A 57,671-nucleotide genomic window follows, 5' to 3' on the forward strand; every position below is an offset into this window, starting at 1 on the left:
CACGGCCGTGGTCAGCTCGCTGACCGCGGTCCCGCTCGCAGGAACCTCCAGCCGGACCGTCATCGAGTACGAGACGCTAGGCGCCGTTGCCATGGCCGCTTTCCTCTGCTTTCGCTTGTTTCGCTGGAGCGTGCGTCACGAAGACGCGACATCCCGCACCAGGGTGCGAGACGTCCGATCGTCCCACCTACCGGCCGGTAGGGGGTAACCAGCCTCGATTTTTGGAAGAAACCTTCCGTAACAAGGAAGGAAAAAATGCCGACGGGCGTCCTTTCCTTGGAAAAAATCCGAGGAAAGAACGCCCGTCGTACCACGTCTGACGACACCGACCCGCCATGCTCGCCTCGCGGCAAGTGGTCGCTCGTAGCGACTAAGGTTGGGCCCGGGGGCTTGGATCGAGCCGGTGTCGCATCCAGGCTAACAAACCCGCCCGCGAAGTCATTCCGTCAGGCGGCCTTCCACCCGCAGAACCTCAGATCGGGTGCCGCGATCGGGCCGGATGGCGCAGGCGCGCACCCGGCCCCGCAGCCCCGCCCCGTCAGTCCCGCAGCAGGTCGGGCACCCCGTGCTCGTCCGGCTCGTCCCGCTCCCCCGACAGCACCGTCAGGCGCTGCGTGGCGCGGGTCAGGGCCACGTAGAGCACCCGCAGGCCGGCCGGGGACTCGTCGGCGATCTCGGCGGGCGAGACCACGACCGTCGCGTCGTACTCCAGGCCCTTGGCCTCCAGGCTGCCGAGCACCACGACCCGCTCGCCGAGGCCGGCCAGCCAGGTGCGGGCCTGCTCGCGCCGGCCCATGGGGACGACCACGCCGACCGTGCCCTCGACGTCGGCCAGCAGGCGCAGCACCTCCTCGCGGGTGCAGCCGGCGAGGTCGTCGCCAGCCACGGTGAAGCGGGGCTCGATGCCGGTGGAACGCACGGCGCGGGGTGCGCGCATGCCGGGCATGGCCAGGGCCAGCACCTTGGCGGCCAGCTCGGCGATCTCGGCGGGGTTGCGGTAGTTGACGGTGAGCTCGAAGCGGCGGCGGGGGCGGGTGCCCAGCGCCTCGTCGCGGGCGGCGGACGCCTCGTCGGGGTCGGACCAGGAGGACTGGGCCGCGTCGCCGACGATCGTCCAGGTGGCGTGCCGGCCGCGGCGGCCGACCATGCGCCACTGCATGGGCGTGAGGTCCTGGGCCTCGTCGACGATGACGTGGGCGTAGTCGCGGCGCTCCTGGGCCAGCCGCTCGGCGCGCTCGCGGCGGGTCTCGGAGCGCTGCGGCATCAGCTCCTCCAGGCCGGTCAGCGCGTCCAGCGGGTCCGCCTCGCGGGGCTGGCGGGGGCGGGGCGGCACGCCGAGCAGGGTCTCCAGCTCGTCGAGGAGGGCCACGTCGTGCACGGAGAGCGGGCCGGTGCCGGCGGCGTCCAGGCGGCGCAGCGAGCGGGCCACGAGCCGCACTTCGCGCGGGGCCAGCACCCGGCGGGAGAAGCGGCCCAGCTTCTTGTCGTCGGCGAGGCAGGCCAGCACCCGGCGCGGGGTGAGCTCGGGCCACCAGGCGTCGAGGAAGGCGGTGAAGGAGTCCTCGGTGGTGATGTCCTCGTCGAACGCCGAGCGGGCCTCGGCGGCGAGCTCGGGGTCGGTGTAGCGCCTGGGGCCGCCGGCGCGGGACCACAGCGCGTCGAGGATCAGCCGGCGGGCGCGCGGGCGCAGCAGGTTGACGGGGGCGGTGCCGCCGAGGGCGCTCTGGCGGATGCGCCCGAGGTCCTCGGCGTCGAGCTCGATGCGGGCGCCGAAGGCGACGACGCGCAGCCGCTCGGGCACCTCGGTGCCGGCGGGCGGGATCTCCAGGGCGCCGCGGACGGCCTTGCGCAGCACCTTGACCATGCGGGAGGAGCCCTTGACGCGGGCGACGGCCGGCTCGTCGTACACCTCGGCCTCGGCGCCGTCGACGAGGGAGCCGACGGCGCGGATGGCGACCTGGCCCTCCTCTCCGAGGGAGGGCAGGACGCCCTCGGTGTAGGCGACGAGCAGCGGGGTCGGGGAGACGACGAGGATGCCGCCGGCGTAGCGGCGGCGGTCCTGGTAGAGCAGGTACGCGGCGCGGTGCAGGGCGACGGCGGTCTTGCCGGTGCCGGGGCCGCCCTCGACCTCGGTGACCGAGGCGGCGGGGGCGCGGATGACGAGGTCCTGCTCGGCCTGGATGGAGGAGACGATGTCGCGCATCGTGTGGCTGCGGGCCTGGCCGAGGGCGGCCATGAGGGCGCCGTCGCCGACGACGGGCAGCTCGGTGCCGTCGAGGGTGGTGGTGAGCTCGGGGCGCAGCAGGTCGTCCTCGACGCCGAGGACGCGCCGGCCCTTGGAGCGGATGACGCGGCGGCGCACGACGCGGCCGGGGGCGACGGGGGTGGCGCGGTAGAAGGGCGCCGCGGCCGGGGCCCGCCAGTCGATGACGAGCGGGGAGTAGTCGGCGTCGAGGACGCCGAGGCGGCCGATGTGCAGGGTTTCGGCGATCTCGGCGCGCTCGCCCTGGACGGCGTCGTCGGCGGGTTCGACGGAGGTGTAGGCGCCGTCGGGGCCCTTCTTGCCGTCCTTGCCGCGCAGCAGGTCGATGCGGCCGAAGAGGAAGTCCTCGAACTCGCTGTTCAGCCGGTTGAGGTGGACGCCGGCGCGGAACACCTGGGCGTCGCGTTCGGCGAGCGCGCCCGGCGTGCCGACCTGGCCGCGCTTGGCGGCGTCGTCCATGAGGAACTCCGCCTCGTGGATCTTCTCCTCGAGACGCCGGTACACCCGGTCCAGATGGTGCTGTTCGGCACCGATCTCACGGTCGCGGACCCCGTCGGGTTCCATCGCCGGTCCTGTCGCCACTCGCGCGTCCGTGGCGTTCTGCGCGGCCACCCAGGCCCCCTTCTGCTGTGCGTAGGGCAGCCGTCAACCGTACGCGAACAGGGGTGCCGACGCACCTGTCAGGACATGAGGGGTTTGCCACGAGTGTCACCCGTTGACGGAACGCGCTGGATCACTCCAGGGGGACGGTCGCCAGGCGGTGGCCGTCGAGCGTACGGACCTCGAAGCGGGCGATGTCGGCGCGGGCGAAGGCGGCGCCGCCATGGGTGTAGAGGGGCTCCCGGTCCGCCTTGTCGCCGTTGTCCAGGCCGTAGCCGGGCGCGGGGACGGCCCAGGTGGTCACCGTCTGCTCCTGCCCGTCGCGGCCGACGGCGACGAGGTCGCAGGTCTGCGGGCCCCTGACGTTGCCCAGCCGGAGGGCGACGTGGGTGCCCCAGGGCTTGTCCTGCAGGGAGACGGTGGCGTCGACCTTGGTGGCGGGGTCGACGGCCCCCTTCTTGTCCCCCTCCTCGTACATCTGCCGCGCGGCGCCGATCCCGCTGTGGCCGGGCGTGTCGTGGCCGGTCAGGGCGGCTCCGGCCAGCGGGCCGGCGACGACCAGCGCGGCGGCCGCGGCGACGAGCCACAGCCGGCGGGTCCGGCGGGCGCGGCGCACGGCGCCGACCTCGTCGAGCAGCGCGTCCAGCATCCGCGGGGGCGGCTGCGGGATCGGGACGGCCGGGTCGGGGGCGGCTTCCTTGAAGTCGGCGAGCAGGGGGGTAAGGCCCATGAGCCCGTCGAGCTCGGCGCCGCAGCGCTCGCAGCCGGCGAGATGCTCCTCGAAGCGGGCGGCCTCGGCCTCGTCCAGGGTGCCGAGGGCGTAGGCGCCGACCGCGGTGTGCCCGGGGTCCGGTGCTGCCGGGCGGTTCATGCCGTCACTCCTCGTTCCTCGAGCGAGAGCCGCAGCGAGCGCAGGGCGTAGAAGACCCTGGACCTGACGGTACCGGCGGGTATGCCGAGGGCCTCGGCGGCTTCGCTCACGGTGCGTCCTTTGAAGTAGGTCTCGACGAGGGCCTCTCGGTGGGCGGCGGTCAGGTCCCCCAGGGCCTCGGAGAGGGTCATCAGGCGCAGGGCCCGGTCGATCTCGTCGGCGGCGGGCAGCAGTTCGAGGGGCGCGGCATCGGCCTCGGGCGGCCGGGCCTGCCGGCTGCGGTGGTGGTCGATGACGATGCGCCGGGCGACGGTGACGAGCCACGGCCGTACGGAGCCGGTGGCGCCGCGCAGCCGGTCGGCGTTGCGCCAGGCGCGCAGCAGGGTCTCCTGGACGACGTCCTCGGCCCGCTGCCGGTCGCCCGCCACGAGCCGCAGCACGAAGCCCAGCAGCGGGCCGGCGTGCTCGGCGTAGAGGGACCGCATGAGGTCCTCGTCGGGACTGGTCCTGTCGGCCACGGCGGCATCCTTGCGCACGTCTTCCCCCTGGGTCGATAGCGCGTCGGGAGGGAGTACGGGCGGCGGGCGGCGGCCGTTCAGCGGCGGGCGGCTTCGTCGTGCGGCACCACGACGCCCCGAAGGGGCGCGGGGAACTGCGCGAGAGGCCACGGCGCACCCGCGGACGCAGTGCCGTTGCTCCCGGGCGCTGGGGGTGGTGGCCGATCGCGCCGGCCGCAGATCGGCACTGCCCCGCGCCGGGGCTCCACCGGCGCCGTGCCGTGGGCGGCGGACTACCTGTTCGTCTCCTGAGCGGTGCCGGCCCGGCGCCGGTGCCGGGCCACCCGCTCGCGGTTGCCGCACACCTCGCTGGAGCACCAGCGCCTGCGGCGCCCGCGCGAGGTGTCGAGGTAGACCAGGGAGCAGCTGCGGCCCGCGCAGCGACGCAGCCGGCCGCGGGCGGCGGGGTCGGTGAGCAGTTCGACGGCGTCCCGGGCGATCTGCCCGAGGAGGGCGTCGCAGTCCACCGCCCCGGCGAGGCTGCGCACGAGCAGGCCGCCCGCGTCGCGGCCGGCCTGCGGCGCGGGCGGCGCCGCGGCGGCGAGCGCGTTGACCGTCTGCAGGTCGGGGTCAGTGGCCCGGCCGTCGACCTCGTCCTGCACGACGCGCAGCAGCACCGCGCGGGCGGCCCGGAAGCGGGCGAGCCAGGCGGTGTCCACCGCCTCCAGGGCGGTGCCGTGCGGGACGATGCCGGCGCCGAGGAGCCAGGCGCGCAACCGGCGGGGGCTGTCGAGCCGTTCCTCGGGCTGTGCCGTGGCCAGCAGGTCGAGGCAGAGTCTGCCGCAGTCGAACCGCAGGCCGTACGGGCCGCCGGGGGCCGCTGCCGGTGCCATGGGTGTCACCCTTTCCCCTCACGGATCCTGCCCCGCGCCTCCAGGGTGCCCCCGTGGCACGGCCCACGGGAAGAACGGCCCGTGCGGGAAAGGCGTGAAGCTCCGTCAGGGGCGCGGGGCGAAGACCCGCCCGACAGGCCCTAGGAGAAGAAGGACTTGGCCGCCAGGAGGGCGTCGTTGTCCGCCTCGACGTCGCCCGGTGCGTTGCCCTGGCCGAGGAGGGCGCCGCCCCACCGCATGCCCATGTACTCCGCGGAGGCGCTCAGCATGCCCGTGAGGGAGTCGGTGATGCCGGGCTTTGCGGCGCCGTTGGCGGCGGTGACGCCCCACAGGGTGCGGCCGTTCATCCGCTGCTTGAAGTCCGCGTCGGGCAGGACGAGCCAGTTCACCCAGTGGTCGAAGTAGAGCTTGGTGGAGGCGGAGACGCTGTACCAGTAGAGCGGGGAGGCTATGACGAGGTCGGTGGCGTCGAGGGTCGCGTCCAGCAGCAGGCGCTCGGAGGCGGTCAGCTCGGCGGGGACGCCCGTCGCGGTGTGGCGCGGGTCCTCGAACGGGGGCAGGGGGTGCTCGCTCAGGCGCAGCCAGCGCTGGGGGACGTCCTGCGGCAGCTGGGCGGCGGCGTGGCGGGCGAGCGCCTCGGTGTTGCCGCCTTCGCGACCGCTGCCCAGGAGGAAGAGAAATCTGCGGCCCTCGAAGCCGGAGCTCCGGTCATTTTCGATCATGCGTTGGTCAACACCGCTCAACGCAAGTCGATTCCCGGCCTCATGACGGAGCGTCCCCTGAGTCCTGCGCGACCCGCGGTCGCCGGCGGCGGCGCAGCACCAGTCCGACCGTTCCCGCGGCCAGCACGGCGGCCCCCGTACCGGCCGCCACCACGGTCACGACCAGGGTCGTGCGGTCCGGGCCGCCGTGCGCGGCCGGCGTCACGGTGGCGGCCGCGGGCGAGGTGACCAGCAGCTGCCCCGTACGCCGGACGCGCCCGTGGTGGCTGACGACCGTCACCGGGTAGCTCCCCGGCGCCAGGGCGCGGCGGACGCGGGCCGCGCCGTAGTAGCGGGGGTCGTCGCCGTCGCCGGCCTTGCTGTCGTCCCGCCGCAGGGCGACGGGGCGTTCGAAGGCGGGCGAGGTGGCCGTCAGGCTCTCCTCCTCCCCCGGATCGGGTGAGGCGTCGCGCCACAGGACGTTGACGGTGCCGCCGGCCGCGACCCGCTGGCCGGCGGCGCGGGCGTCCTCAGGGTGGGCGGAGGGGCGGAAGAAGGACGGTCCGCGCACCCTGCCGGTCCAGTCGCCGTCCCCCGGCCGGGCCGCGCGCACCGCGAGCGGCCGCTCGGCGATCCTGCGGCCCCCGGGCCCGGTCAGCGTCACCTTGTACGTGCCGTCCGCGGCCTCCGGCGCCACGACGGCCGGCGCCGTGAACATCCGCGGGTTGTGCCAGTCCACGCCGCGCGCATCGTGCCGCAGGCGCACCGGTGAGCGCAGGGCGGGCGAGGTGACGGTGAAGGCATCGCCCGTCTCGCCCGGGTAGAGATCATCGAAGAACAGCCCGAGCCGCTCCCCCGGCCGCACCTGCCCCCGGGCGGAGACCGTGAACAGTGGCCGGCGTGCCGCCTCGACGCGCACCCGGTCCTCGGCGACCACCCGCCCACCGGCGTGCACGCGCAGCGGGTACGTGCCCGGCGCGGCGCGCGTCGCCACCGCGGGGCGCGCGTGGAAACCGCGCCCGCCGGCGTCGCCGTACCGCGCCAGGCGCACGGGCCGGGCGAAGACGGGCGAGGTGACGGTGACCTGCTTGGCACCGGGCAGCAGCCCCCGCACGTCGACGTCGATCAGCTCGCCGGGCCGGCTGCCGAAGGCGCCGCCCAGCAGCAGGTGCACCCCGCCCGGGCTCTCGCCGGCGGCGACGGCCGGCCCGCCCTGCACGCCCAGCCACAGCACCCCCGCGCCCGCCAGCGCGAGAGCCGCTCGCATCCGCTCCGCCTTCACGGGCACCCCCTGTCGTTCCGCGCCCCGGCTAGCTTCTCCCCGGCGTACCGCCCGTCGAGACCTGTCCGGGCATGCGAAAAAGCCCCCGGCCTTCGGGCCGGGGGCTTTTCCACCATGGGATGAGTGGAGATGGCGGGAATCGAACCCGCGTCCAACGGTGCGGAACCAGGGCTTCTCCGAGCGCAGTCCGCTGCGATTTTCTCGGCCCCGGAGATCACACGGACAAGTCTCCGACGGGCTCAGCCACTGTGTGGTTTCCCACCAGGCCCCGTGGCCGGGCCTAGTGGTTTAGTTCCCTCAATGATGCCAGGATCCGGGTCGGGAACAGTCCCGGGCTGACACTTCGCAAGTCGCTACTTAGGCAGCGAGGGCGAAGGAATCGCGCTTGGTGTTGGCGATTATTGGTTGCGACATATGGTTTACGAGATCATTGCCGCTTCCTCGGCTCGCTTCCCCTGCTTCGACATCCGCTGTCGAAACCGATCATCCCCATGTTGTTTTTTCAAGGTGCGCACCCCGTACCTGCCGGTGTGCGATGCGCCCATCGTACGCGACCAACGCACGACGGTGCCAGCGTATTCCCCGCGGGGTCACCCCTTGGCGCGCTGGCGGCGGCGGGCCGCGGAGATGGCGCGGTCGGCCTCGCGGCGGTCCTGCTTCTCGCGCAGGGTCTGCCGCTTGTCGTACTCCTTCTTGCCCCTGGCCAGGGCGATCTCGACCTTGGCCCGGCCGTCCTTGAAGTACAGCGAGAGCGGCACGATCGTGTGCCCCGTCTCGTCCGCCTTCGAGGCGAGCTTGTCGATCTCCGCTCGGTGCAGCAGCAGCTTGCGCTTGCGCCGGGCGCTGTGGTTCGTCCACGTCCCCTGGCTGTACTCCGGGACGTGCACGTTGTGCAGCCACGCCTCGCCGCCGTCGATGTGGACGAAGCCGTCCACCAGGGAGGCCCGGCCCTGGCGCAGCGACTTGACCTCGGTGCCGGTGAGCACCAGGCCGCACTCGTACGTGGTCAGGAGGTGGTAGTCGTGCCGCGCCTTCTTGTTCTGCGCGATCAGCTTGCGACCTGTCTCTTTAGCCATAGCGTCGTCATTCTCGCACTACGACCCGCCCCCGAGGCCACTCAATACTGTGCGGGCCCGGTGCTCGGCGTCCCCGCGCACCACCAGGTCGGGCACGATGCCGCTGTCGTCGACGGCCCGCCCCGACGGCGTGCGGTAGTGGCCCACGGTGAGCTCGGCCACGGAGCCGTCGGCCAGCCGCGTGGGCATCTGCACCGAACCCTTGCCGAAGGTGGGCGCGCCCACGACGATCGCGCGGCCGCGGTCCTGCAGGGCCCCGGCCAGCAGCTCCGCGGCGCTCATGGTGCCGCCGTCGACCAGCACGACCAGGGGCCGGCGGGTGTCCCCGCCCGGCTCGGCCCGCAGCGCGTGCTGCCGGCCCCGGATGTCGTACGTGGCCACGGGGCCGCCGTCGAGGAAGGCGGAGGCGGCCGTGGTGGCCTCGGTGATCAGGCCGCCGGAGTTGCCGCGCAGGTCCAGCAGGACCCCCTCCCCCGGCGCGGCCGCGCGCACCGCGTCGCGCACCCGCTCGCCGGTGCCCCGGGTGAAGGCCGCCACCTTGATCACGGTGGCGGGCGCCGCCTCGTCCTCGCCGTCGACCCGCTCGACCTGCACGCTCGGGGTGACCAGCCGCTCCCGGTGCAGGGTGCGCTCCCAGCGCCGGTCGTCCCGCTCCAGGCCGAGGCGCACGCCGGAGCCGGCGCCGGCGGGGGTCAGGCCGCGCAGCAGGGAGACCACCTCGGTGACGGGCCGGCCGGTCACCTCGGCGCCGTCGACGGTGCGCAGGCGGTCGCCGGGGACGATGCCGGCCCGCTCGGCCGGCCCGCCCGGGCGGACCCCGTCGACCTCGATCACCCCGCCGCCCGCGCGCCGGACGGTCAGGCCGACACCGACGTAGGCGCCGTCGAGGGCGAGCGCGAACCCCTCGTACTCCCGGGCGCTGTAGACCGCGCTCCAGGTGTCGCCGCTGCGGCCGAGGACCTCGGCGGCGGCGTCCGTACCGGACTTGCCGTCCTCCCGGGCCCGCGCGGCGGCGTCGTCGAGCGGGTCGCGGTCGACCCCGCCGCGGGCCGCGGGCAGGGAACCCGCGGGCCGGGCGACCGTGCGGTCGCCGTCGCGGGCCAAGGTGGTGGGCCCCTGGTGCGGCCGGGAGACCACGCCCCAGGCGCCGGTGGCCGCGCCGGCCGCGACGACGCCCGCGAAGACCAGCGTCAGGGCGCCCGCGCGCCTGACGCGGCGCGGCGGGACGTACGCCGTGACACTCCTCGTGAGGCCGGGCATGCGCGTGAGTCTAGGACACCGAAGGGCGCCGTACGGTGAGTTGACCGTACGGCGCCCTCGGCGCGGATCCGCTGCGGGTGTCAGACCTTGAGGTACTTCCGCAGGGCGATGAAGGCGGCCAGCGCGGGCATCAGCAGGCCGATGGCCAGCACCAGCGGCAGCTTGGTGAGCACCGCGTCCCAGCCGATGAACTGCACGACGTCGATCTGGTGGGCGAGCCAGTTGTTCACCAGGAAGTACTGGCCGCACACCAGCAGCACCCCCGCGAAACCGGCGCCCAGCAGCCCGGCGAAGGCGGCCTCCATGATGAAGGGGATCTGGATGTAGAAGCTGGAGGCGCCGACCAGGCGCATGATGCCGGTCTCGCGCCGGCGGCTGAACGCCGAGACGCGCACGGTGTTGACGATCAGCATCAGGGCCACGACGAGCATCAGCGCCATGACGCCCAGCGCGGCGAGGTTCATGCCGTTGAGGAGGTTGAGCAGCGGTTCGAGGGTCTTGCGCTGGTCCTCGACCTCCTGGACGCCGGCCCGCTGGGAGAAGGCGCTGGAGATGACCTTGTACTTGGAGGGGTCCTTGAGCTTGACGCGGAAGGACTCCTGCATCTGGTCGGGGGTCAGGAAGCCGGCGATCGGCGACTTGCCGAACTGCTCCTTGTAGTGCTTGTACGCCTCGTCAGCGGTCTCGAACTGGACCTTCTGGACGACCGGCATCTTCTCCAGGTCGGCGCGGATCTGCTTCTTCTGCTCCTCCGTGACCGCGCCCTTGGCACAGGCCGGCTGGGACTCCGCGTCGTTCTTGTTGCAGAGGTAGATGGAGACGTTGACCTTGTCGTACCAATAGCCCTTCATCGTGCTCACCTGCTCGCGCATGAGCAGCGAGCCGCCGAAGAGGGCGAGGGAGAGCGCGACGGAGACGATGACCGCGAAGGTCATCGTGAGGTTGCGGCGGAGACCGACGCCGATCTCCGACAGGACGAACTGGGCGCGCATGGCGTCTTCCCGGTGCCTTTCCGTGCGGTGTCAGTGCTGGTAGCCGTAGACGCCGCGCGACTGGTCGCGCACGAGACGGCCCTGCTCGAGCTCGATGACGCGCTTGCGCATCTGGTCGACGATCTGCTGGTCGTGGGTGGCCATGACGACCGTGGTGCCGGTCCTGTTGATCCGGTCCAGCAGCTTCATGATGCCCACGGACGTCTGGGGGTCCAGGTTGCCGGTCGGCTCGTCGGCGATCAGCAGCAGGGGGCGGTTGACGAACGCCCGGGCGATCGCCACGCGCTGCTGCTCACCGCCGGAGAGCTCGCCGGGCATCCGCTGTTCCTTGCCGCCGAGCCCGACCAGTTCCAGGACCTGCGGCACGGCCTTGCGGATCTCGCCGCGCGGCTTTCCGATGACCTCCAGCGCGAAGGCCACGTTCTGCGCCACCGTCTTGTTGGGCAGCAGCCGGAAATCCTGGAAGACGGTGCCGAGCTGCCGGCGCATGTGCGGCACTTTCCAGTTGGACAGCCGCGCCAGGTCCTTGCCCAGCACGTGCACCTGTCCGTGGGTGGCCCGCTCCTCGCGCAGCAGAAGGCGCAGGAACGTGGATTTCCCGGAACCCGAGGATCCGACGAGAAAGACGAATTCGCCCTTCTCGACCTCGAGGGAGACGTCCCGGAGTGCCGGTCGGTTCTGCTTGGGGTAGGTCTTGGAGACGTTGTCGAATCGGATCACGAGTGCACCACGTGTCGGCCTGGGTAGCGGCACGGAAGTCCGCCTTCGCGGCTCCGTCGGTGAGCGTGACCCTACCGAACCGCCCGTGCACGCGCAGTCGGCCCGCGGCGGCGGGTCCGCCCGGCGGCGTCAGCGCCGCGTCGGCGACCGACACCATCGGGGACAAACCGAGCACATTTGCTCCCCTTTTCGCGCGTCACCGGACCGGACGCGCCGGACGGCGGGGAAGCTGGCACAGTGGTAAGGGGAACCGCATGGCTCTCCCGCGCGTTGGACCTACCGGAGGAAGGACTTCGCATGACATGCGACCGGCTGGTGTGCGCCAACTGCGCGGCTCCCGTCAGTGAGGGCAGGTGCCCGGTCTGCCGGGCGAGCCGCGAGCGGCTTCAGCACCAGGAAGGCATCTTCGGCGCCCTGACGCCGGCGGCGCTGATCGCGCTGCTGGTGGTGCTCGTCGCGCTGACGGTGCTCGCACGGGGATTCGCCGGCTAGGAGCGCGCGCCCACAGGGCTTGCATGGGCCGGGGCCCGGGACGCCATGGCGTCCCGGGCCCCGGTCGTCGTGCGCCGCGCACGGTGCGCGAGCGGACGAGTGCATACGGTCAGGCCGCGGCCGCACCCTTGTTGATCAGGCGCGGCAGCAGGCGGAAGCCGATGCCACCGGCGATCATCGTTGCGGCGCCGACCACGAGGAATGTGGTCTGACCGGCACCGGTCTCGGCCAGCTCGCCCGAGGCCTGGGCCTTCTCGCCGCTGCCGCTGCCCTGGCCGGCGTCGCCCACCTGGGTGAGCTGCTCCTTGGGCTTGCCCTGCTCGACCGGGCGGGAGCCCGCGCTGTCGGTGCTGGTGTTGTTGCAGTTGCCGTCGGTGTCGACGGGGCAGGTGTGGGCGTCACCGTCGGAGCCACCGGTGGAGCCGGTGCCGCCGGTGGCGGAGCCGTGGTCGTGGTCCCCGGAGCCCCCGGTCGTACCGGAGCCACCGGTGGAGCCCGTACCGCCGGTCGAACCGGTGCCGCCCGTGGAGCCCGTGCCACCGGTCGAGCCCGTGCCGCCGGTGGAGCCCGTGCCACCGGTCGAACCGGTGCCGCCCGTGGAGCCCGTGCCACCCGTGGAGCCCGTACCGCCGGTCGAACCGGTGCCGCCCGTGGAGCCGGTGCCGCCGGTGGAACCCGTACCGCCCGTGGAGCCCGTGCCACCGGTCGAGCCCGTGCCACCGGTCGAGGTGTCGGAGCCGCCGGTGGAGCCCGTGCCACCCGTGGAGCCGGTGCCACCGGTCGAGCCGGTGCCGCCCGTCGAGGTGTCGGAGCCGCCGGTCGAGCCGGTGCCGCCCGTGGAACCCGTACCGCCCGTGGAGCCCGTGCCACCGGTCGAACCGGTGCCGCCGGACGTGCTCGGGTCGCCCGTGGGCTGCGGGATCGTGGTGGGGCCGGTGGTGGGACCCGGGTCGTCGGGGCCGCCCACACCGGCGGTGGCCGTCACGCCGAAGCCGCCGATCTCGACGTCGAGCCCGGCGGCGGAGGCCGCACCCGCGGCCGTCAGGGAGGCACCCGCTGCGATGACCGCACCAGCGGCTATTCGCGCGACGCGTACACGCGTCCTTCTCGTCATTGCCTGCTACCCCCAGTAGCTGATCTCGTCATTGGAGCAGCTCTGCACGGGGCAGTGGCGCTCCGGGGGTCGGCGTGATCCGACGGCCCGAGGACGTTCTCTTGTCACGTTCCGAGCCGGGCCGCTCGCCCCCCGCCACACACGCCCCAGTGATCGCATGCCGCACGCCACCCTTCCCAGTTTTTGAGGCAGCGTCAAGGAAGGAAAGGGTGGGGTTGCCCGGCTGTGCGGGGGGTTGTCCTACTTACTTCTCCTGCTGCTGTTCCTGCTGCTTGCGCCAGCGGATGCCCGCCTCCAGGAAGCCGTCGATCTCGCCGTCGAGCACGGCCTGCGGGTTGCCGACCTCGTGCTCGGTGCGCAGGTCCTTGACCATCTGGTACGGGTGCAGGACGTACGAACGCATCTGGTTGCCCCAGGAGTTGCCGCCGTCGCCCTTGAGCGCGTCCATCTTCGCCTGCTCCTCCTGGCGGCGCCGCTCCAGGAGCTTGGCCTGCAGGACGTTCATGGCGGTCGCCTTGTTCTGGATCTGCGAGCGCTCGTTCTGGCAGGAGACGACGATGCCGGTGGGCAGGTGGGTCAGGCGGACCGCGGAGTCCGTGGTGTTGACGCCCTGGCCGCCGGGGCCGGAGGAGCGGTAGACATCCACGCGCAGGTCCGACTCGTCGATCTCGACGTGGTCGGTCTGCTCGACGACCGGCAGCACCTCGACGCCCGCGAAGGACGTCTGGCGGCGGCCCTGGTTGTCGAAGGGCGAGATGCGCACCAGGCGGTGCGTGCCCTGCTCGACGGAGAGGGTGCCGTAGGCGTACGGCGCCTGGACGGTGAAGGTGGTCGACTTGATGCCGGCCTCTTCGGCGTACGAGGTCTCGTAGACCTCGGTCTTGTAGCCGTGGCGCTCCGCCCAGCGCAGGTACATGCGCTGCAGGCGCTCGGCGAAGTCGGAGGCGTCCACGCCGCCGGCCTCGGCACGGATGTTGACCAGGGCCTCACGGGCGTCGTACTCGCCGGACAGGAGGGTGCGGACCTCCATCTCGTCCAGCGCCTTGCGCACCGAGACAAGCTCCGCCTCGGCCTCGGCGAAGGTGTCGGCGTCGCCCTCGGCCTCGGCGAGCTCGAAGAGCACCGCGAGGTCGTCGATGCGGCTGCGCAGGGCCTCGGTCTTGCGCAGCTCCGCCTGCAGGTGCGACAGCTGGCTGGTGATCTTCTGCGCGGCCTCGGGGTCGTCCCACAGGGACGGGGCCGCCGCCCGCTCCTCGAGCACGGCGACGTCGGCCCTCATCCTGTCGAGGTCCAGAACGGCCTCGATCGACGCCATGGTCGAGGAGAGGGACTTCAGCTCTTCGGATACATCAACGACTGCCACGCACCCAGCCTAACGGCTGTGCCGGGTTCCCCGGTCCGTCGGTTGCCGCTCGCCGGGACTGCACCCCCGGAAAGCCCCGGGGGTGCTGCGGTCCGAAGGCCGCCTACCGCAGGGGGGCCACGGAGGGGTCCGCCGGAGGGACCTGGCGGTGGATCCCCGGGGAGTGCTTGCCGCCCGGCTTCGCGTCGCCCGCGTCCGTCCCGCCGCCCGTGGCGAACCAGCCGCCCACGCCCGCGACCGCCGCCAGGGCCACCGCCGCCGCACCCAGCCGGATGCGGCGCCTGCGCACCTCCTCCGCGTGCGTGCGGTGGCGGGCCGAGCCCGCCCGGCGCTGGCCCGGCATCCGGGGCGCCCGGGCCGTGCCGTGGGCGCCGCCGGCGAGCTCCTCGGGCCCAGGCACGCGCATGCTGGTGTGGGTGTCGCGGTTGGAGTCGGGCCGGCCGCCGGGTACGAGCGGCACGGCCCCGCGCCGGCGCGGTTCGGGCACGCCCGCGACCGGGCGGGCGGGGGTGCCCTCCGGGCCGGCGGGGCCGGGCCCGCCGGAGGCGTCCTCCGGTTCGTCGATGTCCAGCGGCGGGATGCCCGTCAGCCCGGGCAGCAGCTCGCGCAGCCGCGCGGCGAGCTCGGAGGCCCGCAGCCGGGACGCCGGGGCCTTGGCCAGGCACTGGACGATCAGCTGCCACAGCTCGTCGGGGATGCCGGGCAGGGGCGCCACGGTCTCGGTGACGTGCCGGCGCAGCACCGCGCCGGGGTGGCCGCCGCCGAAGGGCGTGAACCCGGCCAGCAGCTCGTACAGGACGGTGGCCAGGGCGTAGACGTCGACGGAGGCGCGCGGCGGCAGGCCCTCGATGATCTCGGGGGCGAGGTAGTCGGGCGTGCCGATGACGCTGCGCTGGGCGGGGACGCGGGCGCCGTCCGCGGTGGAGGCGCGCTCGCGGGCCGGGGCCGGGCGCGGCGCGTCGACGAGGCGGGCGATGCCGAAGTCGGTGAGCAGGGCGGGGTGGGCGCCGCCGGGGCCGAGGGGGCCCTGCATGTCGAGGAGGACGTTCTCCGGCTTGACGTCGCGGTGGATGATCCCGGCGGCGTGTGCGGCGGCGAGTCCGTCGGCGACGTCGGCGACGACGGCGACGGCGGCCTCGGGGGCCAGGCGCCGCTCGCGGTCGAGGCGGGTGCGCAGGTCGGTGCCGCGGACGAGGTCCATGACCAGGGCGAGGTCGGCGCCGTCGACGACGAGGTCGCGCACGCCGACCACGTGGGGGTGGTCGAGACCGAGAAGGGCGGCGCGCTCCTGGACGAAGCGGCCGACGAGCTCCTGGTCGGAGGCGAGGTCCTCACGCAGGAGCTTGATGGCGACGGGGCCCTCGGGCCCCTCGCCGAGCCAGACCGTTCCGGCGCTGCCGCGCCCGAGGACCTGGTGGGCGGTGTATCGGCTGCCGATCTTCCGTGCCAAGACTGTTCCCCGACTCCTCCGCCATTCGACGACAGTGCCTCGGCGTGCGGCCGGCAGTGGCCGACCGCGCCGGCGACCAAGCTACGCGGCCGGAGGGGAGTTGGGGACTCCGATTCGGCGCCAACCGTCACTTCTGCGGCAGAAAACACCCTTCGGGTGTCGACATATCGACAGATTCGGGCTGTCCGGGGCCCGGGACGCTGTCGCCGGGGCCCGCCGGGCGGCTACGGAACGACGCTCTCCGAGCCGCCGGAGCCACCGGAGACGAGGTCGCTGATCCAGTCCTTGACGCTGGTCACCCAGTCCCATGTGGCGTCCCAGAAGCTCTTGCCGTCCGCGACCCAGTCCTTGAGCGGGGTGAACTCCCACACCAGCCAGGAGCCGACCACCAGCAGGACGATCATGAACAGGCAGCCCTTGAGGCAGCCGAGGCCCGGGATGTGCATGGGGTTGGCACTGCGCTGCCGCGGCGGACGCGGCTCCCGGCGCGGCGGCGCGGCGGCCGGCTCCGGCGCCCGCGGGGCGGCGTACGGCTGGGGCGCGTACGCCTGCGGGGGCTGCGGCGTCTGGTGCCGCGGCGCACGCGAGGGCGTGTACGACTGCTGCGGCTGGGGCTGGGGCGGCTGCGGGGCCCGGTAGGGCGGCTGCTGGCCGTACTGCTGCTGTCCGTAGGGCTGCTGCCCGTACTGCTGGTGGCCGTACTGCTGCTGAGGAGCCTGCGGCGGCTGGGGCGCCTGGCGACGGGTGGGGCGGCGGCGCAGCGGGTCCTCGCCGGGGTCGAGGTACTGCGTCTGCTCGTTGCGGTCGCGGGCCGCGCGCAGCTGGGTCTGCCAGGGGTGCGGCTCCTCGCCCTGCTGCGGGGGGCCGGGCGGCACGGGCGGCATGGCGCGCGTGGGATCGGCGGAGCCCCGCGGGCCGGAGCCGGCGGGCAGCACCTGGGTGGGGTCGGCGCCGGGGCCGGCCGACGTGCTGGGCAGCACGCTGGTCGCGGCGTCGGGGTCGTAGCCTGCGGGCGCACCGGAACCGGTGGGCAGCACCTGGGTGGCCTGGGCGTCGGCGGCGGCCGCTCCCGTACCGGGCACCTCGGTGGGCTGCGGGTCGGGGGCGAGCAGCCCGGCGACGCCGAGGGCGGCCTCGGCCTGGGCCGGGGAGGCGTGCACGCCGATGCCGGCGGCGACCACGCGCAGCGCGCGGGCGAGGTTCTCGGCGCTCGGGCGCTCCTCGGGGCGCTTGCTCAGGCAGCGCTCCATGACCGTCCACAGCGGTTCGGGGACGGTCGAGGGGCGGCGCGGCTCGGCGCTCAGGTGCTGGTGGAGCACCTCCAGCGCGGTCGCGCCGGCGAACGGCGGGTGGCCGGTGACCAGCTCGTACAGCAGGATGCCGGCGCCGTAGACGTCGACGGCGGAGGTCTGCGGGCGCCCCTCGGCGGACTCGGGGGCGACGTAGGCGGGGGTGCCGACGAACTCGTGGGTGCGGGTCAGGCCCGGGGAGTCGGCCAGGCGCGCGATGCCGAAGTCGGTCAGCATCGGGTGCATCTGCCCGCCGTCGTTGCGCAGCAGCACGTTGGCGGGCTTCAGGTCGCGGTGGACGATGCCGTCGGCGTGGCTGACGGCCAGGGCGTCGGCGATCTGCGCGGTGAGCAGCGCCGCGGCGACGGGGGTGAAGGGGCCGTTCTCGCGGAGGTAGCGGTGCAGGTCGGGGCCGTCGACGAGGTCCATGACGAGGGCCAGCAGGTCGCCCTCGACGACCAGGTCGCGGGTGCGCACGATGTTGGGGTGCGTCAGGCGCAGCAGGACCGAGCGCTCGCGCAGGAAGCGCATCACGACGTCGGCGTCGTTGGCCAGCTCCTCCTTGAGCACCTTGATGGCGACGGTCTCGCCCGGCTGGCCGGCCACGGCCGCCTCGGCCCCGGCCGTCTCCCTCTGCCGGGCCCGCCACACGGTTCCCGTGGCTCCGCGTCCGAGCGGCTCCTCGAGCAGGTATTTGCTGCCTACCGGCCGCACGTCATGCGCTCCCTGGTCGTGATCGGACTGGTCTCGTCGGGCTGTGCCTGATCGAAAAAGCCGGGGCTCAGCGATCCGGCTCTCGCCTTCCGCCCACTGTAGTGCCGCCGCCCGGACCGCCGGTCGGACGAATCCGGTGGGGCTCCGGGGAAAGACGCGACCCGGCGGCCGAAGGTTGCCGCGCCCTGCCCCGCCGCTGTCGGCGACAGCACCAACAACCGCAGGAAAACGGTCCGTACCAGGCCTTTTTCAAAACAACCAGACCGCACGCCGATCGTGACCGAAAGCGCCGACGCGCCCGTCCGGTCGTTCAAGATCACGAATCGACGCTCGCCGGGCGCGTCGCCGCGTGCAGGTGCGAGGATGCATGCCAGCACGCGCGCCGCCGAAGGGGAGCGGGAGCCCCCCGGGCGACGCGCTGACCTGTACGAGCCGACGCGCCCGTGCCGGGCGCGGGGAGGGGCCTTGCCTTCTGCCCGCCCGGAGCACCGGGCAGAAGGGACCGTTGACGGCGATGCAGATCCGGCTGACCGTCCTCGGGCCGCTCAGCGGCCACGCCACGTGCGCCTGCGACGTGCTCGTGACCGCCCCCGCCGGCACCGCCCTGGCCGCCGTCACCAGCGGCCTGGCCGCGGCCGTGGCGGCGGCCGGCTCGGACCTCGGCGGCGGCACCGTCGTGGTGCACGCCGGCAGCGAGCGCCTGGACCCCCAGCGCTGCGCCCTGGGCGAGCCGCCGCTGATCGACGGGGCGGTGCTGGCGCTGGGCGCCCCGGCCGGGCCGGAGCACCCGCCCGTCGCCGGCGCGGCCGACGCCCGCCTGCACGTCGTCTCGGGCCCCGACGCGGGCGGTGTGCACCTGCTGCACGGCGGCGAAGTGCGCATCGGCCGGTCGAGCACCGCCGACATCCCCCTGGACGACCCCGACGTCTCCCGGCTGCACTGCGCCGTGACCGTCGCCGACGACGGCGCGGTCACCCTGTGCGACCTGGGCTCGACCAACGGCACCCGGCTGGACGGCGAGGACGTCGGCACCGCGCCCGTCCCGCTCGTCCCCGGCGCACTGGTGCACGTGGGCGAGTCCACGCTGACCCTGGGCGGGACCGGTGCCGGCAGCGCGCCGCCGGTCCTGCCGGCCGCGCCCGACGGCGAGGGGCACCTGCGGGTGCCGCTGCCCGGCGCCGGCGCCCACCCCGCCGGCAGCACCGCCGCGCACGCCGGCTACGCCCACCTGCCCGCGGCGGGCCCCGCACGCGTCCCGGGCCCGCGCGACGGGGAGGCCCGCACCGGCCGTACGGGCGTCCCCGGCCCCCGGCCGGACGACGACACGCGCACCCCGCCCAGCGGCGTACCCCGCGGCGGGGCGTACGAGCCCGACGCCCGGGCCGCGCGCACGCCGTCCTGGGCGGTGCCCGAGCAGGGCCCGGCCGCGCCCGCCGGGCGCCCGGTGCGGCACACCGGCAGCATCGGCGCCACCGGCCCCGACGCCCCGCCGCCCGGCCCCGGCGGGGTCGGCCGCACCGCCGGCTTCGCCCACCTCGCCGGACCCGCGCCGGACGGCGACGCGGACCCCGCGCCGGAGCCCGCCGAGGGCCGGCGCCGGGGCCGCGGCATAGGGGCCTGGGCCCGCCGCCTGGCGGGCGGCCGCGGCGCCGGGCAGCGCCCGGAGCCGCGGCGCGACGGCGAGAGCGCCCCCGTCGAGGACGGCGCGCCGCAGGGCACCCCCTCCGCCGCGGCCGTGCTGCGCGAGCGGTGGCCGGACCCGGCCGCCGTCCTGCTCACCGCACTCGGCCCCGGCCCCCGGCTGTGGGAGCGCGGCCCGGACCACCCCGACCTGCTGACCGTGCGCCTGGGCACCGCCGACCGCTACGCGGCCGACGGCGGCGGGCCGCTGCCGTCCGTACCGGTGACCGCGGACCTGCGACGCGCGGGCGCCCTGGGGCTGGCGGGGCCGCAGGAGCGGCTCTCGGGACTGGCCCGGTCCGTCCTGGCCCAGCTGGCCGCGCTGCACACGCCCGGCGCCCTGGAGCTCGTCCTGATCAGCGCCGACCGGGCGCACCCCGCCGAGGAACGGGTGGCGCAGTGGTCGTGGCTGGGCTGGCTGCCGCACGTCCGTCCCGTGCACGGGCAGGACTGCCGGCTGCTGCTCGCCTACGACCGCGAACAGGCCGAGGCCCGCGTGGCCGAGCTCGTACGGCGGCTGGACGACGGCCCACTGGGCACCGGCTGGGCCACCGCCCCGGCCGAGGCGGTGGCCGCGGCCGCCGAACGGCACCGCGGGCCGTACACCGTGGTCGTCGTCGACGGCGACCCCGGTTCCGCCGGGCTGCGCGAGTCGGTCGCACGGCTGGCGGCCTGCGGCCCCGCCGTCGGCATCCACCTGCTGTGCCTGGCGCAGGCGCCGGCGGCCACGCCGTCCTCGCCCGTGACGGCCACGCTCGCCACGGCCGGGGCGGTCTCCCCCGCCTTCGACCGGTGCGGCACGGTCGCCCTGCTCAGCGGCGAAGTGGCCACCGTGGTGCAGGTCATCGACCGCACCGGCGCCGAGCCGGGGGCGGGCACGACGGTCGTCGCCGGCGTCGCCGCCGTCTCCGCCGCCTGGGCCGAACGCTTCGCCCGGGCCCTCGCCCCGCTGCGCGTGGCCGAGAACTCCGGCGACCCCGCCCACGCCTCCCGGGTCGCCGTGGCACTGCCGCGCTCGGCGCGCCTGCTGGACGAACTGGGCCTGGCCCGCGCCACCCCGGCCTCGCTCACGGCGCGCTGGGCGGCCGCCGCCGACCGGGCCACCCGGCCCGGCGGACGGGCGGTGGCCGTGCTGGGCGCGGGCCCGCACGGACCGCTGTGCGTGGACGTCGCGGCGGACGGGCCGCACCTGGTCGTCGAGGGCGGCCCCGGCAGCGGGAAGACGGAGCTGCTGCGCTCGCTCGCCGCCTCCCTGGCGGCCGGCGACCGGCCCGACCGGCTCTCGCTGGTCCTGGTCGACGGTGCCGCCGCCGAGCGCGGCGAGGGCCTGCGGGTGTGCACCGACCTGCCGCACGTCTCGACGTACCTGGCCGCCGCCGACCCGGTGCGGATGCGCGAGTTCGCCCAGGCGCTCGGCTCGGAACTCAAGCGCCGCGCCGAACTGCTGGGCACCCTCGACTTCGCCGGCTGGCACGAGCGCAACCCCGCCCCCGACCCGGGCGTCGGCGCACCGCGCCGCCCGGCGGACACCGCCGGCGAGGACCTGGAGACGGCGTCCAGCGGCACGCTCAAGCTGCGCACGCAGCGCGGCGGACCGGTGCGCACGGCGCAGACGGCCCTGCCGCGGCTCGTCGTCCTCGTCGACGACTACGACGCGCTGGTCGCGCCGGCGCTGGGCAGTACGGGCCGGCCGGCCGCCGGTTCGGTGGTCCGGGCCCTGGAGGCGGTGGCCCGCGACGGCGAACGGCTGGGCATCCACCTGATCGCCGCGTCCGGCCGGCCCGAGCGCACCGCCGACACCGCCGCCGTCGAACGGGCCGGGCTGCGGGTGACGCTGGAGATCGCGCCACCCGCGGCGGACACGCCCGGCGGCACCGCGGCGGGCCCGGACGGCGTGGCCGCCGGCGAACCCGCCCCGGGCCGGGGCCGGCTGCAGCGGCCCGACGACGACGCGACGACGCCGTTCCAGGCGGGGCGCGTGACGGGCCGCATCCCCCGGACGGCGACCCTGCGCCCGACCGTGGTCGCGCTGGACTGGGAACGCATGGGCGACCCGCCCACCCGCCGCCCGGTGCGCGAACTCGGCAACGGCCCGACCGACCTCGCCCTCCTGGCCAGTGCCCTGCAGCGCGCGGCACAGTCGGCGGGCGCGGAGGCGGCACCGGCGCTGCTGTAGCCACGCGGGGCAACGGGCACGCCGTGCGGCATGCGGGCAGGCGCCGCCCGGGTTGCGGCCCGGGGCGAGAACGCGGACACGCCACCGCAGCGCCCCGTCAGGGGCGCGGGGCAGCGTTCGGTCCGCGGCTGCCATCCGCGGGGGGGGTGCGATCGGTCACCGGCGGCCTGCGGGCGCGTCGTGGCTTGTCGCGCCCACGCGGCGCTAGGTCGTGTCCGGCGGCTCGTGCAGCGCCCCGAAGGGGCGCGGGGAACTGCGCGATCAGCCACCGGCGGCCTGCAACCGACGCACCACCCCGGGATTCCGGGCGCAGCACGGCACTCCGTCTGCGGGCGCATCGTGGCTTGTCGCGCAGTTCCCCGCGCCCCTGACGGGGCGCCGTGGTGCCACAGGGCAAAGATCCGCCGGACACGGCCTAAGGCACGGCACTCCGTCTGCGGGCACGTCGTGGCTTGTCGCGCCCGCGCGGCGGCAGCCGCAGATCGAACGCTGCCCCGCGCCCCTTCGGGGCGCTGCACGATCGGGCGCGGCGCCCACGGGCCCGGCACCGCCCCGCGGTGACTCGTGTGCTGCGCGGCACGGGTGTGAAGCGGCTGTGCCGACGGTGCCCGCGGCGTGCCGATCGCGCGTCACATCACGGTCACGATGGCCCGGTTGACACCGGAGACGGTATTGCGGCGGCCCGGCCCCGGGCGTAGGACTGTCGCACGGGAGTGCGGCCGCTCGCCGGGACGACGGGCGGCGCGGCCGCCTGCGGGGAACCGGGCACGGGAGGTACGGCCATGCGCACGGCAACACGCACACCGCTCCGCGCGATACGCGCGGTGCTCGCCGCCCACGGCGCGGGCGCCGGGCGCGGGGCACCGGGCGGGCGCAGAACGCGGGCCGGCCGCCGCGCCCGGGCCGTGGCCGTGGTGGGAGCGCTGGCCCTGGCGGCCGCCGGGTGCAGCGACAGCGGTGACGACAAGGATGGTGGGGCGGCCAGGAGCTCCGCCCCGGCGCCGGGCGGCTCCGACGTCGTCCCCCACACCGTGCAACTGCCCAAGCTGGACGGGCAGAAGCTGAAGGTGACGGCCGTGTGGACGGGTGCCGAGCAGAAGAGCTTCACCAAGGTGCTGACCGAGTTCTCGCGGCGCACCGGGGCCCAGGTGGCGTACGTGCCCAGCGGCGACGACATGTCGGCGTTCATCGGTTCGAAGGTGGCCGGCGGCGACCCGCCGGACGTGGCGTTGCTGCAACAGCCGGGGGCCCTGCGGGAGTTCGCCAAGAAGGGGTGGCTCAAGCCGCTGGGGCCCGACGCCGTCGCGCAGCTGAAGAAGAACTTCGCCCAGGGCTGGCAGGACCTCGGCGCGGCGGACGGCAAGCAGTACGGGGTGTACTTCAAGGCCACCAACAAGTCCCTCGTCTGGTACAACACCAAGGTCTTCGAGGCGGCGGGGGTCAAGGCGCCGGCGACGTGGGCGGACTTCCTGCGCACGGCCCAGGCCATTGCCGACTACGGGGTCCCGCCCGTCTCGGTGGGCGGCGCGGACGGCTGGACGCTGACGGACTGGTTCGAGAACATCTACCTCTCCCAGGCCGGCCGCGAGAAGTACGACCAGCTGGCCCAGCACAAGATCAAGTGGACGGACCCGTCGGTCAAGGACGCCCTGACCACGCTCGCCCAGCTCTTCGGCAAGAGGGAACTGCTGGCGGGCGGCAACGACGGGGCCCTGCAGACGCAGTTCCCCACCTCCGTGACGCAGACCTTCAGCGGCGGCGAGAAGGCCAAGGCCGCCATGGTCTTCGAGGGCGACTTCGCAGTGGCCAACATCATCGGGGCGAAGGCGAGGATCGGCTCGGACGCCAAGGTCTTCCCCTTCCCGGCGGTCGGCAGCCGCTCCCCGGTGGTCACCGGCGGTGACGTGGGCACGATCCTCAAGGACGGCCCGGCCGCTCAGGCCCTGCTGACCTTCCTGGCCTCCCCGGACGCGGCGGCCGTCTGGGCGAAGGACGGCGGCTTCGTCTCCGCCAACAAGGGCCTCGATCCCGCCGCCTACCCGGACGACGTGCTGCGCACGATCGCCAAGGCTGTGGTCGCGGCGGGCGACGACTTCCGCTTCGACATGTCCGACCAGGCACCGGCCGCCTTCGGCGGCAAGCCGGGGCAGGGCGAGTGGAAGCAGCTGCAGGACTTCCTGCGCAACCCCTCGGACGTGGCGGGCACCCAGCAGCGGCTGGAGTCCGACGCGGCCAAGGCCTTCGGCAACTGACGGGAGCGGCACGGATGACCACCGCGACCGCGCCTCCGTCCGCACCACCGCCCCCGCAGGCCGCACCGCCCGTCCCCGCCCCGGGGCCGGGCCGGCGCGGCGGCGTCATGGGCACCCGCGGCTGGGTGGCGGCCTGCTTCCTGCTGCCCGCCCTGGCCCTGCTGGGCGCACTCGTCCTGTATCCCATCGGCTACTCCGTCTACCGCAGCCTCTTCGACGCCTCCGGCACCAACTTCGCGGGCGCGGACAACTACCAGGAGGTCTTCACCGACGCCCGCATCCGCACGGCTCTGCGCAACAACATCGTGTGGGTCGTCGTCGCGCCGACGGTGGCCACGGCGCTGGGCCTGGTCTTCGCGGTGCTCACCGAACGGGTGCGCTGGGGCACGGCGTTCAAGCTGGTCGTCTTCATGCCGATGGCGATCTCCATGCTCGCCGCGGGCATCATCTTCCGGCTGGTGTACGAACAGGACCCGGACCGCGGCGTGGCCAACGCCGTGTGGGTCGCCGTCCACGACACCTTCGCCGCGCCGGCCCCCTACCCCGGGGCGCGCCCCCGGCCGAACACCGGGCTGAAGGAGGCCGGCGGCGGCGCGTACACGACGTGGGCGGCGGTACGGACCGGCTCGCCGGTGCTGATGCCGCTGGTCGCCGTCAAGCCGGAGGACGTCGGCGGGGCGAAGGACGCCGCCCCGGCCCGGCCGGCGGCCGGGAGGATCACCGGCACGGTGTGGCTGGACTTCACCCGGGGCGGCGGCGGTGCGCCGGGCGCCATCGACCGGGGCGAGAAGGGGCTCGCCGGAGTGACGGTGGAGGCGGTCAAGGACGGCCGCACGGTCGCCTCGGCCACCACCGCATCGGACGGCACCTTCACGCTGCCGCAGGCGGCCGACGGCGCCCTGCTGCGGCTGCCCGCCGCGAACTTCGCCACTGCCTACAACGGCATCGACTGGCTCGGCCCGGCGCTGGTGACGCCGTCCATCATCGGCGCCTACATCTGGATGTGGGCGGGCTTCGCGATGGTGCTCATCGCGGCGGGCCTGGCCGGGGTGCCGCGCGAACTGCTGGAGGCGGCACGGGTCGACGGTGCGAACGAATGGCAGGTCTTCCGCCGGGTGACCGTGCCGCTGCTGGCGCCGGTGCTGGCGGTCGTCGTCGTCACGCTGATGATCAACGTGCTGAAGATCTTCGACCTCGTCTACATCATCGCCCCCGGCTCCAGCCTGGACAACGCCAACGTCCTGGCCCTGCAGCTGTACCAGTCGTCCTTCGGTACCAACGTCAACCAGGGCGTGGGCAGCGCGATCGCCGTCCTCCTGCTGCTGCTCGTCACCCCGGTGATGGTGATGAACCTGCGCCGGATCCGCCGCGAACGGAAGGAGCGGCGATGACCACCACCGCCGGCACGGCCGTACGGGGCAGGCGCTCCCTGGCAACCCGGATCACCGCGCGGCTCGGCGGGGGCGCCGTGCGGGTCTTCCTCGTCGTGGTCGGCCTGGTGTGGCTGACACCGGCGGTGGGGCTGCTGCTGTCCTCCCTGCGCGACAAGTCCGACATCGCGGCGTCGGGGTGGTGGCAGGTCCTCGCCCACCCGGGACAGCTGACAACGGCCAGCTACCGCTCGCTGTTCGGCAACGAGCACGTGATGCACTCCCTCCTGACCACCGCACTGATCACCGTGCCGGCGACGGTGCTGGTCATCGTGATCGGCGCGCTGGCCGGCTACGCCTTCGCCTGGCTGGACTTCCCCGGGCGCGACTGGTGGTTCCTGCTGGTGGTCGGCCTGCTGGTGGTGCCGGTGCAGATCGCGCTGATCCCCGTGGCCAAGCTGTTCAACACCCTGGGGATCTTCGAGACGACCGTGGGCGTGGTGCTCTTCCACACCGCCTTCGGGCTGCCCTTCGCGGTGTTCCTGCTGCGCAACTTCTTCGCGGAGATACCGCGCGAGCTGCTGGAGGCGGCACGCCTGGACGGAGCGGGCGAACTGCGCCTGTTCACCCGGGTCGTGCTGCCGCTGGGCGGGCCCGCGATCGCCTCGCTGGGCATCTTCCAGTTCCTGTGGGTGTGGAACGACATGCTCGTCGCGCTGATCTTCGCGGACAGCGGCAACCCGCCGATCACGGTGGCGCTGCAGCAGCAGGTGCGGCAGTTCGGGGACAACGTCGACGTCCTGGCATCGGGGGCCTTCCTGTCGATGGTCGTGCCACTGGCCGTCTTCTTCGCCTTCCAGCGGCAGTTCGTCAGCGGAGTGATGGCGGGCGCGGTCAAGTGAGTCGTCACATCAGCGGTCACGTACGGGGGATGCGGGTGTAGATGGAGACCGCCCCGCCACGCACGAAGACCGTGGACTCCTCCCGGTACAGCGCGTCGAGCACCGCCCGCTTCGCCGTCTCGGCGCGCTGCGCCCGGAACCACGGGGTGCCGACCGTGGTCGTGTCCCACACCACCCACAGCCGCTGCCGGGGCGCAAGCTGCTGCAGGCGGTCCCGCAACCGCAGGGCGCCCGTCTCCTGCCCGTAGAGGGTGCCGGAGGCGGCGGGCGAGCGGGCGAGCGCGACGTCGCGCAGCCCGGTGAAGGCGCCGGGGTAGGCCAGGGATATGCGCCGCTCGTGCAGCGGGAGGAAGAGGACCGCGTCACCCGGCCGGGCCTGCTTGTCGACCACGGCGGCGACCCGGGCCAGCTCGTCGCCCCGGCTCGCGGGCAGGCGCTCGCGCTCCTGCTGCGGCAGCTGGACGACGAAGGCCACCGCCACCGCCGCGACCCCGGCCACCGCGGCGAGGCGCCGCCACGGCAGCAGGCCGAGTATCCGCTCGGCGCCCGCCGCCGCGAGCAGCGGGACGCCGGCCAGGCAGAAGAGCAGATAGCGGTCGAGGAACAGCGGCTGCCAGCGGGACGCGGCGTACAGCAGCACCGGCGGCACCACGGCCAGCGGCAGGGCGACCTGGGTCGCACCGAGCCGGCCGGTGTGCGGCAGCGGCAGGACGCAGGCCAGGCCGGCCAGCAGCACGGTGACGGTGACGACCGCCGTCTGCGGGCCGGCGAAGGCGTCGAGCAGGGCCCCGGCCTGCTCGGGGCCGGGAGCGCGCAGCCAGGAGACCTGTTCGCTCTGCCCCTGCGAGACGACCGCCAGGGGGACGAGGACCACGGACGCGGCGGCCGCCGCGCAGCCCCAGCCGCGCCACACCCGCCACGGCACGCGCGAGAGCAGCAGGGTGGCGCCGTGCGCGGCGAGCAGCAGGATGGCGAACTCGTGCAGCAGTGCGGTGCCCGCCACCACCGCCGCATAGGCCACCCAGGGCCCGTACCGGCCCGGCTCCCGGCGCTCCACCGCCTCCAGCAGCAGCCAGGTCGCCAGCGCGGCTCCGGCGGCGACCAGGGCGTACGAGCGACCCTCCTGGGCGTAGTGGCTGACGAACGGCGTCGCCGCATAGAGCAGACCGGCCCACAGGCCCGCCCGGGGGCCGGCCAGCCGGCTGCCGATCGCCCCGACGAGCCCGGCGGTGACCGCCGCGGCCACGACGGAGGGCAGGCGCAGCACGGTCTCGTCGGCCCGCAGGGCCAGCAGAGGGTGCATCAGGAGGTAGTACAGGCCGTGGACGGCGTCCACGTGGCCCAGCGTCCGCCAGATCTCCGGCAGGCTGCGGCGCGCGACCTGGAAGGTGGCCGCCTCGTCGCGCCACATGGTGCCCCGGTCCAGCCCCCACAGCCCCAGGAAGAGCATCACGGCGGCGGGGACGACCACCGCGACCGGCACCGCGAAGGGCCGGCCCCGGGGCGCCGGCCCCGGCGTGGCGCATGACGCGCCCCGCGGGGCGGTCAGCTCCGCCACATGTTCCATTTCCGTACCCCTCCCCGTACGACCAGGCCACACGCGGATCCCAGAATGCCCCGATTAGGCATACTTATTGGATACAACTGAGTGCTATGGCAGTGAACGGGAGCGGAATCCCCGGGGCGCAGGTCAGCGTGGTCGTCATCGGCTACGACGACGCCGCGCACATCGCCGATGCCGTGCGCTCCGCCCTCGGCCAGGGCCCGGCGGTCGCCGAGGTCATCGCGGTGGACGACGCCTCCACCGACCGGACCGGCCCGCTCCTGGACCGCCTGGCCACCGGTGAACCGCGCCTGAGGGTCGTTCACCGCCCGGTCAACAGCGGCGGCTGCGGCACCCCGCGCAACGACGGCGTCCGGGCGGCCACCGCGCCGTACGTGATGTTCCTCGACAGCGACGACGTGCTCCCCCATGGGGCCGTGCCGGCCCTGCTGGCCGCAGCCCTCGAACACGAGGTGCCGGTCGCGGCGGGGCTGTGCGTGCGCCGCGAGCTCCCCCTCGGCCGCGACACCCCCTGGCAGCCGCAGCTGTACCGGCGGGCCGTCGTCCACGACTCCCCCGAGGACCACCCGGCCCTGGTGCGGGACACCTTGTGCGTCAACAAGCTCTACGCACGCGCCTTCCTCACCCGGCACGGCATCGTCTTCCCCGACGGCCGCTTCCCCTACGAGGACTTCGTCTTCGGCGCCCGGCTGCTGGCCGCGGGCCCCCGGCTGGCCCTGGTGCCCGACACGGTCTACGTCTGGCACGTGCGGCGCAACGCCGCCCGCGCCTCCCTCTCCCTGGACCGCCGGCACGTGGAGAACTGGCAGGCGCGCCTGCGGGCGCACGGGCAGGGCGTGGCGGTGCTCACGGAGGCGGGCAGGACATCTCTCGCGCACGCCGCCCGGGTGAAGTTCCTCGACCACGACCTGCGCATGTACGTCCGGGAGCTGCCCGGGCACGGCCCGGCCTACCGCCGCGCCTGGTGGCGGGTGACCCGCGACTGGCTGGCCGGCTGCGAGGAGGCCGACCTGCGGGCCGCCCGCGCGCCCGCCCGCTGGATCGCCCGCGTGGTCCTCGCCTCCCCCGCACCGCGCGACCTCGACCGCCTGGCCCAGCTCGCGGCCCGGCCCGCCCGGCTGCTGCCGCCCTACGCCGAGGCGGGGGGCGAGCCGGTGTGGGCGGCCGACCTGCCGCAGGCCGCCCTGGACGGGCTCACCGGCCCGGGCGCCAAGCCGGCCCGCCGGCTGCCGGTCACGGTGGACGCCACGCTGCTGCCCGGCCCCGGACTGCGCGCCGGGCTGCGGCTGCGCGTCCACGAGATCTACGGCCGGCTGGCCGCCGCAAACCCGCACACCGCGGACGTCGAACTGCGGCTGCGGGACGGCGCGGCCGTCGTCGAGCACTCCGTCCCGCTCGCGCGGGACGGCGCCTGCTGGCGGGCCGCCCTCGACCTGGACCTCGGGCAGCTGGCCGTCCACGGCCACCGTGACGGCCCGGACCGGCGGGCGCGGGCGCCGCAGGCGTGGGACGTCCGGGTGCGCATCCACTGCACCCACGGCGGGGTGCTGCGCACCGCCGCCCGGGCCGTCGACGTCCGCACGCGCCCGTGCGTCCGCTTCGGGCTGCGCTGCGGCGTGCTGCTGGCCCAGCCCTGCGCGACCGGCGCCGGCTCGCTCGCCCTGCGGCTGGCGCCCGGGGTGCGCTGCGGGGCCGGGGTCGTCCTGCGCCGGGTGCGCAGGATGCTCGTGCGCCGGCTGCCCGCGCGGCGGCCTGCCGCTGCGGGGCCGCGCCCGGCCGTGCGGCTCGTGCCGGTCAGGCTCCCCCTGGCCAGACTGCTGTCGGCGGTACTGCGCGCGCCGTGGTCCCGACGCGACGACGCCTAGCGTTTTTCTGTCCTGCGCTTTCCTGCCCTGCGTTCCCATGTCCTGCGTCCCCCCTTGGTGGTTCACCTGCCGGCAGGGTCGTGTCGCGGCAGGTCGTGTCACGGTCGATTTCTCATCAATCGATTTCTCACCGGTCGATTTCTTCGAACAGTGCCTCCCAGCGGTCCAGCACCGCCGGCAGGGCCAGGGGCGCCACGTGGGCGCGGGCCGCCCTGCCGTATCGCTCCCGCAGCGCGCCGTCCGCCATCAGCTCCCCCAGCGCAGCGGCGAACGCCTCGGTGTCGCCGTGCGGCACGAGGGTGCCCGTCCGTCCGTCGGCGACCAGCTCCCGCACCCCGCCCGACAGGTCGAAGCTCACGCACGGCACTCCGGCCGCGGACGCCTCGGCCAGGGCCATCGGCCGGCCCTCCCGTTCGCTGGTCAGGGCGAGCACGGACAGCTCCCGGTAGGCGGCGGCCATGTCGCGCACGCTGCCGCGGAAGCGGACCCGGTCGGCGATGCCCAGGCGCGCGGCCAGGGCGCGCAGCTCCGGCTCCAGCGGGCCGTCGCCGAACAGATGCAGCTCCCAGCCGGGTCGTACGGCGCTCGCCGCGGCGAAGGCGTCGAGCAGCCGGTCCAGCCGTTTGACCTCCTCCAGTCGGCCGACCGCGCCGACGCGGCGGGTGTCCGGCGCGGGCGGCCCGGGCGGGGGCTCGAACGGCAGCGGGTTGGGCATCACCGCGGCGTTGGGCAGCCGCCGGCGCCGGAACTCGGCGGCGTCGGCCTCGCTGAGGAAGAGGGCCTTCTCCAGTGCCGGGTAGTGCTGCAGGATCAGCTGCAGGTTGGCCGTGGCCCGCGCCTGCAGGAACGACTCGTGGTACTGCCCGACGACCGTGATGCGCGGGTCGCGCGGCACCGCCTGCAGCCACACCACCGCCCACGGCGAGCCGGCGATCACGTGGGCGCGCACCCCGTGTGGCACCGCGGCCAGGCGCCGGGCCAGCAGAGCGCGGGCACGGGCGCGTTCGGCCCGCTCGGCACGGGCCGCGCGCAGGCGCGCCGGGCCGAGCCGTTCGGCGAGGGAGGCGGCCCGCCGGGCCGGTGGGGCGGGGGCCCGGTAGAGCGTGGTGCACCGGTAGGCGGGGTCGGCGACGAAGGGGTGCGGTTCGGGGCTGGGCCGGATGCCGACGAGGTCGACGGTGTGCCCGCGCCCGGCGAAGCCCTGGGCGAGGGTGTGCAGCACGCGTTGGGAGCCGCCGAGGGAGTCCACGTCGATGCCCACCAGGAACAGGTGCCGGGCCGCTCCCCGTGTCTTCTGCGTCCGCGGCTCTTTCATCGCTGTGCCTCTTCGAAGAACAGGTCGACCACGGCCTTGCTCGACCGGCCGGTCTCGTGGGGGTTGAACCTTGCCCGGAACTTCGCGTAGGCCCCGGCCCACTGGTCGGCCACCGCCGGCAGATCGCGCAGCGCGGCGGCCAGGTCGCCGGTGTCGGTGAGCACGGGCCCCGGGGCGATCTCGGCCAGGTCGTAGTAGGCCCCGCGGGTGGCGCTGCGGTAGTCCTCGTAGTCGTCGGCGTACAGCAGGATGGGGCGCCCGAGGTTGGCATAGTCGAACATCACCGACGAGTAGTCCGTGAGCAGGGCGTCCGAGGCGAGCAGCAGATCGTTCAGGTCGGTGAACTCCCGGCCGTCGCGCAGGGCGTGCCCCAGCTCCCGGGGCACGGTGAAGTGCTCGTAGTAGTGGGGGCGGACCACCACCGTCCACTCCTCGCCGGCCCCGTCACGGCCCGTCAGCAGCCGGGCGAGGTCGACGCGCACGGATGCGCCGGTGCCGCGGGCCCCGTCACGGAAGGTGGGGGCGTACAGCAGCACCTTGCGGTCCTCGGGGATCTGCAGCCGTTCGCGGGCGGCCAGGGCGCGGTCGCGCTGCTCGGGTTCGTCCTTGCGGACGAGCACGTCGTTGCGGGGCAGTCCGGTGTGCAGCAGCTCGCCGGGGTAGGCGTTGGCCCGCACGAAGGTGCGTTCGAAGTCCTCGCTGGGGCAGACGAGGGCGTCCCACCGGGCGACGGCCTCGCGGTGCCGCCGCCGTTGCTCGGGGCTCGCCAGGCGCAGTTCGGGGATGTCGAAGCCCATGTGTTTGAAGGCCTGCCCGTGCCAGGTCTGCAGGTAGCGGGTCTGCGGCCGCTTGGCGAGGGAGGCGGGGTAGCCGTGCGAGTCCACCCAGTAGCGGGCCCGGGCGAGCAGGCGGACGTACTCCCAGCTGCCGCGCCGGACCAGCTCGGCGTCCGCCGGGAAGGAGGCGGTGCTCCCGGCGTGGGACCACACGCAGCGCAGTGGCAGCCCGCGGCGGCGCACTTCCTCGTGGATGTAGCGGGGGCTGTCGGCGTAGCCCCGGCCCTCCAGGGCCTCGAAGACGACCAGGTCGCCGTCGACGGGCAGTCTCTGCAGCTCCCGGTGGACCAGGGCCTTGGCCTGCGGCCCGGTCAGTCTGCGGTGCAGCCGGTGCGCCCCGGCGGCGAGGGGCCCGAGGCGCGCCGCCGCGGCCTCGGCGCCGCCGAGGAGGCCGGTGCGCTCCCACTGCAGCTCCAGCCGTCCGGCGCCGCGCCCCTCGCACCGGATGCGCACCCGGTGCCCGGCGCTGCGCACCGACCGCGGCGGCAGGGCGTGGGGGGCCAGCAGGGGGTCGGCACGGCCGAGCCCGAGGCGTTCGAGGACGACGACGGGGTGCCGGCTCCCGTGGAACCCCTTGGGGCCGAGCGGGACGCGGCGCAGGTCGATGTCGATGTCTGCGGTGTGCTCCCGGGCGCCGGGCCGGGCCGACGCGTAGGAGAAGGGCACGGTGAGCGCGCCCCCGGCGGCGGCCACGCGCAGTCCGGCCGTGACGGGGACGGCGCCGCCGAGCAGCCGGGCGGGGTCGTAGGTGCGCAGGGTGATCCGCAGCCGCGTCCCGGTGACCCGCAGGCCGGTGATCTCGTGCCGCAGGGGTCCGGTGGCGAAGGGTTGCTCGTCCAGGCGCCAGGAGCTGATGTCCAGGGCCCGGGCGGCCCGTTCGTCGGCGGGAGGGGTCCGGCCCCAGGTGGTGCGCCCGGCGGCGTCCCGTACGACGTGCCGCGGGGCGATGCGCGGGCGGTCGAGGGTGCGGGCGCACTCGGTGGCTTCGGCGAGCCGTCCGGTCTGCAGCAGGTACTGGCAGATCTGCTGTTCGCGCGGCATGGCGGCGACGGCCTCGGGGGCGATGCCGGCGAGGTAGGGCGTGACCGTGGCGGCGAACTGCTTCGTCCACTCCGGGTCGCGGAAGGGCAGGTCGCCGAGGTACAGCCGCAGGTCGTGCCGGAGGAACTTGGTGTCCTTGGCGACTTTGAGGCCGCCGTTGCCGGATTCCGCGAGGAAGTCGTCGATGAGCCGGGCGACGGCGATGCGGTCGGCGACGTTGCCGATTTTGTGCCGACTCGACGAGATGGACGGCCCGGTGGCCGGGTCGGCGGCCAGCCGCCAGGTGTAGACGGGCCAGGGGACGACGGCGAAGGAGCGGGCGAGCACGAAGGCCCGGGCGGAGAAGAGCTGGTCCTCGTAGTGGAGGTCCTCGGGGAAGCGCAGGCCGTGGGCGGTGAGGAAGCCGGCGCGGTAGAGCTTGTTGGTGGACAGGTGGTCCAGGAAGTACTCGGGAGCGGAGGCCAGGCCGGCCACCAGGCGTTCCTCGGCGAAGAGTTCGGGGTACCAGAAAGCGGTGGTGCCGCTCTCCTCGAACAGCCGGGTGACCTCCCCCGTGACGAAGTCGCATCCGGTCCGTTCGGCGGTCAGCAGCAGGGATTTGCAGGCGTGGTAGGGGAGTTCGTCGTCGCTGTCGAGGAACATCACATAGGGGGCGCGGGCCGCGTCGATGCCCGCGTTGCGCGGGGCCCCGCATCCGCCGCTGTTCGCCGGCAGCCGCAGCACCCTGACCCGCGGGTCGGCGGCGGCCAGCTGCCGGGCCACGTGCGCTGTCGCATCCGTGGAGCAGTCGTCGACCACGATCAGCTCAAGATTGTGCAGCGACTGCGCCAGGACCGAGCGGGCGGCGCGCGGCAGGCGCCCGGCGTCGTTGTAGGCGATGAGGACGACGCTGACGTCAGGCACGGCGGGCGCGGCACGGGAATCCCCGACGGCAGGGACGGCGGACATGGCTCACCTCACTCCGAGGTCGCTCCGGGCTGGACTTCCCTACACAGAGAGTAGTCACCATTACGCAGAGTGACAAGTCCTCTTCCCGCTTCCTCCTCCGCCGACCGCCCCGCCCGCCGCCTCGCCGCCAGCGCGAGCACCACCGCGAGCCCGCCGTACATCACCGCGTCCCGGAAGGCGTGCCGTTGCGCGGTGTCGAGGCCGGGCCACGGCACTCCGCCCACCTGCGGCACCAGCGGCATCCAGAACCACACCGAACGGGCCGCCGCGCCCCGTTCCACCACCGAGGCGGCCAGCGACGGCACCACGACCAGCGCGTAGTTGAGGAAGGCGGGCCGTGAGACCACGAAAGCCGCCAGCATCAGCAGCGAGGCGCACTCCACCAGCCGCAGCCCCTCCTCGCCCCCGGCGCGCCAGCGCAGCCGGGCGAAGGACAGCACCGCCGCCCCGGCCGCAGCGGCCAGCAAAAAGGCCAGGGTGTGCGGCAGGCCGAGCCGGGGCAGCACGCTCGGCCAGGCCGAGTCGTAGGGGCGGGCGTAGGAGTCCTGCCCGTGGAGCAGGAAGGGCAGCGTGCGGGTGAAGAACAGCCCGGGCCGGGGCATGGCCCAGGACGCCGCCAGGGAGAGCGCGGCCGGCAGGCCGACGGCCCAGCCCAGCGCCCGCCACCGCCGGGCGAGGACGAACAGCAGCAGCACCGGCACCAGCATGGGTTTCAGCGCCACCGCGGCCCCGACCACCATGCCCGCCCCCGACCAGCGGCCGCGCCGCGCGAGCAGCAGGGCGGCCGGGAGGGCCACCACCGAGGCCGCCGTCCAGTTGCCCAGGAAGACCAGGCTCTGGAAGGGCACGAACAGTGCCGTCCCCACGAGCGCCACCACCGCCAGCCGGCTGTCCGCGCGCACGTCGAAGATCCGCAGGGCCAGCACCACCCCCAGCGCCACCAGGGCGCCGGTCACCGGCGGGACGGCGTAGAAGAGCACGCGGCGCGAGAGCAGTGTCTGCGGCAGTGCGGCGAAGACCGCACCCGGCAGGTAGAGGAACCGCTTGTCCGCGTACGGGGAGCCGCCCTCCAGCAGCGTGTGCGCGGCCCGCACCACGACGGCGTTGTCGATGCCGGTGCGCTCCTTGGCGTACGCCCGTACCGAACTGAGCGTGTACAGCAGCACCGCCGCCGTCAGCGCGGGCCACGAGGCCCGCTCGCGCAGCCGCTGCACGACGACGTCCTGCCACCCGGACGTCGGATCGTGCGGGGGTTGGTGCTGCACCGTACTCGCGCTCACCGGGCCACGACCTCCATCAGGGTCAGGCCGCCGGGGCCCTGTGCCACCGGCCGCAGGGCGGGGTCGCCGGGGGGCGGCCCCGTCCCGTCGTTCTTCTGCAGGACCCAGCGCACGCCGTACTCCTTGAGGATGCCGAGCCGCTCGGCCCGGGAGGTCGTGGGGGTGAAGTAGCGCCGGACGGCCTGCCGGCGCCGCTCCTCGTCGGGGAGGAAGAGGTCGGGGTAGGCGGGGGCGACGGTGTACCGGCCGTAGGCCGGCAGGGACCGCAGCGCGTAGTAGTCGGCGGTCAGCACCGTGGCGCCCCGGGGCACCCGGCGGGCCACCCGGTCGAAGCCCGGCCACAGCGCGATGACCCGCGCGTGCCGCAGGCCCGGGGGGATCGCCTGCCGGTGCAGGACGTACGTCAGGGTGCCCGCCTGGCCCCAGGCCCCTGCCGCCAGCGCGATGGCCGTCACCGCGGGCACGACCCGCCGCAGCCGCGCCCCTGCCGTCGCCCGGGACTTCTCCAGGGCCCCTGCCGCCTCGGCGGCCAGGGCGATCTGCGGGGGGATCAGGACGGCCGGCAGCACCCGCCCCCACGCGTAGTGCCCGCTGAGCCCGCCCACCGCGAACACCGCGCTCGCCAGGACGAACATCAGCACCAGGGGATCGCGGCGATCGCGGCGCCAGCGCATCCCCAGGGCCACCGCTCCCACCGCCAGCAGTCCGAACCTCGCCGGCAGGTGCGCGTACAGATGCCGGTGGACGGCGTCCAGCAGGCCGCCGTCGAGCAGCGCGAGGAACGAGTAGTACGGCCAGCACAGCGGCAGGACCAGCGCCACTCCCCCGCCCGCCGTGAGACGCCGCCACACCGTGCGGTCCGGCCACGGCCGGGCCCCCAGCAGCAGCGCCACCGTGCCCAGCACCGCGACCGCCCCGGTGAACTGATGCACCAGCAGCACCAGCCCCAGCAGCGCTCCCAGGCCCAGGAACGGCATCAGCCCCCAGCCGTCCCGCACCGCGCGGCGCAGCAGCGCCCACAGGTGCAGCGTGAGCCCCAGGGCCATGGTGCTGGGGTAGGCGAGCGTCAGGCTCAGCGAGGTCAGCCCCGGCATCCCGCTCCAGGCGAACGGCACGGTGCCGTACAGCAGCAAAAAGCACAGCAGCGCCAGCGGCACGGCCGTACGGGCGCGGGTGAACGTACGGACGAAGGCGGCGATCCCCGTGCCCAGCGCGACCAGCCCGGCCAGGCCCGCCAGCCGCAGCACGCCGAACGTCCCCCATCCCGTCGCGCCGGCGACCAGGGCCAGGGCGACGGTCCACGGCGAGTAGTAGGGGCTGGCGGTGTCGGCGTCGACGAGGGGGTTGCCCGGGTGGAGCAGGTCGGTGCGCAGCCGTTCGAGGACGGCCGCGTGCATCCCGAGGTCGCCGGACCACGGCAGCCGCACCACCATGAGCAGCAGCAGCACGGCGAGCAGGACGACCGCGGCCACGGCCGTCCGGTGCGGCAGGCGGGCCCCCGGGCCGTGTCCGGGCACGCGCACCACGGCCGCCCTCAGCGGGCGCGCCTGCCGCCGGGCGCACCGTGCCCGAGCGCTCTGGAGCGCAGCCGCCAGGGCATCGCCACCGACTCCAGCTGGACGGCGAGGTCCATCTTCGAGACCCCGGCGGTGCGGTCCTCGAAGTGGATCGGCACCTCCATGACGGTGAAGCCGGCCCGCAGCGCGCGGTATTTGGTCTCGACCTGGAAGCTGTAGCCGGCACTGTCGACGGTGTCGAGCCGGACGGCGCGCAACGCGGGCGCGCTCCAGAGGTTGAAGCCGCTGGTGATGTCGCGCACGCGGGTGCCCAGGATGCCGCTGGCGTAGGCGTTGGCCCAGCGGGAGAGCAGCTTGCGGTGGGGCTTCCAGGCGTCGGAGAGGGTGCCGCCGGGCACGTAGCGGCTGCCGACGACGACGTCCGCGCCGGTGGCCAGGGCGACGCCGAGCATTTCGGCGATCTTGTCGGTGGGGTGGCTGCCGTCGGCGTCCATCTGCAGGACGTAGGCGGCGCCCTCCTCGACCGCCCGGGTCATGCCGGCCGCGTAGGCGCGGCCGAGGCCGTCCTTGGCGGTGCGGTGCAGCACGCCCATGCGGGTGCGCCCGGGCTCGTTGTACTTGTCGGCCAGCTGGTCGGCGATGGTGCCGGTGCCGTCGGGACTGTTGTCGTCGACCACGAGCAGCCGCAGACCCTCCAGGGGCAGGGCCATGAGGGCCTCGGCCATGGTGGGCAGGTTCTGCGCCTCGTTGTACGTGGGCATGACCACGGTCAGCGGCGTGCGGCCCCACTCGGCGGGGAGCGGGGCGGCGGCGGAGGTGCGGGGAGCGCTCATGGCAAGTTCCTCGGAGGGAAGGGGCTCAGAGGGAAGGGTCATCGATGACGCCGGGTGCAAGGGGCCGGCTCAGACGGCGGAGAAGCGGATGGCCGCGTCGGGGATGGCGGTGCCGCACCAGATGCGTGCGCCGTCGCGCAGCTCGTTGTCGGCGCCGATCAGCGAGTGGTCGCCGATGACGGCCCCGTCGAGCACGGTTCTGGGGCCGACCCGGGCGCCGGTGCCCACCATCGAGGCGCGCACCCGCGCGTCGGCCTCGATGCGCGCGCCGTCCAGGACGACGGAGCCGGCGACCTCGGCGCCCGCGGCGACGTGCGCCCCGGCCCCGACGACCGTACCGCCGGACAGGCGGGCCCCGGCGTCGACGTGCGCGCCGGGCAGGACGAGGAACTCGCCGGGCTCGCCCGGCACGGCCGGCGAGTGGACGATGCCGCGCACCAGGTCGGCCGAGGCCTGCACGAAGGAGGCGGGGCGGCCCAGGTCGAGCCAGTACGAGGAGTCGACCACGCCGTGCAGGATCGCCCGCTCGGCCAGGAGCTGCGGAAACGTCTCCCGCTCGACGGAGACGGGGCGGTCGGCGGGGATGCCGTCGATGACCTCCCGCCGGAAGACGTAGCCGCCGGCGTTGATCTGGTCGGTGACGATCTCCTCGGGGCGGCTCGGCTTCTCGGTGAAGGCGAGGACGCGGCCGTCGGCGTCGGTCGGCACGAGCCCGAACGCCCGCGGGTCGGCGACGCGGGTCAGGTGCAGGGTGACGTGGGCCTGGGCTTGTTCGTGGCGCTCCAGCAGGGCCCTGATGTCGAGGCCGGTGAGGATGTCGCCGTTGAAGACGAGGACGGGGTCGCCGGGCCCGGCGGTGAGCGCCCGGGCGGCGTGCCGGATGGCGCCTCCGGTGCCCAGCGGTTCCTCCTCGTGGACGTACGTCAGCCGCAGGCCGTGCGCGGATCCGTCGCCGAAGTAGGGCTCGAAGACCTCGGCGAGGTAGGAGGTGGCCAGCACGACGTGCTCAACGCCGGCGGCGCGGGCGCGGGCCAGCTGGTGGGCGAGGAAGGGCACCCCGGCGGCCGGGACCATGGGTTTCGGCGTGTTGATGGTCAGCGGCCGCAGCCGCGTGCCCTTTCCTCCGACGAGCAGTACCGCCTCTGTCATGCCAGATCCTCGCCCATCGTGGTCGCACCGTCGCACTGCGTCAGTTTTTGCGGCAATTTACACTACAATCGGTTGTCTACGTGAGATGTCCGCTACGCGTGGCGACGGTATCTGGAGAGGCCCTTGCGACCGACGCAATCGAGGGGGAAGCGCAGGGCCGGCGGAGCCGGCCTGCTGGCGCTGGGCAGGGAGTTCGCGAAGTTCGGCACGGTGGGCGGGTTGGGGATCTTCGTCAACCTGGGCGTCTTCAACGTCTGCCGGGGCGCCACCGGCCTGCCCGTGGTGCGCTGCAGCGTGATCGCGACCATGGTCGCGATCACCTTCAACTACCTGGGCCTGCGGTACTTCGCCTACCGCGACCGGGACCGGCGGCACCGCAGCAGGGAGGTCGCCCTCTTCGCGGCCTTCAGCGTCGTCGGACTGGTGATCGAAAACGGTGTCCTGTACGTCGCGACCTACGGCTTCGGCTGGCGCGGACCGCTGCTGGGGAACCTCTTCAAGTTCCTCGGCATCGCCGCGGCCACCCTCTTCCGCTTCTGGTCCTACCGCGCCTGGGTCTTCCGGGCGCTGCCCGGCCACCTCGCGCCCTCGCGTCACGGCGAGCCGTCGAACAGCACGAGCAACCCGGCCGCGTACCAACCCGAGACCACCGCACCTCCACCGTAGAGACACACCCGCACCCCCAGCGGAACACGGGCGAGCGGCCGGGCCGCCAACAGCAGCAGAACCGGCAGGAACGGCAGCATGAAACGCGGCTTGGAGAAGGGGGAGCCGGGCGTGCCCACCATCAGCACCCAGGCCCCGGCGACCACCACGACCAGCGGCCGGGGCACCCGCCGGTCCAGCGCGAGGGCCAGCACCCCGAGGGCCGTCAGCAGCACCACGGCCACCACCGCCGCACGGCGTACGTCGTCCGCCGGATGGAGGTCCCGGTAGAGCAGGATTTGGCGCAGCAGCGCGGCCGTGCCCACCCCGAAGTCGAAGGACTGGCCCCAGGCCCGCTCCGCCTCGAACCAGCCGTCCCACCGGCCCACCCGGCTGCCCAGGAACAGCCAGCTGACCAGCAGGCCCAGCGGGGCGAGCACGAGGGCGGCCCAGGGCCCCCGGCCGTCCCGGCGGCGCACGGCGGCCCATCCGGCGGCCAGCATCACGCCCGCGACCAGGACGCTCGCGGTGGGGCGCACCGTTCCTGCCAGGGCGCACAGGGCCCCTGCGGCCACCCAGCTGCCGCGCACCAGAAACACCAGCGACCACACCAGCAGCGCGCTGAAGAGGGCTTCGGAGTACGGCACCCACAGCGCGAAGGCGTACGGGCAGCAGGCCCACAGCGCCACGCACGCGTACCCGGCGCCGGCGCTGCCGCCCACCGCGCGCACGAGCCGGTGGACGCCGACGGCCGCGACGGCGGCGGCGCACCACGACAGCAGCACCCCGGCGTACATGTAGGGCAGGCCGGTGACCAGGTGCAGGGCGCGGATGAGGGCGGGGACGAGGGGGAAGAAGGCGAGCCGGTTGTAGTCGGGGGTGCCGTCCGGGCGGTACGGCAGGGAGCGCGGGTAGCCGCGCTCGGCGACGTGCAGGTAGTTGCCGCTGTCCCAGCGGTACAGCAGCCAGCGCACGTCGTGCCCGAGGCGGTGGTTGATCACCAGCAGGACGGTGAAGCCGAGGACGGCGACGGACAGCAGGAGGGCCGCCGCGAGGACCGCCTCCCGGTGGGCCGGCCGGGGCGGCGCGAGCCGCGAAACGACTGTCATCCGTCTCTCTTTGCCGTGCGAACCGTGCCATGCGAAAGGGGCGGCCCCGGGGGTTTTCCCCGGGGCCGCCCCTTTCATGCGGACACGACGGCGCGGATCAGCCGCGCGAGCGCAGCAGCGTACGCATCGTGCGCATCGCCACCGACAGGTTGGCGAGGTCGAAGGCGTCCGAGCCGCGGATCTCGTCGAGCGTGGTGCGCGCCCGGCCGAGGATCGCCGCGTTGTTCTCCTCCCACTCGCGGAAGCGCTGCTCCGGGGTGGAGGCACCGTTGCCCACGGAGAGGACCTCGGCGGTGAGCGCCGCGTGGGCCGCGTAGAGGTCCTCGCGGATGGAGGCGCGGGCCATGGACTGCCAGCGGTCGGTGCGCGGCAGCTCGATGATCCGGTCCATCAGCTGGCTGATGTGCAGACGGTCGGCCAGGTCGTAGTAGACCTCGGCGACGTCGAGGGGCTCCTTGCCGATGCGCTCGGCGGTGGCGACGATGTCCAGCGCCGGGAAGGCCGAGGAGAACCCGGCGACCTTCACGGCCAGCTCGTCCGGCACCTCGGCGGCCACGAGCTCGTCGTGGATCGACTGCCACCACTCGATGTCCGCACCGCGCAGCAGCTTGGGCAGCTCGGCCCAGACCGCGTCCACGCCGTCGCGGAAGAAGTCGATGGTCTCGGCCAGCTGCAGCGGCTGCGGGCGGTTGTTGAGCAGCCAGCGGGTGCCGCGCTCGACCAGCCGGCGCGAGTGCAGCCGGATGCGGGTCTGGACGTCGGCGGCGACCATGTTGTCCAGCGACTCGACGGCGTCCCAGACGGCGTTCAGGCCGAAGATCTCGCGGGCAGCGGTCTGCGCCCGGACGATCTCCTCCAGCGAGGCGCCGGTCTCCTCCCGCAGGCGGTGCAGGAAGGTCGAGCCGCCGGAGTTGACGGTGTCGTTGACCAGGACGGTGGTGACGATCTCGCGGCTCAGGGCGTGGCTGTCGATCTGCTCGCCGAAGTTCTCGCGCAGCGCCGTCGGGAAGTACGCGTACAGCAGGCGCTGCAGGTACGCGTCGTCGGGCAGCTCGGTGGCGAGCAGCTCCTCCGCCGCCGTGATCTTGATGTAGGCGAGGAGGACGGCCAGCTCCGGCTGGGTGAGCCCGCGGCCCGCCGACAGCCGCTCGCGGATCTGCCGGTCGCTCGGCAGGAACTCCAGCGCGCGGTCGAGGTGACCCTCGCGGGTCAGGCGGCGCATGATCCGCTGGTGGGCGTGGAGCAGGCTGGGCGCCTGGGCCACGGCGTTGGCCAGGGCCACGTTCTGCGCGTAGTTGTTGCGCAGCACCAGCTCGCCGACCTCGTCGGTCATCTCCGCCAGCAGCTTGTTGCGCTGCTTGACGGTCATGTCGCCCTCGGTGACCAGGCCGTTGAGCAGGATCTTGATGTTCACCTCGTGGTCGGAGGTGTCCACACCGGCGCTGTTGTCGATGGCGTCGGTGTTGACCCGGCCGCCGTTGCCCGCGAACTCGATCCGGCCGAGCTGGGTCAGGCCCAGGTTGCCGCCCTCGCCGACGACCTTGACCCGCAGGTCCTTGCCGTCGACGCGGATGGCGTCGTTGGCCTTGTCGCCGACGTCGGCGTGCGACTCGGTGGACGCCTTGACGTACGTGCCGATGCCGCCGTTCCACAGCAGGTCCACGGGGGAGCTGAGGATGGCCTTCATCAGCTCCGCGGGGGTCATCTTGGTGATGCCCGGCGCGATGCCGAGGGCCTCGCGCACATGCGCGTTGACCGGGATCGACTTGGCCGAACGCGGGTGGATGCCACCGCCCGCGGAGAGCAGCGCGGTGTCGTAGTCGGCCCAGGAGGAGCGCGGCAGCTCGAACAGCCGGCGGCGCTCGGCGTAGGAGACGGCCGCGTCCGGGTTGGGGTCGAGGAAGATGTGGCGGTGGTCGAAGGCGGCCACCAGGCGGATGTGCTCCGAGAGCAGCATGCCGTTGCCGAAGACGTCGCCGGACATGTCGCCGACGCCGACGACGGTGAAGTCCTGCGTCTGGGTGTTGTGGCCCAGCTCGCGGAAGTGGCGCTTGACCGACTCCCAGGCGCCGCGGGCGGTGATGCCCATGCCCTTGTGGTCGTAGCCGGCCGAGCCGCCGGAGGCGAAGGCGTCGCCCAGCCAGAAGCCGTAGGACTGGGCGACCTCGTTGGCGATGTCGGAGAAGGTGGCGGTGCCCTTGTCGGCCGCGACGACGAGGTAGGTGTCGTCCTCGTCGTGGCGCACGACGTCCTTGGGCGGCACGACCTCGCCGGCGACCATGTTGTCGGTGATGTCGAGCAGACCGGAGATGAAGGTCTTGTAGGAGGCGATGCCCTCGGCCAGCCACGCGTCGCGGTCCACCGCCGGGTCCGGCAGGCGCTTGCCGACGAAGCCGCCCTTGGCGCCCACCGGCACGATGACGGTGTTCTTGACCATCTGCGCCTTGACCAGGCCGAGGATCTCGGTGCGGAAGTCCTCGCGCCGGTCGGACCAGCGCAGACCACCGCGGGCGACCTTGCCGAAGCGCAGGTGCACGCCCTCCACGCGCGGGGAGTAGACCCAGATCTCGAAGGCCGGGCGGGGCGCGGGCAGGTCGGGGATGGCCTGCGGGTCCAGCTTGATCGACAGGTACGGGCGGGGCCTGCCCTGCTCGTCGCGCTGGAAGTGGTTGGTGCGCAGGGTGGCCTTGATGACCGTCAGGAAGGACCGCAGGATGCGGTCCTCGTCCAGGCTCGCGACCTGGTCCAGGGCGCCGTCCAGCTCCTCCAGCAGGCCGTCGATCAGCTCGTTGCCGGCGCGCTGCAGCGCGGGCGACATCCGGGCCTCGAACAGGTTGACCAGCAGGCGGGTGGTGTGGACGTTGTTGCTGAGGGTGTCCTCCATGTAGGCCTGGCTGAAGGTGGAGCCGGCCTGCCGCAAGTACTTGGCGTAGGCCCGCAGCACCATGGCCTGGCGCCAGCCGAGGCCGGCCTTGAGCACCAGCATGTTGAAGTTGTCGTTCTCGGCCTCGCCCGTCCACACGGCCGCGAAGGCCTCCTGGAAGCGGGTGCGGGCGTCGTCGCCCTCGACGCGCTCGGGCACGCGCAGACCGAAGTCGTAGATCCAGGCGGTCGTGCGGTCCGCGCAGCGCAGCTCGTACGGACGCTCGTCGACGACCTCGACGCCGAGCCGCTGCAGCACCGGCAGGACGGCCGACAGCGAGACCGGCTCGCCCTGGCGGTAGATCTTGAAGCGGCGCTCGCCGGGGGCGGCGCCGACCGGCTCGTACAGGCTCAGCTGGAAGTTGTGCTCGCTCGCCGCGAGCCGCTCCAGGTGGCCGAGGTCGGAGACGGCGCTGCGGGGGCTGTGGTCGGCCTTGTAGCCCTCGGAGAACGCCTGGCCGTAGCGGCGCAGCAGCTCGGCGGCGCGCTCCTCGCCCACCTCGGCGGTGAGCGTCTCGGCGAAGCCGTCGGCCCAGGAGCGGGCGGCCTCCACCAGACGGGCCTCGATGCGCTCGACGTCGGCGTCGCTGAGGTCGGGCAGGACCGAGCCGGGCTCGACACGGACGACGAAGTGCAGACGGGAGAGGACCGACTCGGTGTTCCAGGCGGTGAAGTCGACGCTGTCGCCGCCGAGCTCCTCCTTGAGGATGTCGATCAGGCGCAGCCGCACCCCGGTGGTGTAGCGGTCGCGCGGCAGGTAGACCAGCGCGGAGAAGTAGCGGCCGTACTCGTCACGGCGCAGGTACAGCCGCAGGCGGCGGCGCTCCTGCAGGTAGAGCACGCTGGTGGCGATGGCCCGCAGCTCGTCGGCCGGGATCTGGAAGAGCTCGTCGCGCGGGTAGGTCTCCAGGATCTGCAGCAGGTCGCGTCCGTCGTGGCTGTCGGGGCTGAAGCCGGCGTCGTCCAGGACCTGGGCGACCTTGCGGCGGATGACCGGCACACGGCGCACGGACTCGGTGTACGCGGCGGAGGAGAACAGGCCCAGGAAGCGGCGCTCGCCGGTCACGTTGCCGTCGGCGTCGAACTTCTTGACCCCGACGTAGTCGAGGTAGGAGGGGCGGTGCACCGTGGCGCGGCTGTTGGCCTTGGTCAGGACCAGCAGCTTGTGCTCGCGGGCCTTGGCGCGGGCGTCGGCGGGCAGCCGGCTGAAGGAGGCGGAGGACGCACGCGACAGCGGCGCGTGGTGGCCGTCGTGGTGACCGCTGACCGTGTGCGGGGGGTCGGAGCGCAGGATGCCCAGACCCGTGCCGGGCACGGCGGTCAGGACGTCCTCCTCCTCGTCGTCCGTGCGCACGCTGGTGAGGTCGTACTCGCGGTAGCCGAGGAAGGTGAAGTGGTCCGCGGAGAGCCAGCGCAGCAGCTCGCGGGCCTCGTCGAGCTCGGTGGCCGGGACGTCGGCGGTCGGCTCGTCGGCCAGTCCGTCGGCGATGCGCAGGGCCGCGTCGCGCATCTTCGACCAGTCCTCGACGGCCTCGCGCACGTCGGAGAGCACCCGGCGCAGGTCGTCGGCGATCTGCTTGAGGTCGTCGCGGTCGGTCTCGCGGTCGATCTCGACATGGATCCAGGACTCGACGAGCGCGTCGTGCGCCAGCTCGGCGTCCCGTCCGGTGCCGTGCGCGTCGCAGGCGGAGCCGAGGACCTCCAGCAGCCGGCCGGTGACATCACGGCGGACGACGACCTGCGGGTGGATCACCACATGGATGCCGCGGTTCTGGCGGGAGAGCTCGTTGGTGACGGAGTCGACCAGGAAGGGCATGTCGTCGGTGACGACCTCGACGACGGAGTGGCTGGAGGTCCAGCCGTTCTCCTCCACGGTCGGGGTGTGGACGCGGACGTTGGCCGTGCCCTGGGGGCGTTCCTCGGCCAGCCGGTAGTGCGACAGCGCCGCGCCGTAGACGTCGACCGGGTCGCGGCCGGTGAGGTCTTCGGGAGCGGTGTGCAGGTAGTAACGCTGGAGGTAGGCGGTCAGGGCGCCCCGGTCGAGGCCGCCGCCGTCACCCTGGGGACCGGCCGCCTGCGCGCCCTGCGCCGGGCCCCCTTCGGCGACGCATACTGCCCGCTCGAGCAGCTCGGCTTTTGCTTCGTCCAGCTTGGTCTGCATGTCCTCTGGCTCCTGTCGCGCGCCGTTGCGTGACATAGGTGGTGAAGGCATCACGTCGCGACTCGGGATGTCCTGTCGTATCCGACGGTATGCCGGGATGAGGGGTGACCGGAGCGTTCCGCGAAAACTCGGCGGGCGTGCCGGGGCACACCTGGAACGACCGGTTCCGACGATCGGCGGCGACCCGGGCGCGGTGGCGGCCCGGGGGCAGGTCAGAGGCGCCGTCGCCCCTGCCGGATATCGCGCTGATCACCTGGTAAGGCTATCGCTCTTTCCCTGGCTGACGTCACGAGCTGCTTTCGTACAAATCTCGCCACCGAACTTTGACGCTGTGGACAGCGCGCCTCAGCCCACGAGCCGTTCCGCCTCGGCGACGGCCTGCTCCAGGCTGTCGACCACCGGCACCCCGGCGGCCGCCAGGCTCTCGCGGCTGTGCGAACCACCCGTGTAGAGCACGGCGCGCGCACCCACGCGGGCCGCGGCGACCGCGTCGTCGACGGCGTCGCCGATGACCACCGTGCGCCCGGCCCCCACGCCGTCCAGCCCGGCGAGGTGGCGCACCATGTGCTCCGCCTTGCTGCCGCCGGAGGGACCGGTGCGGCCGTCCACCCGGACGAAGCGGCGCTCGATGCCGAAGCCGCGCACCAGCGGCACCAGGTCGTCGTGCTGGTACATCGACATGATCGACTGGGTGCGGCCGGCCTCCTGCCACCCGGCCAGCAGCGCTTCGACGCCGTCGGCCAGGCCGCAACGTATGTGGTGGTCGCGGTAGTGGCGGTGGAAGACACGGTCCATGTGCTCCCACTCGGCCTGGGAGGGCAACCGGCCCATCAGCCGCTCGTAGAAGCGGGGTATCGGCACGCAGTACAGCTCGCGGTAGCGCTCCAGGGTGATCGGGGCCAGGCCGACCTCGGAGAACGCGGCATTGCTGGCCGAGATGACCGCGTCGATGTCGTGGAAGAGCGTCCCGTTCCAGTCCCAGACGATGTGGGGGGCCGCTCCGGCCGCCCGCTGCCCTGTGTTGTGCATCCCCATGCCCCCAGACCGTACCCGGGGGGTACGACAACGCGCCCGTCGGGCTCAGACCAGGTTGGGGATCTCCTGCACGCCGAACCACATCAGGTCGTGGTCCTCGGCGCCGTCGACCGTGAACTGCGCGTCCTCGTCGCCCTTGTCGGCCGCGTCCAGGGCGGCGGCCGCAGCGGCCACGTCCTGCTCGGCGTCAAAGGCGTCGACGTGCACGGCGGCCGCCTTGCGCAGCGGGATCGTCTGCGCCAGCCGCACCTCGCCCGGGGCCGGCTGCTCCGGGCCCCGGTCCGCGACGGCCGTCACGGCCGCGTCGGCCACGTCGACCGCGACGACGACGCGGCGGCGGGGCGCCGCGGGGTCGGCGGCCAGCTGCCGCAGCGAGGCCAGGCACGCGCGGCCCAGCGCGGCGTACTCCAGCTCCTCCATGTCCTCCGAGACGTACCACTCGCGCAGGGCGGGGGTGACGGCGTAGGCGGTGAGCGGGGCCGGGCCCAGGTGACCCGCCTCGTGCGCCTTCGCGAGGGAGGGGAGGGTCAGGGGGACGTAGACGCGCATGACCGCCGCTTTCGTGATTCCGGAGGACTTACGGATAGTGCTGCCAGCATACGGGCGGGAGTCCCCCTTCGAGCTGCCGGTGGGCCTGTGGGCGAAGCCGCCGTCCTGCGGGCCGAGCGGCCCGCGGCCCGTTCGCGGCGCCGCCGCTCGCCCGGATAGGTGAACCCTCACCGGGCGCGGCAGGCCCCGGGCACCTGCTTGCCCGCCTGCGAAAACCGCCGGTAGAAGATCCGTCGACCGACGCTACCGCCCGGTATCCGACGCCGGGCCCGGCCATCACGGGGGAGATTCGCGTGCACCGGAGTCAGCCGAACCAGCCGGCGGCAGGCCGGCCACCGCGCCCGCAGATCCGCCGCACGGACTCCCGGCGCCCCGGCGGGGGCCTCGCCGCCCGGTACCGGCAGCCCGCCGCGCGGCATCCGCGCCACTGGTTCGCCGAGCGGCTGCTGCTCACCCTCAGCGGGCAGCGGCCGGTGCACTGGATGCTCGGCCACGCCCTGCCCCGGGCGTACGACCAGCTGGTGGAGCTGGCCCCCGCCGCGCCCCTGCGGCCCGTCCCGCCGGACCGGGCGGCCCCCTACGTCCGCCACTGCGACGAGTTCCAGCCGCGGCCCGGCGTCATCGAGGCGTTCGCCCGCATCGCCACGGGCGACCGGCTGCAGGCGCTGGCCTTCCGGCTGGAGCGGTGCCCCGACGAGCGCTGGCGGTGTGCCGCGGTGGAGCTGGGCGGCGTCCGTGCCCGCTAAAGCCCGCGGGGCGGGACACCTCTCGGGTGTCCCGCCCCGCGGGGAGCCTGCTGCTACTTCTTGCGGCGGCGGCCGCCGCCGCTGCGCTGGGCCTTGCGGCGCTCGGCGCGCGTGAGGCCGTCCGCCTCGGAGCGGTACTCCGGCATCTCCTCGTCGCGCTCGTCGAGGCCGCCCTCGCCGTCGACCGTGGGGGCGGAGAAGTGCAGCCGGTCGGGCCGCTGCGGGGCGTCCAGGCCCTTGGCGCGGATCTCCGGACGGGCGGCCGGCACGGTGTCCTGGACCTTCTGCAGGGACGGCCCGGCGGCCTCCTCGACGGGGACCTCCTCCAGCTGCTGGTCGACCTGGACCTCCAGGTTGAACAGGTAGCCGACCGACTCCTCCTTGATCCCGTCCATCATGGCGGTGAACATGTCGAAGCCCTCGCGCTGGTACTCCACCAGCGGGTCCTTCTGGGCCATGGCCCGCAGACCGATGCCCTCCTGGAGGTAGTCCATCTCGTAGAGGTGCTCGCGCCACTTGCGGTCCAGGACGGACAGCACGACGCGGCGCTCGAGCTCACGCATGATCTCGGAGCCGAGCTGCTCCTCGCGGGCCGCGTACTGCTCGCGGATGTCGTCCTTGACGGACTCGGCGATGAACTCGGCGGTGATCCCGGCGCGGTCGCCGGCCGCCTCCTCCAGCTCCTCGATGGTCACCCGGCAGGGGTAGAGCTGCTTGAAGGCGCCCCACAGGCGCTCCAGGTCCCACTCCTCGGCGAAGCCCTCGACGGTCTCGGCCTGGACGTAGGCGTCGATCGTGTCGTCCATGAAGTGCAGGATCTGCTCCTGGAGGTCCTCGCCCTCCAGGACGCGGCGCCGCTCACCGTAGATGACCTCGCGCTGGCGGTTGAGCACCTCGTCGTACTTCAGGACGTTCTTGCGGGTCTCGAAGTTCTGCTGCTCGACCTGGGACTGGGCGGAGGCGATGGCGCGGGTGACCATCTTGTTCTCGATCGGCACGTCGTCGGGGACGTTGGCCATGGCCATCACGCGCTCGACCATCTGGGCCTTGAACAGGCGCATCAGGTCGTCACCCAGCGACAGGTAGAAGCGGGACTCGCCCGGGTCGCCCTGACGGCCGGAACGGCCGCGCAGCTGGTTGTCGATGCGGCGGGACTCGTGGCGTTCGGTGCCCAGGACGTACAGGCCGCCGAGCTCCTTGACCTCTTCGTTCTCGGCCTTGACCGCGGCCTCGGCCTTCTCCAGGGCGGCGGGCAGCGCGGCGGCCCACTCCTCGATGTGCTCCTCGGGGTCGAGGCCGCGCTGGCGCAGCTCCGCCTCGGCGAGGTCCTCGGGGTTGCCGCCGAGCTTGATGTCCGTACCGCGGCCGGCCATGTTGGTGGCGACGGTGACGGCGCCCTTGCGGCCGGCCTGGGCGACGATCTGGGCCTCGCGCTCGTGGTGCTTGGCGTTGAGCACCTCGTGCGGGATGCCGCGCTTGGCGAGCTGCTGGGAGAGGTACTCCGACTTCTCCACGGAGGTGGTGCCGACCAGGATCGGCTGGCCCAGGGCGTGCTTCTCGGCGATGTCCTCGACGACCGCGTCGAACTTGGCGACCTCGGTGCGGTAGATCAGGTCGGACTGGTCCTTGCGGACCATCGGGCGGTTCGTCGGGATGGGCACGACGCCGAGCTTGTAGATCTGGTGGAACTCGGCGGCCTCGGTCATGGCCGTACCGGTCATGCCGGAGAGCTTGTTGTAGAGGCGGAAGAAGTTCTGCAGGGTGATCGTGGCGAGGGTCTGGTTCTCGTCCTTGATGTCCACCCCTTCCTTCGCCTCGATCGCCTGGTGCATGCCCTCGTTGTAGCGGCGGCCGGCGAGGATACGGCCGGTGTGCTCGTCGACGATCATGACCTCGCCGTCGATGACGACGTAGTCCTTGTCGCGCTTGAAGAGCTCCTTGGCCTTGATGGCGTTGTTGAGGTAACCGACGAGGGGGGTGTTGACCGACTCGTAGAGGTTGTCGATGCCCAGCCAGTCCTCAACCTTGGCCACGCCGGCCTCGTGGATGGCGACCGTGCGCTTCTTCTCGTCGACGTCGTAGTCGCCGGTCTCCTCGACGCCCTTCTGCGGGTTGGCCGGCTCGCCCTTGGTCAGGCGGACGGCCAGCTTGGCGAAGTCGCCGTACCACTTGGTGGCCTGGTCCGCCGGACCGGAGATGATCAGCGGCGTACGGGCCTCGTCGACGAGGATGGAGTCGACCTCGTCGACGATGGCGAAGTTGTGCCCGCGCTGCACCAGCTCGTCCTTCGACCACGCCATGTTGTCGCGCAGGTAGTCGAAGCCGAACTCGTTGTTCGTGCCGTAGGTGATGTCGCAGTTGTACTGTTCGCGACGCTCCGCCGGGGTCATGTTGGCGAGGATGCAGCCCACCGTCAGGCCCAGGAAGCGGTGCACCCGGCCCATCAACTCCGAGTCGCGCTCGGCGAGGTAGTCGTTGACCGTGATCAGATGGACGCCGTCGCCGGACAGGGCGTTCAGGTACGCCGGGAGGGTGCCGACGAGGGTCTTGCCCTCACCGGTCTTCATCTCCGCGACGTAGCCCAGGTGCAGGGCGGCGCCGCCCATGAGCTGCACGTCGTAGTGCCGCTGACCGAGAACGCGCTTGGCCGCCTCGCGGACGGTGGCGAAGGCCTCGGGCAGCAGGTCGTCCAGGCTCTCGCCGTCGGCGTAGCGCTGCTTGTACTCCTCGGTGAGGGCGCGCAGCTCGGCGTCGGAGAGGTTCAGGAAGTCCTCTTCGATGGAATTGACCTGGTCCGCGATGCGGTGCAGCTTGCGCAGGATCTTGCCTTCTCCTGCACGCATGATCTTGCCGAAGACGGACACGTAGGCTGGCTCCTTGCCGGTCGGGCCTGGGCACGGTGGGGTGCGCGGGCACGACGGGGCAGTCCCCGCCGCAACGGCCATCGTAAGCGAGGACCCCGCCGGGCCGGGAGGTCCGTCACCACCCAGGCCGGGTGTCACCCGCTGTGAGAACGAACGGCGGTCCCCCAAGGTGCCGGGCATCCGTTTTATTCGCGGCGGCCGGGCGCGGCGCGCTCCTAGACTCCGTTCATGGAGCCCATACGCCTGAGCACCGCTCGCCTGCTGCTGCGGCCCTTCACCTCCGCCGACGTGCCCGCGGTGCACGCCGCCTGCCAGGATCCGGAGATCCCGCGCTGGACCCGCGTGCCGTCCCCCTACACGCAGGAGGACGCGCGCACGTTCGTCGAGCGCATCGCCGTGGACGGCTGGCGCGACGACACCGCGTACTCCTTCGGCGTCTTCACCCGGGAGGGCGGCCACCTGGTCGGGGCGATGGGCCTGGTACGGCTGTCCCTGCTGAACGGCCCCGAGCGCGAGGCCGAGCTCGGCTACTGGACGGCGAAGGAGCAGCGCGGCCGCGGCTACACCGTGGAGGCCGCGCGCGAGGTGTGCCGCTGGGCCTTCGAGGACCTGGGCGTCGAACGGCTGGAATGGCTCGCCGAGGCCGGGAACGAGGGCTCGCGCGCCGTGGCGCTGAAGGCGGGTTTCCGGATGGAGGGGATGCTGCGCTCGCGCCTGCTGGCGAGCGGGACCCGCCGGGACGCCTGGGTCGGCTCCCTGCTGCCCTCCGACCTGGGCCTTCCGAGCGCCACCGCCTATCTGCCCTTCCCCGGCGACGACTGCGGCAACGGCTGCGACGACGACTGAGGGCAGGGCGGGATCCACCGGCGTTGTCAGTGGGTCCCTCTAGGGTGTCCGGCATGACAACTGCCGCCCGCCCGAAGGCCCGTACGACCGCCGGACGCACCGCCGAGCGCGGCCCCCGGGCCGAGGTCCGGCTCTCCGCCGACCAGGCGCGGCGCCTGGCCCTGCGGGCCCAGGGTCTGCTCGGCGTCCCCGACCGGCGGGCGGGCACGCGCGGGGTGCTGCGGCGCCTCGGCGCGGTGCAGCTGGACACGATCTCGGTGCTGGCGCGCTCGCACGAGCTGGTGCCGTACGCGCGGCTGGGCGCCGTGGGCCGCGAGACGGTGGAGTCGGCGTACTGGAGCGGGGACGGGGAACCGGCGGCCTTCGAGTACTGGTCGCACGCGGCGTGCATCCTGCCCATCGAGGAGTGGCCGCTGTTCGCCTTCCGCCGCCGGGCCATCCGCCGGCGCGGCTACCGCTGGCACGTCATGAAGGACGCGGAGGGATCGTGCGCGGCGGTGCGCGAGCGGCTGAAGGCCGAGGGGCCGCTGACGGCCACGGAGCTGGGCGGCGCCAAGAACGGCGGGGAGTGGTACGACTGGTCCGAGACGAAGATCGCCGTCGAGTGGCTGCTGGACACCGGTGAGGTGGTGTGCACCCGGCGGCGCGGCTGGAAGCGGGTGTACGACCTGGCCGAACGGGCGGTCCCGCAGGAGCTGTTCCACGACGACCTCGACGACACCGCCTGCATACGGCGTCTGGTGGCACAGGCGGGTGCGGCGATGGGCGTGGCCACGCGGGCCGACCTGGCGGACTACCACCGGCTCAAGGCCGAGCAGGTGGACGCGGTGATCGCGGACACGGGCCTGGTGCCGGTGGAGGTCGAGGGCTGGGGCAGGCCGGCCTGGGCGGACCCCGCGGCGCTGGCCGAGGAGCCGCGCGGGCGGCACCGTACGACGCTGCTCTCGCCGTTCGACTCCCTGGTCTGGGACCGGCCGCGCACGGAGCGGATCTTCGGCTTCACGCACCGGCTGGAGGCCTACGTGCCCAAGGCGCGGCGGGTGCACGGCTACTTCGCGATGCCGCTGCTGACGGGCGGCGCTCTGGCGGGCCGGGTGGACCCGGCGCGCGAGGGCCGCACGCTGGTGGCCCGGCAGGTCTCCATGGAGGGCCCGAAGGCGGTCGAGCCCATGGCCCGGGCGCTGTGGGAGGCGGCCGGCTGGGTGGGCTGCGACGCCGTGCGCATCGAGCGCTGCGACGACGCCCGGCTGGCGGCGGCGCTGGTGGCGGCCCTGGAGGGCTGACACTGACGGCGGCCGGTGAGGACCGGACCGGTCGGCCGTCGGTCCGTCGTCCGTCGGTCCGTCGGCGGCCGGTCGTCAGCGGATCTCCAGGATCTTCTCCCGCATCGCGTAGACCACCGCCTCCATCCGGGAGTGCAGCTGGAGCTTCTCCAGGATGTTGCGCACGTGGTTCTTGACGGTGTTCTCGCTGATGAACAACTCCTTGGCGATGTCGCGGTTGTTCATCCCGGTGGCGACGAGCTTGAGCACCTCCAGCTCCCGGTCGGTCAGCCGGGGCGCGGGCACCAGCCGGCGCTCGTCCGTGCGCTGGATCATCGACTTGAACTCGGTCAGCAGCTTGGACGCCATCGACGGGCTGATCTGGGACTGGCCGTCGGCGACCGCCCGGATCGCCGTGGCCACCTCGTCGGTGGAGATCTCCTTGAGGAGGTAGCCCGTCGCCCCGGCCTTGATGGCGTCGTAGAGGTCGGCCTCCTCGTCGCTGATCGTCAGCATGATGATCTTCGCGCTGGGGGCCACCTCCTTGATGGAGGTGCATGCCTCGATGCCTCCGCGCCGGGGCATCCGCACGTCCATCAGCACGATGTCGGGCAGCAGGTCGGCGGCCTTGTCCACCGCCTCGGCGCCGTCCCCGGCCTCCCCCACGACCTGGATGTCCTCCTCCTGGGCGAGGACGATCTCCAGTCCCCGGCGGAAGAGCGCATGGTCGTCGACGACGAGGACCCGGATCGGCTCCTCGCGTGCGGCGTCGCGGCCGGCGCGGGCGCCCTCGTCGTCCTCGCCGGACCCGCCCACGGGTCCGAACCTGTCCGCCATCGTTCCTCCCCCTGAAGGCCATGGCCCTTCGCGGTTGCGCGGTCTGCGCCGTTCCCACCGGTTCCGGCGCACCCGCGGTTGGACGCGACCATGATTTCATGCCGCGCCGCCGGCCCGTGCTTTCCCGGCCGTGCTCGCACGGGCGATGCCCCGGGAGCCGTGCTCCCAGGGCATCGTCACGAAGCCGCGTCAGCCGCCGAGTTCACCGCCGGCCCCACCGGGCTCTCCGGTGTAGAAGGGGTCGCTGTTCAGGTGGATGACGCCGTAGTCGTACGCGTGCCGCCGGTAGACGACACTGGGCATCTTGGTCTCGGAGTCGACGAACAGATAGAAGTCGTGGCCGACCAACTCCATCTCGTACAGCGCCTGGTCGAGCGACATCGGCGGCGCGGAGTGGGTCTTCTCGCGGACCACCAGCGGGCCTTCGCCCCGGATCTCCAGCGGTCCCATGTGGGTGACGGGCACCTCGCCCTCACCCTCCGTCGTCAGCTCACCCCTGTCGTTGAGCTCCGCGGCCCCGGTCACCAGCGCGCCGACGCCGCCTGCCGGAATCCGGCCGTTGCGGCGGGTGATGCGCTTGTCGTGCTGCTTGCGCAGGCGCGCCTCGAGCTTGCTGGTGGCAAGGTCGAGCGCGACGTAGGGATCGGTCGCCGCGGCCTCCGCCCGGATCACCGGTCCTCGCGAGCGCACGGTGATCTCCACACGGTCGGAGCGGTCGGACTGCCTGGGGTTGGGCTCCTTGGACACCTCCACGTCGAGGCTGATCACCTTGCCGTCGAGCTGCTGGATGCGGTCCAGCTTGAGCTTTTCGGCCACGTGCTTGCGAAACCGCTCGGGGACCTCTGTCTTGCGGCCCTTGACGACGATGTCCACGCAGAACTCCGTTCCCGGATCGCTCCGCCGAAGGTGCGGAGCGCATCCCTCTTGCATCAGGCCCCGGGGAGGTCCGGAGCCACCGACTAGGCGGTTTTCACCTCCTCCTCCCCCGTCGACAAGATCTACACCCCACCGGCGTCGCGCCTCTTCGGGCGTCAGCGAACTTCTTCAAGCTTCAGCGAAGGCGTACGAAGCGCGCCAATCGGAGATTCCAGGCATAGGTCCTGCCCTTCCTCACAACCGAACATATCTCGCTCGGAAGCGCGTCGGTACCCCCTATCGCCACGTACCTCCATTCAGGTGTTTTCTCGCCGTTTCCCTCAGGAACGCCGGGCGTTCACGGTCCGTTCCGGTCTCCCACCGGTGAAATCCGGCCATCCTCGGAACCGCGGCGACCACCGCCGCGCCCGCGACGTGCCCGCCGCAGGCCTCGACCGCCCGTGCCGCCTCCACCAGCGAGGCGCCGGTCGTCATCAGGTCGTCCACCAGCACCACCGGCCGCCCGGGGCGCCAGAGGCGCTCCACCCCCGCCGCTACCCCCATCGCCCCGGTCACATTCGCCCTGCGCTGCCGGGCGTCCAGCCCGGACTGGTCGGCGACGGCCCGCCGCAGCCGCAGCCCCGGCACCACCCGGGCCGGCAGCCCGCCGGCCCGCAGCGCCCGCGCCGCGGCCAGGGCGATCCGCCGCCCGGCGTCGTGGCCGCGCCCGGCCACCGCACGCCGCGCCGAAGGCACCGGCACGAGCAGCAAAGGCCCGCCCCTGCCCCGTACTCCGCCTGCCCGGCCCCTTGCACCGGCCATGGCCGCAGCACCCGCCAGGGCCGCGCCCAGCGGCTCGGCCAGGCCGAGCCGGCCGCGTTCCTTGTGGGCGAGCAGCACCGCCCGCACCGCACCCCCGTACTGCGCGGCGGCGTGCACCGGCGGCAGGCCCGCCGGCCGCGGCTGCGGCCACACCCGCTCCGGCTGTCGCCCGCACAGCTGCGCGCGGCACCTGTCGCACAGCACGGACCGCGGCAGACCGCACCCCGCGCACTCCGCCGGCAGCACCAGGCCGGCGATCTCCTGCCACAACCCGTGCATGGATCCACTCTCGCGCGGCCCGGCCGACCCCGCCACCCCTGTGGAAAACCACGGGAGGACCGCCCATGACCTGGGCAAACACCCGCACCGGCGAGGCTGCGCAGCGCGAACGGCCGCTACCCGGGGTAGACGGGGGCCGAGCCGTCGCGGCCCACCAGCTTCCAGTTGGTGTCCGGCAGCAGCCGCACGATGCCGCCGTCGCCCTCGGCGACGAGCGCCTGGGCCTTGCCCGGGTTCTCCGAGGCGGCCACGCCGCGCACGCTCGTGATGCCCGGCAGGCCCGAGCCGTTCAGCTGGGAGCCGTCGGTCTCGATGTACTGCAGCTGCTGCAGCCCGCCGGGCTCGTTGCCGGCCACCAGCAGGCGGCTCGCGCCCGCCCAGGAGACGGCGCTGACGTCCTCCAGCCGGGGCGCCACCGCCCGCAGCTCCTGCACCGACAGGCCCGGCCGCGCGGCCCCGCCGCGCCGCTCGACCCGGCCCAGCCGCAGGGCCGTATGGTCGCCCTTGGTCACCAGCAGTGCAATCCGCACCCCGTCCGCGGCCACGCGCAGTCCCGTGATGCGACCCCCGTCCAGTCCCGGCACCGGGACCTCCTCGGGGGTTCCGGTGCCACCGGGCACCCGCAGCAGCCGCGGGTGGTCCGGATCCTGGTCGGCGACCCACAGATCGCCCAGGCCGTCCCAGCTCGGTGCCGTCAGCCCCGTCCTGGCACCCGTACCGCCGCGCACCGTCAGCCGGGGCTCGCCCAGGGGCGCCCCGCTGCGCATCGGGGCGACGTACAGCGACTGCCCGTTCGCCCCGACCCCGGCCGCACGCTGCTCGGTGCGGTCCACCGCCACCGAGCGCAGCTGCACCCCGGCGTCGGCGCCCAGCGGCCCGGCGACGCGGTGCGGCTCCTCATCGCTGTCGGACAGGCTCGCCATGTGGTGCTGGCCGTCGACGAAGTACTGCCGGTCCGGCCGCCCGGAGGTCAGCGCCGGGGCGTACCACCGGGCCTCGTCCCGGCCCAGCACGCACAGCCGCGAGCCGTCCTTGCGCTGCAGGGTCACGTCGGTGACCTTGGCCGACTCCTGCACCGTGTAGAGCAGCTGGGCGGCCATGCGCAGGCACTGGTCCTGGTTGGCGCCCGCGGCCCGCTCGCTCAGGCGCACCTTCAGCGCGTTGGAGTCGTCGAGGCTCACGCGCTGGTCCTCCAGGCGCGTGCCCGTCGGGAACGCCGAGGCGGCCACCGGGCCCAGCCACGACGTCGGCCCGTCCAGCAGTGCCTTCACCGTCGACGTCACCGGGTCTATGCGCTTGCGCACGTACACCGGGTCCGCGACGAGCACCTCGTGGCCCTTGCCCGCGCCCCCGCCCGCGGAACCGAGCTCCGCGAAGTAGTACTTGTTGACGGATCGGTAGATCCGCTGGAAGTCGGAGACGCCGAGGACCAGGCCCGCGTCGAGGGTGTCGATGCGCCACTCCCCGTCCTCGCGCGCCATGTGCAACTGCGCCTTGTAGTCGCGCTCGTCGGGCTTGTAGGCGTGCTTGGCGTCGACGATCGCGATCTGGTGCCCGGTGAGGGTGACGAGATAGCCGCCCTCCCGGTCGCCGCTCGTGCGCTCGACGCGCACCTGCGGGGTGCGGTCCAGCACGGTCGTCTGGGCCGAGGGGTCCCACTGCCGCTTCACCGACTTGGCCAGGTACATCCGGGCCGTGTCGTAGTCGGGGTCGTCGCTGGTGGTCGCCTCCAGGAAACCGGTGACGAGCTCCTGCGGCTGCTCGTTCTTGCGCGGCGGCACGCCGTAGACGCGCACCTGCGCGTCGGCCTCGGCCCGCTGCGAGGAGTCCACCGCCTTGACCTCGCCGCCGTCCGGCATCGAGGCGCATCCGGCGATCAGGGCACCGCCGACGGCCAGCGCCGCCAGGCGCGCGGCCGGGCGGCCGCGCCGCCCGCCCGCGTGGTCCTGCGCTGTCCTCACGTCCGCCTCCGGTCCTCGCGCCCGCCGGGCGTCCCCGTGTCTCCGTTCTGCTCCTGCGCGCCGGGCGCGCCGGGCGTGTCCTCCGGGGCCGTGCCGGCGGAGCCGCCCTCACCCCGGTCGGGGGCCAGGGTGCCGCCCGGGCGCGCCACGACGCGGGCGCCGCTGCCGGGCAGTGCGGTGGGGTCGACCGGTGGCCGTACGTTTCTGCTCTGCGCGGTGCTCCCGGGCGTTACGGCCCCGGGCGGCGGCCCGGCGGGCTGCTGCACCTGCTGGGCGGCACCGTTCGCGGCAGCGGCTTCGCGGTTGCGGCGGGAGTCCTCGGGCTCCAGCGGGATGGGCGAGCCACGCAGGCTGTCGCCGGCGGTGCGCGGCAGCGTCAGCCGGAACTGCGACCCGCCGCCGGGCTCGCCCCACGCCTGCAGCCAGCCACCGTGCAGGCGCGCGTCCTCGACGGCGATCGACAGCCCCAGTCC

The 57,671-nt window shown here is 73.8% G+C and carries 42 protein-coding genes and 1 other RNA gene (1 of these 43 running past the window's edge); 10 read left to right on the top strand and 33 right to left on the bottom strand.

Features of this window, described 5'->3' with window-relative positions; translation table 11 throughout:
* Positions 1-538: 538 nt before the first annotated feature.
* The 11 genes from AB0K17_RS25690 to ftsE form a co-directional block, all read right to left on the bottom strand.
* Complete coding sequence (locus AB0K17_RS25690) at positions 539-2,827, bottom strand: UvrD-helicase domain-containing protein (RefSeq protein ID WP_365984404.1); 2,289 nt, start codon at positions 2,825-2,827, stop codon at positions 539-541.
* Positions 2,828-2,996: 169 nt separating this feature from the next.
* Positions 2,997-3,734, bottom strand: coding sequence for a zf-HC2 domain-containing protein (locus AB0K17_RS25695; protein WP_365984377.1), 738 nt, complete (start codon positions 3,732-3,734; stop codon positions 2,997-2,999).
* Entirely contained in the window at positions 3,731-4,219 is a 489-nt protein-coding gene (locus AB0K17_RS25700; protein WP_365970216.1) for a sigma-70 family RNA polymerase sigma factor, read from the bottom strand. The genes AB0K17_RS25695 and AB0K17_RS25700 overlap by 4 nt, the downstream gene beginning before the upstream one ends.
* A gap of 305 nt (positions 4,220-4,524) precedes the next feature.
* Positions 4,525-5,124, bottom strand: a complete 600-nt coding sequence (locus AB0K17_RS25705) for an ABATE domain-containing protein (RefSeq protein WP_365970214.1) — start codon at positions 5,122-5,124, stop codon at positions 4,525-4,527.
* A 140-nt stretch (positions 5,125-5,264) separates the two neighbouring features.
* Positions 5,265-5,846, bottom strand: coding sequence for an NAD(P)H-dependent oxidoreductase (locus AB0K17_RS25710; RefSeq protein ID WP_365984378.1), 582 nt, complete (start codon positions 5,844-5,846; stop codon positions 5,265-5,267).
* Between the two features lie 40 nt (positions 5,847-5,886).
* Positions 5,887-7,092 carry a hypothetical protein gene (locus AB0K17_RS25715; protein ID WP_365984379.1) on the bottom strand — a complete coding sequence of 402 codons (1,206 nt, stop codon included), beginning with the start codon at positions 7,090-7,092 and terminating at the stop codon, positions 5,887-5,889.
* A 136-nt stretch (positions 7,093-7,228) separates the two neighbouring features.
* Positions 7,229-7,598, bottom strand: a transfer-messenger RNA (tmRNA) gene (gene ssrA, locus AB0K17_RS25720).
* Between the two features lie 99 nt (positions 7,599-7,697).
* A complete protein-coding gene (smpB, locus tag AB0K17_RS25725; RefSeq protein WP_365984380.1) occupies positions 7,698-8,183 on the bottom strand; it encodes an SsrA-binding protein SmpB in 486 nt (161 codons plus the stop codon).
* 18 nt (positions 8,184-8,201) lie between these two features.
* On the bottom strand, positions 8,202-9,443 hold the full coding sequence (locus tag AB0K17_RS25730) for a S41 family peptidase (RefSeq protein WP_365970210.1): 1,242 nt from the start codon (positions 9,441-9,443) through the stop codon (positions 8,202-8,204).
* A gap of 80 nt (positions 9,444-9,523) precedes the next feature.
* Positions 9,524-10,435, bottom strand: coding sequence for a permease-like cell division protein FtsX (ftsX, locus tag AB0K17_RS25735; protein ID WP_344440105.1), 912 nt, complete (start codon positions 10,433-10,435; stop codon positions 9,524-9,526).
* 30 nt (positions 10,436-10,465) lie between these two features.
* Positions 10,466-11,155 (bottom strand): cell division ATP-binding protein FtsE, encoded by a 690-nt coding sequence (gene ftsE / locus AB0K17_RS25740; RefSeq protein ID WP_365970209.1) that lies wholly within the window; start codon positions 11,153-11,155, stop codon positions 10,466-10,468.
* Between the two features lie 297 nt (positions 11,156-11,452).
* Here ftsE and AB0K17_RS25745 point away from each other — a divergent pair, with 297 nt between their 5' ends.
* Positions 11,453-11,647 (top strand): hypothetical protein, encoded by a 195-nt coding sequence (locus AB0K17_RS25745; RefSeq protein WP_344440101.1) that lies wholly within the window; start codon positions 11,453-11,455, stop codon positions 11,645-11,647.
* A 109-nt stretch (positions 11,648-11,756) separates the two neighbouring features.
* Here the strand turns inward: AB0K17_RS25745 and AB0K17_RS25750 are convergent, their stop codons facing one another.
* From AB0K17_RS25750 to AB0K17_RS25770, 5 genes are all read right to left on the bottom strand, one after another.
* Positions 11,757-12,761 (bottom strand): hypothetical protein, encoded by a 1,005-nt coding sequence (locus tag AB0K17_RS25750; protein ID WP_365984381.1) that lies wholly within the window; start codon positions 12,759-12,761, stop codon positions 11,757-11,759.
* Between the two features lie 244 nt (positions 12,762-13,005).
* A complete protein-coding gene (gene prfB, locus AB0K17_RS25755) occupies positions 13,006-14,124 on the bottom strand; it encodes a peptide chain release factor 2 (protein ID WP_344438451.1) in 1,119 nt (372 codons plus the stop codon).
* Positions 14,125-14,227: 103 nt separating this feature from the next.
* On the bottom strand, positions 14,228-15,574 hold the full coding sequence (locus AB0K17_RS25760; RefSeq protein WP_365984382.1) for a serine/threonine-protein kinase: 1,347 nt from the start codon (positions 15,572-15,574) through the stop codon (positions 14,228-14,230).
* A 224-nt stretch (positions 15,575-15,798) separates the two neighbouring features.
* Positions 15,799-17,577 carry a serine/threonine-protein kinase gene (locus AB0K17_RS25765; RefSeq protein WP_365984383.1) on the bottom strand — a complete coding sequence of 593 codons (1,779 nt, stop codon included), beginning with the start codon at positions 17,575-17,577 and terminating at the stop codon, positions 15,799-15,801.
* The gene (locus tag AB0K17_RS25770; RefSeq protein WP_365984384.1) at positions 17,565-17,897 is read right to left on the bottom strand and encodes a hypothetical protein; all 333 of its coding nucleotides are present in this window, start codon (positions 17,895-17,897) and stop codon (positions 17,565-17,567) included. Before AB0K17_RS25770 ends, AB0K17_RS25765 begins: the two co-directional genes overlap by 13 nt.
* A gap of 194 nt (positions 17,898-18,091) precedes the next feature.
* Here AB0K17_RS25770 and AB0K17_RS25775 point away from each other — a divergent pair, with 194 nt between their 5' ends.
* The 4 genes from AB0K17_RS25775 to AB0K17_RS25790 all read left to right on the top strand — a co-directional run bounded on the left by AB0K17_RS25775 (position 18,092) and on the right by AB0K17_RS25790 (position 25,957).
* Positions 18,092-21,433, top strand: coding sequence for an FtsK/SpoIIIE domain-containing protein (locus AB0K17_RS25775; protein ID WP_365984405.1), 3,342 nt, complete (start codon positions 18,092-18,094; stop codon positions 21,431-21,433).
* Between the two features lie 782 nt (positions 21,434-22,215).
* The gene (locus AB0K17_RS25780) at positions 22,216-23,685 is read left to right on the top strand and encodes an extracellular solute-binding protein (RefSeq protein WP_365984385.1); all 1,470 of its coding nucleotides are present in this window, start codon (positions 22,216-22,218) and stop codon (positions 23,683-23,685) included.
* Between the two features lie 107 nt (positions 23,686-23,792).
* Positions 23,793-25,076 carry a sugar ABC transporter permease gene (locus AB0K17_RS25785; protein WP_365984406.1) on the top strand — a complete coding sequence of 428 codons (1,284 nt, stop codon included), beginning with the start codon at positions 23,793-23,795 and terminating at the stop codon, positions 25,074-25,076.
* Complete coding sequence (locus AB0K17_RS25790) at positions 25,073-25,957, top strand: carbohydrate ABC transporter permease (RefSeq protein WP_365969026.1); 885 nt, start codon at positions 25,073-25,075, stop codon at positions 25,955-25,957. The genes AB0K17_RS25785 and AB0K17_RS25790 overlap by 4 nt, the downstream gene beginning before the upstream one ends.
* 16 nt (positions 25,958-25,973) lie before the next feature.
* Here AB0K17_RS25790 and AB0K17_RS25795 read toward each other — a convergent pair whose 3' ends face one another.
* Positions 25,974-27,524, bottom strand: a complete 1,551-nt coding sequence (locus AB0K17_RS25795) for a glycosyltransferase family 39 protein (protein WP_365984386.1) — start codon at positions 27,522-27,524, stop codon at positions 25,974-25,976.
* Positions 27,525-27,610: 86 nt separating this feature from the next.
* Between AB0K17_RS25795 and AB0K17_RS25800 the strand changes: the two genes are divergently transcribed.
* Positions 27,611-29,386, top strand: coding sequence for a glycosyltransferase family 2 protein (locus tag AB0K17_RS25800; protein ID WP_365984387.1), 1,776 nt, complete (start codon positions 27,611-27,613; stop codon positions 29,384-29,386).
* Between the two features lie 127 nt (positions 29,387-29,513).
* Here the strand turns inward: AB0K17_RS25800 and AB0K17_RS25805 are convergent, their stop codons facing one another.
* The 6 genes from AB0K17_RS25805 to AB0K17_RS25830 all read right to left on the bottom strand — a co-directional run bounded on the left by AB0K17_RS25805 (position 29,514) and on the right by AB0K17_RS25830 (position 38,305).
* On the bottom strand, positions 29,514-30,701 hold the full coding sequence (locus tag AB0K17_RS25805; RefSeq protein WP_365984388.1) for a glycosyltransferase: 1,188 nt from the start codon (positions 30,699-30,701) through the stop codon (positions 29,514-29,516).
* Positions 30,698-33,481 carry a CDP-glycerol glycerophosphotransferase family protein gene (locus tag AB0K17_RS25810; RefSeq protein ID WP_365984389.1) on the bottom strand — a complete coding sequence of 928 codons (2,784 nt, stop codon included), beginning with the start codon at positions 33,479-33,481 and terminating at the stop codon, positions 30,698-30,700. Before AB0K17_RS25810 ends, AB0K17_RS25805 begins: the two co-directional genes overlap by 4 nt.
* Positions 33,482-33,534: 53 nt before the next feature.
* Positions 33,535-34,806, bottom strand: a complete 1,272-nt coding sequence (locus tag AB0K17_RS25815; RefSeq protein WP_365984390.1) for a glycosyltransferase family 87 protein — start codon at positions 34,804-34,806, stop codon at positions 33,535-33,537.
* Complete coding sequence (locus AB0K17_RS25820; protein WP_365984391.1) at positions 34,803-36,329, bottom strand: hypothetical protein; 1,527 nt, start codon at positions 36,327-36,329, stop codon at positions 34,803-34,805. The genes AB0K17_RS25815 and AB0K17_RS25820 overlap by 4 nt, the downstream gene beginning before the upstream one ends.
* An 11-nt stretch (positions 36,330-36,340) precedes the next feature.
* Positions 36,341-37,156: a polyprenol monophosphomannose synthase gene (locus tag AB0K17_RS25825; RefSeq protein ID WP_365984392.1), complete on the bottom strand. Its 816-nt coding sequence runs from the start codon at positions 37,154-37,156 to the stop codon at positions 36,341-36,343.
* 69 nt (positions 37,157-37,225) lie between these two features.
* Entirely contained in the window at positions 37,226-38,305 is a 1,080-nt protein-coding gene (locus AB0K17_RS25830; RefSeq protein ID WP_365969018.1) for an NDP-sugar synthase, read from the bottom strand.
* A 123-nt stretch (positions 38,306-38,428) separates the two neighbouring features.
* Between AB0K17_RS25830 and AB0K17_RS25835 the strand changes: the two genes are divergently transcribed.
* Positions 38,429-38,971, top strand: coding sequence for a GtrA family protein (locus AB0K17_RS25835; RefSeq protein WP_365969017.1), 543 nt, complete (start codon positions 38,429-38,431; stop codon positions 38,969-38,971).
* Here the strand turns inward: AB0K17_RS25835 and AB0K17_RS25840 are convergent.
* The 4 genes from AB0K17_RS25840 to AB0K17_RS25855 all read right to left on the bottom strand — a co-directional run bounded on the left by AB0K17_RS25840 (position 38,899) and on the right by AB0K17_RS25855 (position 46,726).
* Positions 38,899-40,059 carry a hypothetical protein gene (locus AB0K17_RS25840; RefSeq protein WP_365984393.1) on the bottom strand — a complete coding sequence of 387 codons (1,161 nt, stop codon included), beginning with the start codon at positions 40,057-40,059 and terminating at the stop codon, positions 38,899-38,901. The genes AB0K17_RS25835 and AB0K17_RS25840 overlap by 73 nt on opposite strands.
* Before the next feature lie 97 nt (positions 40,060-40,156).
* Positions 40,157-45,142, bottom strand: a complete 4,986-nt coding sequence (locus tag AB0K17_RS25845) for an NAD-glutamate dehydrogenase (RefSeq protein WP_365984394.1) — start codon at positions 45,140-45,142, stop codon at positions 40,157-40,159.
* A gap of 345 nt (positions 45,143-45,487) precedes the next feature.
* Entirely contained in the window at positions 45,488-46,177 is a 690-nt protein-coding gene (locus tag AB0K17_RS25850; RefSeq protein ID WP_365969014.1) for an HAD hydrolase-like protein, read from the bottom strand.
* Between the two features lie 45 nt (positions 46,178-46,222).
* Positions 46,223-46,726, bottom strand: coding sequence for a hypothetical protein (locus tag AB0K17_RS25855; RefSeq protein WP_365984395.1), 504 nt, complete (start codon positions 46,724-46,726; stop codon positions 46,223-46,225).
* Between the two features lie 293 nt (positions 46,727-47,019).
* On the opposite strand from AB0K17_RS25855, the gene AB0K17_RS25860 reads away from it, so the two are divergent.
* On the top strand, positions 47,020-47,472 hold the full coding sequence (locus AB0K17_RS25860) for an Rv3235 family protein (protein WP_365984396.1): 453 nt from the start codon (positions 47,020-47,022) through the stop codon (positions 47,470-47,472).
* A 53-nt stretch (positions 47,473-47,525) separates the two neighbouring features.
* On the opposite strand, the gene secA is transcribed toward AB0K17_RS25860, so the two are convergent.
* The gene (gene secA / locus AB0K17_RS25865) at positions 47,526-50,336 is read right to left on the bottom strand and encodes a preprotein translocase subunit SecA (RefSeq protein WP_365969010.1); all 2,811 of its coding nucleotides are present in this window, start codon (positions 50,334-50,336) and stop codon (positions 47,526-47,528) included.
* Between the two features lie 228 nt (positions 50,337-50,564).
* On the opposite strand from secA, the gene AB0K17_RS25870 reads away from it, so the two are divergent.
* Both AB0K17_RS25870 and AB0K17_RS25875 read left to right on the top strand, forming a co-directional pair.
* A complete protein-coding gene (locus tag AB0K17_RS25870) occupies positions 50,565-51,182 on the top strand; it encodes a GNAT family N-acetyltransferase (RefSeq protein WP_365984397.1) in 618 nt (205 codons plus the stop codon).
* 53 nt (positions 51,183-51,235) lie between these two features.
* The gene (locus AB0K17_RS25875; protein ID WP_365984400.1) at positions 51,236-52,465 is read left to right on the top strand and encodes a crosslink repair DNA glycosylase YcaQ family protein; all 1,230 of its coding nucleotides are present in this window, start codon (positions 51,236-51,238) and stop codon (positions 52,463-52,465) included.
* A gap of 75 nt (positions 52,466-52,540) precedes the next feature.
* On the opposite strand, the gene AB0K17_RS25880 is transcribed toward AB0K17_RS25875, so the two are convergent.
* From AB0K17_RS25880 to mtrB, 5 genes are all read right to left on the bottom strand, one after another.
* On the bottom strand, positions 52,541-53,281 hold the full coding sequence (locus AB0K17_RS25880; protein ID WP_365969007.1) for a response regulator transcription factor: 741 nt from the start codon (positions 53,279-53,281) through the stop codon (positions 52,541-52,543).
* A 189-nt stretch (positions 53,282-53,470) separates the two neighbouring features.
* Positions 53,471-54,211: a ribosome-associated translation inhibitor RaiA gene (gene raiA / locus AB0K17_RS25885; RefSeq protein WP_365969006.1), complete on the bottom strand. Its 741-nt coding sequence runs from the start codon at positions 54,209-54,211 to the stop codon at positions 53,471-53,473.
* 222 nt (positions 54,212-54,433) lie between these two features.
* A complete protein-coding gene (locus AB0K17_RS25890) occupies positions 54,434-55,237 on the bottom strand; it encodes a phosphoribosyltransferase family protein (RefSeq protein WP_365984401.1) in 804 nt (267 codons plus the stop codon).
* A 116-nt stretch (positions 55,238-55,353) separates the two neighbouring features.
* Positions 55,354-57,198: an LpqB family beta-propeller domain-containing protein gene (locus tag AB0K17_RS25895; RefSeq protein WP_365969004.1), complete on the bottom strand. Its 1,845-nt coding sequence runs from the start codon at positions 57,196-57,198 to the stop codon at positions 55,354-55,356.
* A protein-coding gene (mtrB, locus tag AB0K17_RS25900) for an MtrAB system histidine kinase MtrB (protein ID WP_365984402.1) crosses the window boundary here: on the bottom strand, positions 57,195-57,671 show its 3' portion. It continues 1,596 nt past the right edge of the window; 477 of the gene's 2,073 nt are visible here — the last part of the coding sequence; the start codon falls outside the window, past its right edge; the stop codon is at positions 57,195-57,197. Before mtrB ends, AB0K17_RS25895 begins: the two co-directional genes overlap by 4 nt.

Origin of the sequence: Streptomyces sp. NPDC049585 (assembly GCF_040675615.1) — a bacterium.
GTDB lineage: Bacteria > Actinomycetota > Actinomycetes > Streptomycetales > Streptomycetaceae > Streptomyces > Streptomyces luteosporeus.

Excerpts from the sequence above, each read along its gene's own strand:
- AB0K17_RS25690 (WP_365984404.1), bottom strand. The coding sequence starts at position 2,827 with ATGGAACCCGACGGGGTCCGCGACCGTGAGATCGGTGCCGAACAGCAC.
- AB0K17_RS25695 (WP_365984377.1), bottom strand. The coding sequence starts at position 3,734 with ATGAACCGCCCGGCAGCACCGGACCCCGGGCACACCGCGGTCGGCGCC.
- AB0K17_RS25700 (WP_365970216.1), bottom strand. The coding sequence starts at position 4,219 with ATGCGGTCCCTCTACGCCGAGCACGCCGGCCCGCTGCTGGGCTTCGTG.
- AB0K17_RS25705 (WP_365970214.1), bottom strand. The coding sequence starts at position 5,124 with ATGGCACCGGCAGCGGCCCCCGGCGGCCCGTACGGCCTGCGGTTCGAC.
- AB0K17_RS25710 (WP_365984378.1), bottom strand. The coding sequence starts at position 5,846 with ATGATCGAAAATGACCGGAGCTCCGGCTTCGAGGGCCGCAGATTTCTC.
- AB0K17_RS25715 (WP_365984379.1), bottom strand. The coding sequence starts at position 7,092 with ATGCGAGCGGCTCTCGCGCTGGCGGGCGCGGGGGTGCTGTGGCTGGGC.
- smpB (WP_365984380.1), bottom strand. The coding sequence starts at position 8,183 with ATGGCTAAAGAGACAGGTCGCAAGCTGATCGCGCAGAACAAGAAGGCG.
- AB0K17_RS25730 (WP_365970210.1), bottom strand. The coding sequence starts at position 9,443 with ATGCCCGGCCTCACGAGGAGTGTCACGGCGTACGTCCCGCCGCGCCGC.
- ftsX (WP_344440105.1), bottom strand. The coding sequence starts at position 10,435 with ATGCGCGCCCAGTTCGTCCTGTCGGAGATCGGCGTCGGTCTCCGCCGC.
- AB0K17_RS25745 (WP_344440101.1), top strand. The coding sequence starts at position 11,453 with ATGACATGCGACCGGCTGGTGTGCGCCAACTGCGCGGCTCCCGTCAGT.
- AB0K17_RS25750 (WP_365984381.1), bottom strand. The coding sequence starts at position 12,761 with ATGACGAGAAGGACGCGTGTACGCGTCGCGCGAATAGCCGCTGGTGCG.
- AB0K17_RS25775 (WP_365984405.1), top strand. The coding sequence starts at position 18,092 with ATGCAGATCCGGCTGACCGTCCTCGGGCCGCTCAGCGGCCACGCCACG.
- AB0K17_RS25780 (WP_365984385.1), top strand. The coding sequence starts at position 22,216 with ATGCGCACGGCAACACGCACACCGCTCCGCGCGATACGCGCGGTGCTC.
- AB0K17_RS25785 (WP_365984406.1), top strand. The coding sequence starts at position 23,793 with ATGGGCACCCGCGGCTGGGTGGCGGCCTGCTTCCTGCTGCCCGCCCTG.
- AB0K17_RS25790 (WP_365969026.1), top strand. The coding sequence starts at position 25,073 with ATGACCACCACCGCCGGCACGGCCGTACGGGGCAGGCGCTCCCTGGCA.
- AB0K17_RS25795 (WP_365984386.1), bottom strand. The coding sequence starts at position 27,524 with ATGGAACATGTGGCGGAGCTGACCGCCCCGCGGGGCGCGTCATGCGCC.
- AB0K17_RS25800 (WP_365984387.1), top strand. The coding sequence starts at position 27,611 with ATGGCAGTGAACGGGAGCGGAATCCCCGGGGCGCAGGTCAGCGTGGTC.
- AB0K17_RS25805 (WP_365984388.1), bottom strand. The coding sequence starts at position 30,701 with ATGAAAGAGCCGCGGACGCAGAAGACACGGGGAGCGGCCCGGCACCTG.
- AB0K17_RS25825 (WP_365984392.1), bottom strand. The coding sequence starts at position 37,156 with ATGAGCGCTCCCCGCACCTCCGCCGCCGCCCCGCTCCCCGCCGAGTGG.
- AB0K17_RS25830 (WP_365969018.1), bottom strand. The coding sequence starts at position 38,305 with ATGACAGAGGCGGTACTGCTCGTCGGAGGAAAGGGCACGCGGCTGCGG.
- AB0K17_RS25840 (WP_365984393.1), bottom strand. The coding sequence starts at position 40,059 with ATGACAGTCGTTTCGCGGCTCGCGCCGCCCCGGCCGGCCCACCGGGAG.
- AB0K17_RS25845 (WP_365984394.1), bottom strand. The coding sequence starts at position 45,142 with ATGCAGACCAAGCTGGACGAAGCAAAAGCCGAGCTGCTCGAGCGGGCA.
- AB0K17_RS25850 (WP_365969014.1), bottom strand. The coding sequence starts at position 46,177 with ATGGGGATGCACAACACAGGGCAGCGGGCGGCCGGAGCGGCCCCCCAC.
- AB0K17_RS25855 (WP_365984395.1), bottom strand. The coding sequence starts at position 46,726 with ATGCGCGTCTACGTCCCCCTGACCCTCCCCTCCCTCGCGAAGGCGCAC.
- AB0K17_RS25870 (WP_365984397.1), top strand. The coding sequence starts at position 50,565 with ATGGAGCCCATACGCCTGAGCACCGCTCGCCTGCTGCTGCGGCCCTTC.
- AB0K17_RS25875 (WP_365984400.1), top strand. The coding sequence starts at position 51,236 with ATGACAACTGCCGCCCGCCCGAAGGCCCGTACGACCGCCGGACGCACC.
- AB0K17_RS25880 (WP_365969007.1), bottom strand. The coding sequence starts at position 53,281 with ATGGCGGACAGGTTCGGACCCGTGGGCGGGTCCGGCGAGGACGACGAG.
- raiA (WP_365969006.1), bottom strand. The coding sequence starts at position 54,211 with ATGCAAGAGGGATGCGCTCCGCACCTTCGGCGGAGCGATCCGGGAACG.
- AB0K17_RS25890 (WP_365984401.1), bottom strand. The coding sequence starts at position 55,237 with ATGCACGGGTTGTGGCAGGAGATCGCCGGCCTGGTGCTGCCGGCGGAG.